Here is a 52,284-nt window from a genome sequence, read left to right on the forward strand (position 1 = left end):
TCCGCATCGGTATCCTTGGCAAAGAAGTCACCAAAGGGTCCGTACACCGTGATCTTGTCACCCGGTTTCAGATTGAACACATAGGATGACATTTGCCCCGGCGGAACATCATCCCGACCAGGCGGCGGCGTGGCCACACGAATGTTGAATTTGACGATACCGCGCTCTTCCGGGTAATTGGCCATGGAATAGGCCCGAATAACCGTCTCATCAACCTTGGACACGTAACGCCAAACATCGAACTTGTCCCAATCACTCTGGAATTCCGGCTGAATATCGAAATCCTTGTAATTGACCGTATGCGGCGGACACTCGAGCTGCACATAGCCGCCAGCGCGAAAGTTGACGTTCTCACCTTCGGGCAGACGCAGGGTCAGCTCCTTGATGAAAGTCGCGACGTTGGGATTGGACTCAACTTCGCACTCCCACTTCTTGACCCCGAAAATCTCTTCCGGAATCTCGATCTTCATATCCTGCTTGACCGGAGTCTGGCAGGACAGGCGCCAGCCTTCCTTGGCCTCACGCCGAGTGAAGTGCGACTCTTCGGTCGGCAACATTTCGCCGCCACCCGTTTCCACCACGCACTTGCACTGGGCACAGGTACCACCGCCGCCACAGGCCGATGACAGGAAGATGCCATTGGACGCCAGGGTCCCCAGCAACTTGTCACCCGCCGGCACCGTGATGGTGCGCTCGCCGTTGATCTCGATGCTCACATCGCCGCTGCTCACCAGCTTGGAACGGGCGATGAGAATCACTACCACCAGCGCCAGCACGATGGCCGTGAACATGCCAATGGCGAGAAAAATTTCATAGTTCATCTGCTCACTCCATTCTTACAGCTGTACGCCAGAGAAAGACATGAAGCCCAGCGACATCAGTCCAATTGTAATGAAGGTGATGCCCAGGCCCTGCAGTCCTTCGGGAACATCGCTGTACTTGAGCTTCTCGCGGATGGCCGCCAACAGTGCAATCGCCAGAGCCCAGGACGTGCCGGAAGCGAAGCCATAAACCACACTCTCGGACAGGTTGTAGTCCCGCTCCACCATGAACAAGGTGCCGCCCATGATGGCGCAGTTCACCGTGATCAGTGGCAGAAACACGCCCAGCGCGTTGTAGAGTGCGGGTACGAACTTGTCCAGCAGCATCTCGAGAATCTGCACGATAGCCGCGATCACACCGATGTAACTCAGCAGACCGAGGAAGCTGAGGTCCACGTCAGGCAGACCGGCCCAGGCCAGCGCCCCATCCTTGAGCAGATAGGTATAAATCAGGTTGTTGGCCGGCACGGTGATGGCCTGCACCACGATGACCGCAATGCCCAGACCGATAGCCGTCTCTACCTTCTTGGAAATGGCAATGAAGGTACACATGCCGAGAAAGAACGCCAGCGCCATGTTCTCCACGAACACGGCTTTGACGAACAGGCTGATGTAATGCTCCATTAGTATGCCTCCTGCTTGGAAACCTGCGGGGCTATACGGAAGTCAGGTGCTTCCACCTGCTCCTTCTTCCATACCCGTAGAGCCCAGATGAACAGACCAATCAGGAAGAACGCAGACGGTGGTAGCAGCAGCAGACCATTAGGCATATACCAACCGCCATCATTGACCACTGGAATGATGGTGTAACCCATCAGTTTGCCGGCACCGAACAGCTCGCGCACGATACCCAGGCCGATCAGCATGATGCTGTAACCCAGACCGTTGCCGATACCGTCGAAGAACGACAGCACCGGTGGGTTCTGCATGGCGAAGGCTTCTGCACGCCCCATCACGATACAGTTGGTGATAATCAGACCCACGAATACCGACAGCTGTTTGGACAGCGAATAGGCGTAGGCCTTGAGTACCTGATCAACCAGAATCACCAGCGAGGCAATGATGACCATCTGCACGATCATGCGGATCGAGTTGGGGATCTGGCTACGGATCATCGAGATGAACAGGTTGGAGAACCCGGTCACCAGCGTCAGGGCGATACTCATCACCAGCGCGGTATTCAGGTTCGAGGTGACCGCAAGGGCCGAGCAGATCCCGAGGATCTGCAGGCCAATGGGGTTGTTATTGAAAATCGGGTCCAGCAGGACCTGTTTGATTGTCGGCTTTGACATGATCAAGCCTCCCCTGAGCGCAGGTTATCAATAAAGGAACCGAAGCCATTCTCGCCCAGCCAGTACTGCAACAGGTTGTTGACCCCGTTGGCTGTCAGCGTTGCCCCGGCCAGACCGTCAATCTGATGATCGGCATTCGGATTGGCAGAGTCGACACTGCCTTTGATTACGCGAATGGCCAGCTGACCTTCGTCATTGAAAACTTCCTTGCCAGGCCACAATCCACGCCAGTTGGGGTTATCCACTTCCCCTCCCAGGCCGGGAGTCTCGGCATGCTGGTAAAAGCCGAAACCCTGAACCGTGTTCAGGTCACCCTGCAAGGCCATGAAGCCGTGCAGCGTTGACCACAAACCATAGCCGCGAACGGGCAGAATCAGGGTTTCCATCTGCTGTTCATCGTTTTCAACCATATACACTACGCTGTAGTTTTCACGCCGATTGATCGAGGCAACATCTTCAGCGCCGGACAGATTCTCCGACAGTGCCGGGTCCTTTGCAGCCGCCAGTGGATCAAAGGTCTGTGCATCGAACTCATCGCTGAACTTTCCGGTTTCCAGATCAACCAGACGAGCAACAATGCGCTCATTGAACAGGGTCTTGACTTCGGATCCGCTCATGGAAGCATTTCCGAGACCAGCAATAGCCAGGATATTGCGCTGTTTGTCCAGCAAGCTGTTCTCGATCTGAATCGGCCGCAGCGCGACTGCCGCGCCAGCCACAAATACGGAACAGACCAGACACACCAGCAGGGCTACCACCAGCGTACGGGCAGTGGATTCTCTTTGACTAGACATTGCGCGCCAGCCTCCGCTTGATATTGGCTTGAACGATGAAATGATCGATCAGCGGTGCACACAGGTTGGCGAACAGGATCGCCAGCATCATGCCTTCCGGGAAGGCCGGGTTGACCACGCGGATCAGGACTACCATGACGCCGATCAGCGCACCGAAAATCCACTTGCCGAGATTGGTCATCGAGGCGGACACCGGGTCGGTCGCCATGAAGATCATGCCGAAGGCAAAACCACCGGTGACCATGTGCCAATACCAGGGCATGGAGAACATCGGGTTGGTATCCGAGCCTAGGGCGTTGAACAGCATGCTCAGCGCGATCATGCCGATCATCACCCCGGCGACAATGCGCCAGGAAGCGATCTTGGTCATCAGCAATACCGCACCACCAATGAAGATCGCCAGGGTACTGGTTTCACCAATGGAGCCGTGCATGGTGCCGATGAAGGCGTCCATCCAGCTCAAACCACCACTGATCAGCGCATCAACACCGCCGGCACTAACCATGCTCAGCGCAGTAGCGCCAGCGAAGCCATCAACCGCGGTCCAGACCGCATCACCCGAAAGCTGCGCCGGATAGGCAAAGAACAGGAAGGCGCGACCGGTCAGTGCCGGGTTGAGGAAGTTCTTCCCGGTACCACCGAAAATCTCCTTGCCGATGACCACACCGAAGCTGATGCCCAGGGCGACCTGCCACAGCGGAATACTCGGCGGCACGATCAGCGCGAAGAGCACCGAGGTAACGAAGAAACCTTCGTTTACTTCATGCTTGCGGATGGAAGCGAACAATACTTCCCAGAAACCGCCGACGATGAAGGTCACCGCGTAGATAGGCACGAACCAGGTGGCACCGTGGACTATATTGTCCCATATGCTGCCCGGGTCAAACCCGGCGAACATGGCGATCACGCCAATACGCCAGTTGTCCTGATCCGCCAGCAATTCAGGATTGACCGCAAAAATGTTGTTGGCCTGGAAGCCGACGTTCCACATACCGAAGAACATGGCTGGAAAAGTACACAACCAGACAGTGATCATCATGCGCTTGAGGTCGATGCCGTCACGCACGTGAGCAGTGGTTCTGGTTACGCTTGAGGGCTTGTACAGAAAAGTATCGGCTGCTTCGTAAAGCGCATACCACTTTTCGTGCTTACCGCCCTTTTCAAAATGATGCTCGATCTTGTCAAGAAAACTGCGCAGTCCCATTGATCAACCCTCCTTCTCAATGCGCGTGAGATTGTCACGCAGGATCGGGCCATATTCGTACTTGCCGGCACAGACATAGCTGCACAGGGCCAGATCCTCTTCATCCAGCTCCAGACAGCCGAGCTTCTGGGCCACCTCGGTATCACCAACGATCAGCGACCGCAGTAATTGCGTGGGCAGAATGTCCAGCGGCATGACTTCTTCATAATTGCCGACCGGGATCATAGCCCGCGGACTGCCGTTGGTGCTGGTGGTGAAGTTGAACAATTTGGAGGGGGACAGCTTCGAGATGAAGATATTCAGGATCGAATGTTTCTCAGTGCCGGCGCGCAGGTAATGCAGCATTTCACGGTAATTGCCTTCCAGCAACACCGAGACCTGCAGATGGTAGCGCCCCAGATACATTGCCGCACCGCGGGCCACCCGGCCACCCAGCACGGAACCGGAAATGACGCGGTTGTTGCCTGGCTTCATTTCACCGGCGACCAGCTCTTCCAGACTGGCGCCGAGGACAGTGCGTAGCAGACGTGGACGCTCCACCTGCGGACCGCCGAGCGCGACGACGCGTTCCACCGACAGTTTACCGGTGGTGAACAACCGGCCGATGGCAACCACGTCCTGATAGTTTATATGCCAGGCCTGACGGCTCTCACTGACCGGGGCCAGCATGTGGATGTGGGTACCCGGCAGACCAGCCGGATGCGGACCGGCAAAACTTTCAGTACGCACACCGGCAACATTCTCGCCGGGAATCGCCGCACCCTCAGCCTTGCACAGCCAGACACCAGACAATCGCGCCAGCACTCTCAGGCCATTCTCGAAATCCGCAGCACACGATTGCAGCACGACAGCCGGGTCGGCAGCGAGCGGATGGGTGTCGATAGCGGTGACGAAAATAGAGATGGGCGTAGCGTCTACCGCCGGCACCTTGCTGTATGGGCGGGTACGCAGAGCAGTCCAGAGACCTGAGCGTATGAGCTTCTCGCGCACGGATTGCGGGTCAATCCCTTCCAGACTGTCGGCAGCATGGCTGCCGAAGTCAATGGCGTCATCGCCTTCGACATCGATCACGACGGACTGCAGCACCCGCTTTTCACCGCGATTGACCGCGCTGACCACCCCGCTGACAGGCGCCGTGTAGAGCACGCCAGGTGTTTTCTTGTCACTGAACAGGATCTGTCCTGCTTGCACCCGATCGCCGGCCTGCACTTCCATCGTAGGTTTCATACCGTGGTAATCGAAACCTATGACTGCAACGCTTCTAACTGGACGGGCGTCCTCAATACGTTGCTCGGGTGAGCCGGTGATTGGCAAATCCAAGCCCCGTTTGATATTTATCATACGAATAGCCTAATCACATAGGGAGTTGTTAAGGGTAATGGCTGACGCTTGGAGCGCCCAATCGGCCCCGCTGAACCTGACAGGAGGAGAATCAACAACGCGACCACGACCCCGACCAAAAAATCCCGTTAAGTATAAAGAGCATGGCGAGTCAAAGCTACTCGCCACGGGGTTTTTTCAGGGTTTCATGAGACATGGTGTCGCAGGCCGAGCGTTCCACTTGATCCAGGTCAAGAAGCCAGCGCGAGCAACTCCGGCGGCATCAAAATCGGCCCATAAAAAATGGCCAGCGTCAAGCCTTTCGTGCAAATCACGCGGGGCTTGAAATCATATACGGGGCAATAGGTTAGCTCTGCTTCGTGCCGCTTGCAGGGGATGCGGCGTTGTGGGCTGGGAGCCACATAAGAGCCTTGGGAAAGCAAGCCGGGGCGCACTGTAGCGGCGAAGTTTTGCAAAGCACAGGCAGACGCGCAGCCATCATAGCTCACACCTTCACGCCACTGAATTAGCCGAGTTGCTCGATCAGTTCGGTCGCCTTTTCCCAAGTGTTCCCTATCCTGACAAACACCCTAATCGGGATTGCCTTCTTGATGGGGTCTGTAAGATTGGATGCATGAATTTCCACATGCAACGCCCCTATACAGCCATCCCTATCAAGTGGTGAAATAATCTCGAATTCAAACGATTCGGGCTCTGCACGGTGCCGCCATTGTTCGCAGGTGAGCTCAGTCCCAGGCCTTGGGTGTGCCGGACGTGACCCCGTTTTCCAATAGAAGGCATCGGGTTCGCGGGGAGTAGGAAACGCGGGGGGATTGATAAGAGGCGTTAGGGGGCGCACCATTGAGGACAGCCTCGCTGCTTGCTCCATTGCTCCCATCAAACCACTGACACTAGTTCTCTTCCAATGGCCAGTTGGTGCAGACGGCGGACGTGGCAGTGCAATGCGAGGGCTGCCTATTTCAATTTCTCCACTTAGATTTCCGTCGCCATCAAGACTCTCCGACACATCGTCTTCTTGAGGCAGCTTCAGCAATAAGCCACCACCACGAAGATAAAATACCACCCTCACTCCTTCAGCAGGGCGTGAACCTTCGTTGAGCAAATCCACTTCGATTCTTGGCAGTTCTTGAGCATTGTGGAGTTGGTGATGCAATTCGCGGAAACATGTCTCACAGCGCGACAGCCAATCTGGATATTGCTCATTCTGGTAGAGAGCTATTTCGTCATCGGACGCGGGGACGAACTCTTCCCGTCCATAAAGTGTATAAAGTCCGCTTAGTCCGAGTCCTGGACGGTGCTCTGCTTTTTCTCGTGAGCCGAAATCAGTTGCCGCTGGAAATCGTTCCTTAAACGTCGCCATCAATGATTGTATTTGTTCTTCCGTCAAAGGCTGGAAGCGCTCCGCACCGAACTCCCATGGTTCCTCATGTGGCCGGATAACGCACATCGGCTCAGCACTTTTCAAGCGTTTGACTTCCCCCTCCAGCGCTCGTAGGCGCTTTTGATCCTCGTCACCCTCCGCAGGAAGCAGCCAATCTGACGGCACCCGATAAAACGGAACGCTTGCACGACGCGCACTCATCAATGGCCCATTGTCATTCGATAAAAGGGCAACCTGCCGCCCTTCTTGAGCATTTAGAAACGCTGAAACGATGCCCACGATGGAATCATCAGCCTGGGTGTAATCTAAGTCGTCTTGAAGAGAGGGATCTGGCCTGAGCTCGGGCACAGCAACTAAGGTTACTGTCGGCCGCTCCCCCTCGCCTGAAAGTTCAACGTCAGGTGAGTCAATGAGTCGGCCAATTAGGCTATTGGCGGTTCGCGCGCGTTTAGCCAAACGGCCCTGTCCTCCTTTTTGCCTATCAATTTCCCTTATTACGGGTGCAACAAGCACGACGACAATGGCATCCCATTCTGGAAATGCCGTACTCCAAGGTAACTCGTGAAGGTGCCTGCATTGCATGAACACATTAGTGTCTGGAATGAGGTGAAGTGTCTTGTGTGTGGCAGGCATCGAGGCGGCGTCCAAGGGGTCTTCCGAACAAGCAAGGCTTCAGAATTCATGTCATGACAATTCTGCATATTTCCTTGCAACTTATAAATACCATTTAATCATTAAAGGTGCCTGTCGCCCTGGAATCAGGAGGTTTTCTTCTTGAATCCTCGATCCCCCGCCATGAACGCGTCCAGCATGTACGGAATCAGCGTCACGACATCGACCACCTCACCGTAGGTCTGCGCATGCAGCGCGGCATAGCGCTCCAAGTCGGCTTTCAGGCTGGCTGGGCATACGAAGGTGAGCTTTGTGACTTCTTGGCGAGGCAAAGGGCCAAGCCGCAATCTTTTGGTCGGTGTGTTCATCGTGATGTGCCTCGATTGAAAAAGAGTGGTTGGTAGGGCCGCAGCACTAAATCCTTGTTGACGATGATCCGCACCGGCAGGCCGGGCCGCTCGGTCAGCGTGGGCTGGATGTTGAGGTTGCGCCGGGTCATCTCCTGCCCGACCTGATTGATGCTGTCCTGCGCACTGTCGCGCCCGGCGATGATGACGCGATCCCCATCTTGGCGGTTCTCCGGCGCGGCTAGTTCTGCACCGACGCCCAGCAAGGTGGTCATGACAGCACCGGCGAAGATGCGGTCCCAGTGCCAATCGACGCCATCCTCCAGACCGGCGTAGCCAGCGGCATCAGTGCCCACTAGGTTGTCGAGCGTGAGCGACGATGTGTCCGGCAGGATGATGCGGTTCCACATCACCTGCACCCGACTCTGGCCGTAGCTCACCTGACTGTTGTACTTGCCCAGGATGCGCGAGCCCTGTGGAATCAGCAGGAACTTGCCGGTGGCTGTGTCGTAGACCGGCTCCGTCACCGTGGCGATCACATCGCCCGGCAGGTCGGATTTGATGCCCGTCACCAGCGCTCCGGCGATCACCGTGCCAGCCATGACCTGATACGGCGAAACTGGCATTTGCAGATTCCCGGAATTACGCGTTTGCGTAGAGCCGCCAGCGAGGAAGGTTTCTTTCTGGTCTTGCCGGTTTTGCACGGCGGTCGGATCGACCGGCTGGGCTGCCGTCGATGCGGGGCCAGCCGCCAGCGGGTCGAAGGCTGCATTGGCAGCAAAGCCCGACGCGGCCTCGACCTGCGACTGTGCCACCGGCGCGGCTGTTTGCGTACCCGTGCGGAAGAACACCGACGAAGCCGCTGCTTCCTCGGCCTCCTTCAAGCGCGCCAGGCGTTCCGCCTCGGCCGGGTCGTGGCCGGGTGGCGCATAGCCAGCCATCGCCGGCTGCTGCGAGTTCACGATGGCCGGCCCCAAGTCGCCCGGCAGCGGTGGACCCAGTTCAGGCACACTGGATGGCGAGGTCGGCGGCAGCTTGGAATAATCGGAGGGTAGCTGGTCGAGTCCTTCGGAACGTGACACGCGATCCACGTTATAAAGCTCGGTGGATTCGTTGGCCCCACGCCGCTGCGGTTGCAGCGACCACATCAGTGCCCCCAGTATGGCGACCGATAAGCCGCCGCAAAGCGCGGCGAGCATGCGCCGGTTCAAGCGCGTCACCGAACGCGGCTGAGCACGCAGCGCTACGGTGTCCGGGGCCGCCTTGGGTGGCACGTCCGGCACCGAAACATCAGCGGGGTTGTCCTGGCTCATGGTCAGTTCCTCCGCGCTACGCCATCCGTGCGCTCGATACGCACCACGTCGCCCTTGTCGGCCCCCAGACGCAATTCAGCCGCGCCGAACAGCCGATCCACGATGTAGTACGGCGAGCGGAAGCGGTAGTTCACCAGTTGGCCATCGCCCTGCGCACCGATCACAAACAGCGGCGGCAGCTCGCCCTGGGCGATACCACCCGGAAACTGGATATAGACCTTCTCACCATCGTCAAACGCCCGTACCGGTTTCCAGGGCGGATTGCTGCCGCTGATCGCGTAGCGGAAGCGAATACTCTCCAGCGACAGGCCTGTATCGACCGGCGCGGTTGCCTGCGCGGCCTGCGCTTGGCGCTGCAAGGCCAGCATGCGATCCTTAGGGTAGTCCCAAGACACCGACGCCATCCACGCTTTTTCAGTCGAGGTCAGCTCAATCAGGTACGTCCTGCGGCTGGTGGTGATAACCAGATTGGTCTTGAGCCCCGAGCGGATGGGTTTCACCAGCACATTGACGCGCAGATCGGCTCCGCTGCCGCTGGACGTGTCGCCCACGATCCAGCGCACGGTGTCGCCAGCCGCCACCGTCACCAGTTCCTCGCCCGGCTGTAATGAAACCACCGTCACGCGGCCCGGACTGGCATAGACCTGATAAAGCGCGCCATCGGTGAATGGCCAGACCTGAATCGCATTGATGTAACCCTCGCGGGTGGGTGCAATGCGCGCTTCCTGATTGGCACGCGAGACGCGCACCTTTTCGTCTGCCGGCTCCGGCACTGGCTTGGGTTCCCCCTGTTCCGGTAGCGGTTTCAACTGCGCGGGTAATGCCAGCGGTTGTGGCACCGCGACCACCTCGATGGGGCTGGGTGGTTCGGGCAGCATCTGGGCCGCGACGGGTTCATCGAGCGTGATACGCGGCGCTGGCTTGCCCTGCGTAGCGCAACCCGCCAGGGCCAGCAAGATCAGCGGCAAGGTGCATTTACTGAAATCCACATTCATGGCTTTACTCCTTCAGAAGAATCCAGTTCACGGCTCCACGCCAGGCCATTGACGTAGATGCCCAGCGGGTTGCGGCGCAGGCGTTCTTCGCTGCGCGGGGCTTGCAGGACGATGGACACCACGGCGGTCCAGCGCTCCAGCCCGGCAGCCGCGCCATTGGCGTAGCGGCGTTCCGTCCAGCGCACGTTGAATGAGGTGTCGCTGGCGCGGACCACGCTGGTGATCTGCACCGTCACCGATTCCCTGCCGATGCGGGCGAACGGGTCGTTGGTGCGCGCGTAGTCGTTGAGCACCGCCGCGCCCTTGTCGGTGGTGTAGTCATAGGCATCGAGCCAGTTCTGTCGCACCACGATGGGGTCGATGGACAGCGAGCGCACCAGACCAATAAAGCGCGCGAGATGGTGCGCGGTCTGCGCATCGTTGGGTTTGTACGGTGTCGCCGCTTCCCCCACGGTACGCACTTGGCCAGCCTGATCCACTTCGATGACGTAGGGCGTGACGATGGACTGCGCCGAACGCCAGACCAGGCCGCCCGCCATCAACAGCGCGAGCACCAGACAACCGAAAGCCATCAGCCGCCAGTTCTTCGCCTGTACGCGGGCCGAGCCGATGCGCTCGTCCCAGACCTGGGCGGCGGATTGGTACGGGGTGGCAGGTTGCGGTGTATCCGCGTAACGCACCTGCGGTCGTTTGAATCGCATGGCTGTTCTCCTTGAGGGTCAGATATCGAAGGTCATGAATCGGAATCGCGCAGACTCGGGCCTGAACCCGAGCCGCCACCATCGCCACCGCGCAGCGTGTGTGCGGCTGTCGTGGCGGCTTGGCTGATCTGTTGGCGACGATGTAAGCGCTTGGCCCAAGCGGGTTGTGCCTGTTTGGTGGATGCGCCTTCACCGTCCTGTGCGGCAGAACCGCTACCAGCCGCTGGACCGGCCCCGGCAGCAACCTTCTGCCCAGCCGCCTGTGCGCCGGTCTTGGCAACATTGCCCACGCCTGCGGCTGCGCCTTTGAAGCCGCCTCCGGCACCTGCTGAACCAGCCTGGAATGCGGATTTAGCGCTGCTGGCCGTGGAGGCCATCGAGCGCGCCCCGCCAGCCGCCATGCGGGCCGCGCCAGGAGCCATCCTCGCTCCAGCGGCTACCGCCGCGCCGACACCCGTAGCCGCAGCGCCAATCGCAACGGCAGTCCCAGCGGTCGCCACAGCCGCTCCGGCCATGGCACCTGCACCAAGCTGCGGTCCGCCAGAGATCAGTCCTGTGGCAATGCCCGGCCCGAAGATCCCCAGCGCGAGCATCGCTAGCGAAGCCAGCATGACCACCAGCGCATGGTCGATGGAGGGCTCATCTGGCACGGTCTGAAATTCCGCAAACAGGCCCGAACCGATGCCGACGATTACCGCCAGCACCAACACCTTGACGCCCGAGGACACGACGTTGCCCAGCACCTTTTCAGCGAGAAACGACGTCTTGTTCCACAGGGCAAACGGCACCAGTACGAAACCGGCGAGCGTGGTCAGCTTGAACTCGATCAGCGTGATAAAAAGCTGCACCGCCAACACGAAGAAGCACAGGATCACTACCAGCCAGGCCAGGAACAGGACGACGATGGGATCGAGGTTTACGAACACTTCGGGAAAGCCCGCCAGATCGCCGATCTGCTCCAGAATGGGTGCGCCTGCATCAATGCCGACCTTCGCCAATCGGCCTGGCTGCAAGAAGTTCTCCATGCTCAGTGTCGAGCCGGTGGCCACCAAGCCCAGACCGGCAAATGACCGGAACACGATGCCTGCCAGCCAATTGAAGTTGCCGATGATGTAGGCGAAGGCACCGACATAGAGCACCTTGCGGATCAGCTTGGCGAGCACGTCGTCCCCCTGACCGGTAGCGTGGCTCATCGCCCAGTACAGCCCAGCGATGGTCATGTCGATGACGATCAACGTGGCGGTCAGAAACGCGACTTCGCCTTGAAGCAGGCCAAAGCCGGAGTCGATGTAGAGCGAGAACGTATCGAGAAAGCGGTCAATCACCGTTACGTCCTTCATGGCATGTCCTCCCCGACAGGCTCATCGAAGCTCGATGGAATCGGCGGCAGCTCGGTCAGCGTGTGGTACTCATTCGGCCCGGTCTGGCCGGCGAAGAAGCGCCGTCGGAAGGCTTCGGCAGCGGCCTGGCAAGCGGTTTCACCCACGGCCTGTCGATCCGTCGCGCACTGCGCACGCAGTGCTGTGAGCCGCACCGGGTCGGCGGCGAGCGTGTCGGCCAGATCCTGGGGCGGCTGCTGGCTGCACGCCGACAGCATCAAGATCAGCAGGATGGGAGTGCATCGCATGGCCGCCTCCGTCAGTTGCCGTAGAACTGCACGGGATGTGGCGTGTACGGCGTGCCGCCACCCATGAAGCGCCGGCGTACCTCACGGGCACGCTCGGTTGCCGCCGCCTGCCGCGCCAACTCCAGTGAGGCCGCGCGGTCTTGGGTGATCTGGAGTTGCTGCGCCTGGATGGACTGTTTCGCCTGCAAGGCCAGGAGCTGGTTGGTCGCCTGCATGGCTTGCAGCGCGCCAGTTGCGGATTGGCTCTGGCTGACCAGATCGGTCAAGGCGTTTTCGTCCTGCGCCAGGTTCTGCGATACCTGCGCCTGCATGCGCATCGCGGTGTGCAGGCCGTCGAGCGTGTTCTTCCAACGCTCGCGGGCATCGTGGGCCATCTGGTCGCCGCTGACGGTGGTGGCATACTGCTCGGGATAGAGTCGCGCAAACTCCCTATCCATATTCGTCACGTCATAGGCCAGTCCTTGCGCTTCGGCAATGAGCCGTTCGGTGGTGGCCAACGTCGAGCGCAGGCGGTTGACGATATTGAAGTCCAGAGTGGTCAGGTTGCGCGCCTGATTCATCAGCATCTGCGCTTCGTTCTGGAGCTGGTTGATCTGGTTATTGATCTGCTCCAACGTGCGCACGGCGGTCAACGTGTTCTGCACAAAGTTCGATGGGTCGAACACGGTGAGGGCCGTCGCGGGCTGCACGATCAGCAGCGAGCCAGCCAGTGCAACGGCGAGCGAAACGGAAAGCACAGGGGTTTTCATGGCAGGTTCTCCTGTGGGTGGGAAAGGAAGGAGGAAGTGGTCGGCGTGAAGCCTGGGAACGCGAGCAGCAGGTCAGCCGCCCAGTCCAGGCCGCGATGCCGTAGCCAAGCACCCGCGAAGCCGGGAATGCCGGCGTCCGCCAGCACGCGGTCGATGTCGTGCTGGTCTTGCGGCTTGGCAGCACCGGTAAAGGCCAACGTGGCTGGTCCCAGGTCCAAGTCGAACAGGCGATTACCCAGTCGCGACTGGTAGTAGTAGTCGCGCTTGGGCACAGCTTCGGCGACGATGCGGATCTGGCGGCTGTTCAAACCGAAGCTCTGGTAGATCGAACGGATCTGCGGTTCGGTGGCTTGCGGGTTAGGCAGGAAAATGCGGCTGGCGCAGCTCTCCACGATGGCCGGGGCAATGCTGGAGTTCTGGATATCGGCCAGGCTCTGTGTGGCGAAGATCACACTGACGTTTTTCTTGCGCAGGGTTTTCAGCCACTGGCGGATGCGCGCCGCAAACACGGGGTCATCCAAAAACAGCCACGCCTCATCCAGGATCAGCAGTGTGGGCGCACCATCAAAGCGTTCATCAAAACGCGCGAACAGATAGCCCAACACGGCCAGCACCGCCGCCTTGCTGTGCATCAGCTCTTCCATCTCAAAGCACTGCACGGAACCGGAACCCAGCCGATCCGAGTCTGCGTCGAGCAGCTTGCCGTGGGCACCACCCAGCACATAGGGCGCAAGTGCCTGGCGCAGCGCATTGGATTGCAGCAGCACCGACAGCCCGGTGAGCGTGCGCTGTTCCACCGGCGCACCGGCGAGGCTGCCCAACGCCGACCAGATGGCCGCTTTCTCATCCGGGCCGATAGCCACGCCTTCATGCAGCAACCGACCTTCGACCCATTCAGCGGCCCAGGTGCGATAGCCCTCCTGGTCGATGCGAGCCAGCGGCTGAAAGGCGACCTCACCGTCATTGCCCAGGTCGTAATGCTCGCCGCCCAGTCCCAGAATGGTGGCACGCATCGAGCGGCCCATGTCGAAGGCGAAGATGCGCGAGCCGGGGTAGCGACGGAACTGCAAAGCCAGCGTCGCCAGCAATACCGACTTACCCATGCCGGTCGGGCCGACCACCAACGTATGGCCCACGTCGCCGATGTGCGTGACCAGCCGGAACGGCGTCGCGCCGTCGGTGCGGGTCACGATCAAGGGCGGCCCATCGAGATGAGCATTGCGCTCGGGGCCGGCCCACACCGCCGACACCGGCATCAGGTGGGCCAAGTTCAACGTCGAGATAATGGGCTGTCGCACGTTGGCGTAGGCATTGCCGGGAATTGACGACAACCAGGCATCGACGGCATTGAGCGTCTCGGGAATCGTGACGAAGCCCCGGCCCTGGATCACGCGCTCGATCATGCGCAGCTTCTCGTCGGCACGGGCCGCATCGTCGTCGAGCACCGTCACCGTCGCCGTGACATAACCAAAAGCCACCTGATCGCTGCCCAGCTCTTGCAAGGCGGCATCCGCATCAGCCGCCTTGTTATTGGCATCGGTATCGACCAGCGGGCTTTCCTGCTGGAAGATGGTTTCACGCAGCAAGGCGATGACATTCTTGCGCTTGGCGAACCACTGGCGGCGCAGGCGTCCCAGCTCTTTCTCAGCCTCGGCCTTGTCCATGCACAGAAACCGTGTGCTCCAGCGGTAAGCGAAACCAAGGCGGTTCAGGTCGTCCAGCAGTCCTGGCCAGGTCGAGGTCGGAAAGCCGCGCACGGATACCACGCGCAAATGCTGGTCGCCCAGCATGGGCGTCAGGCCGCCGACCAGCGCGCAGTCAGCCAGCAGCGCATCGAGATGAAACGGCACTTCTGGCACGCCAACACGGTAGCGTCGTGTCGAGACGGTCGCGTGCAGATAGGTCAGCGTCTGGCAGTCGTCCAGCCAGTCAACCTCCGGCATCACGCCGTCGAGTAGATCGAATACCCGATCCGTTTCCGCGACAAAGGCGTCCAGCCGACCGCGCCAGTCCACGCCCCTTGTGGGCGTGTTCTCGTACAGCAGCTTGGCCGCCCGTGCGCGGGATTCCTCGGGCGGCAGGTACACCCATGTCAGGTGGTAGCCGCTCTCGAAATGGCTACCCGATTCCTCGAAGGTGGCGCGGCGTTCCTCGTCCACCAGCCAGGACAGTGGCTCAGGGAAGTCCGAGTGTGGATAGTCCGCGGCAGCGCGTCGTTCGGCTTCCACGAACAAGGCCCAGCCAGAACCCAGGCGGCGTAGCGCGTTATTGAGTCGCGCCGACGTGGCAATCAGTTCGCCCTGCGTGGCGCTGTCCAGGTCTGGCCCGCGAAAACGGGCCGTGCGTTGGAACGATCCATCCTTGTTCAAGACGATGCCCGGCGCGACCAGCCCGACCCATGGCAGCCAGTCGGCCAGTAGCGCGGGACGCTGGCGGTATTCGGCGAGATTCAGCATGGCATTCCCCTCACACGTCCAGCAGCGGTTTGTGCTTGATGTGCCGGGCGAACACGGCCATGAACTGTGGATCGAGCCGTGCGCCCCAGACCGCCAGCGAATGGCCGACGATCCACAGCACCAGTCCGGGAATCCACAGTTGCAGGCCCAGCCCGACGGCGGCGGCCAGCGTGCCGTTGGCGATCGCCACAGTGCGCGGCGCGCCACCCATCAAAATCGGCTCGGTCAGCGAGCGATGCAGCGGCACTTCAAAGCCGGCAGCAAATTCCTCGGGCGTATTCATACGATGGCCCCGCCGGAGAAGCTGAAGAACGACAGGAAGAACGAGGAGGCGGCAAACGCAATCGACAGGCCGAAGACGATCTGGATCAGCTTGCGAAAGCCGCCGCTGGTGTCGCCGAAGGCCAGTGCCAGACCCGTGGCGATAATGATGATGACCGCGACGATGCGTGCTACCGGCCCCTGGATGGAGTCGAGGATGGATTGCAGCGGCCCTTCCCAGGGCATGCTGGAACCGGCGGCGTGCGCCGTGCCGACCAATAGCAACATCAAAGCGGCCAGCAGCAGACCGCGCTTCGCAGGGCGGGCCAGGCGGCGCACCCGTGCAGTGTTGAAAATCGGATTGACGGAAAGACGGAAAGCATCAACGTGCGTCATGGCAGTTCTCCAGAGTGGTGGGGAGTTGAGGTGGGAAGATCTGAAACAGGCAGTAGCTCGGGAAACGACGCTTCCAGCGCATCCGCCAGGCGATAGCCCGCACCGTCGAAGCCAACGACACGGGCGATGGTGTCGATGCGGCGCTTGCGGCCGCGTCCCGCGATGTAGACGACGACATTCACTGCCTCGGCGATCAGCGCACGCGGCGGGTTCACGGCGACTTCGAGAATCAGTTGCTCCAGGCGCAGCAACGCGCCCAGCGCGGAACTGGCGTGGATGGTGGCAATCCCACCAGGGTGGCCGGTGCCCCAGACCTTGATAAGGTCCAACGCCTCCCCGCCGCGCACCTCGCCGACGACTACCCGATCCGGGCGCAGGCGCATCGTGGCGCGCACGAGTTCCTGCATGGTCACGACCCCGGCACGGGTGCGCAGCGGCACATGGTCGCGCGCCGTGCATTGCAGCTCGATGGTGTCTTCGAGTACCAATACGCGGTCGCCCGTGGCGGCGATCTCGGCCAGCAAGGCATTGGCAAGCGTGGTCTTGCCGGTGCTGGTGCCACCGGCAATCAGGATGTTCTGCCGCTCGTGCACGGCGCGCACCAGAAAGTCCGCGTGCGCGGAGGTCATCATCCCGTCGGTGACGTAGCGCTCCAGCGCAATCACGCCCACAGCACGCTTGCGCAACGCGAAGGCCGGCCCCGGCGCGGCCGGTGGCAAGATGCCCTCGAAGCGTTCGCCGGTTTCCGGTAGCTCGGCGCTCAGCAGTGGCTGGCCGCGATGCACTTCCGCGCCGACGTGGGCGGCTACCAGCCGGATGATGCGTTCGCCATCGGCGTCGGACAGTTCCACGCCCAGCGGAGCACGGCCCGACGACAGACGATCCACCCAGAGCGTGCGGTCGGGATTGAGCATGATTTCCACCACGTCCGGGTCTTCCAGCGCGGCGGCGATCAGCGGCCCCATCGCCGTGCGCAGCATCTGAATGCGGCGATCCAGCGACGTCGCAGCGGATGAGCGCGGCTCGGGCGGCAACTGCGGCACGGCACTCATGAGCTACGCTCCCTGGCTTCAGCTGACAGTGCGGCGTCATCCATACGCATCGGATCGGGGTGTAGCTCCTCGATCACGTCACGCACCAGACTGCGGCCGCGCAGCAGGTGGCGGCCAAGTTGTTCGACGAACTGCTCGAAGCGCGCCTTGCCGTGGGCGCGGGCCGCATCCTGGTGGGCTTCTGGCACCGGCGTGCTGACGGTCAGGAAATAGCGGATGAACAGCGCCAGGGTTTCGATCTGGATGTTCTGGTCGCGCTCCAGGCGCTCGGTCTGGCGCGACAGGCGATCCAGCCGCTTGGCGATGGCCGCCTCGCGCTGGTCGCCCGCGTCAGGGGACAGCCAGGACGCCAAGGCGGCGGCGACGATGGACGACTTGGATACGCCTTTCTTGGCGGCCAGTTCGTCCAGTCGCTTGGCGTGCTCGGGCTGGATAAAGAGGTTCAATCGGTATTGGCTCATAACTGGATTCCGTCGTCAGGATCGAGGGATGCCAGCCGCGCCGTGCGTTGCAGGGTCGGATCGAGCTGGCTGGGAAAAAGGGGCGGCACGTCGTCGTCATCGAGCAGAGACAGGTCGCTGGTCGGGTATTCCGGCTCGGGACCGTAGGTAGCGACGTCAGACAGTTCGGGCTGCTGGCGCGGGCCGCCATCGTCGGCGCTGCCCACGCCATCGGCGGATGCGGTCGCCGCTGCGGCAAGTACGGTGGGAATCGCCAATCCGCTCCAGTCGTCGAGGCGGGCAGGAGGCACATCGGCATAGCCACCGTCAGCGAGCATCGGCGGTGGCAGTACCCGCTGCTTGAAATTGGCGTCCAGGTAATAGCGCAGCTTTTTGGCCTTGATCGGCGCATGGCCCGACACCATCACCACCGACTCATCCGTGGGCAGTTGCATCACTTCGCCAGGTGTGAGCAGCGGCCGCGCCGTTTCCTGGCGCGATACCATCAGATGGCCCAACCACGGCGCGAGCCGGTGGCCGGCATAGTTGCGTTGCGCGCGCAGTTCGGTGGCCGTGCCCAGCGTCTCGGAGATGCGTTTGGCGGTACGCTCATCGTTCGTGGCGAAGGTCACGCGCACATGGCAGTTGTCCAGAATCGAATGGTTCTGGCCGTAGGCCTTGTCGATCTGGTTGAGCGACTGCGAAATCAGGAAGGCGCGCAGGCCATAGCCCGCCATGAAGGCCAGGGCCGACTCGAAGAAGTCGAGGCGCCCGAGCGCCGGAAACTCGTCGAGCATCAGCAGCAGCTTGTGCTTGCGTTCCACGCCATCGCTGCCGTCCAGCGATTCGGTGAGCCGTCGCCCGATCTGATTCAATATCAGGCGAATTAGCGGCTTGGTGCGGCTGATGTCCGAGGGCGGCACCACCAGGTACAGCGACACTGGGTGCTCAGAAGAAATCAGATCAGCAATGCGCCAATCGCAGCGCGAGGTGACTTCGGCCACCGTGGGGTCGCGGTACAAGCCGAGAAACGACATGGCCGTGGACAAAACACCCGAGCGCTCGTTATCGCTCTTGTTGAGCACTTCGCGCGCGGCCGATGCGACAACAGGATGAATGCTCTCGCCCAAATGGCGGGTGGTCATCATCCGGTGCAACGTCAGCTCGAACGGACACGCCGGGTCGGACAGAAAGTTGGCGACGCCGCGCAGCGTCTTGTCTTCGCTCGCATAGAGCACATGCAAGATGGCACCGACCAGTAGCGCGTGCGAAGTCTTCTCCCAGTGATTGCGCTTCTCCAGTGCGCCTTCGGGATCGACCAGGATGTCGGCGATGTTCTGCACGTCGCGCACTTCATGCGTGCCACGTCGCACTTCCAGCAAAGGGTTGTAGGCGGCGGACTGGGGATCGGTGGGGTTGAACAGCAGGCAGTGCGAGAAACGCGAGCGCCAGCCGGCAGTGATGGCCCAGTTCTCGCCCTTGATGTCGTGGATGACGGCAGACGCGGGCCAGCTCAACAAGGTAGGCACCACCAGCCCGACACCTTTGCCCGAGCGCGTGGGCGCGAAGGACAGGATGTGTTCTGGGCCTTCGTGACGCAGGTACTGATCGTCATGCAGGCCGAGGAAGACGCCTGCCGGATTGGTCAACCCGGCCTTGCGGATTTCAGCGGCATCAGCCCAGCGGGCGGAGCCGTAGGTCGTGACCAGTTTGGACTGGCGCGAACGCCACACGGACATGGCGATGGCGACCACCACGGCCACCAGACCGCTGCCGCCCGCGATGGCACCCCCGATGTCAAACACCTGCGACGCATAGGCATCGAAGAAGAACCACCACTCGAACAACTTCCAGGGGTGATAAATCGGTGTGCCGAAGAAATCAAACCAGGGCGGGCCCAGGCGTAGCTGATAACCCAGGGCGGCGGCTGTCCATTGTGTGGCACCCCACACACCGGCGATCACGATGCCGAATACCACGGCGATCTGTCCGAACAGCACGTTCGTCCCTTGCATTCCCGGCCTCCGATTTCTCCTGCGCTGATTCCCCGTGAAAAGGCGGCACATGGACGTGCCTGTCATGGGAGGATCGGTGCCGGGCCAGTGCCGGTCAAAGACCGTTATCGGAACCAAGGTGATGCAAAAAGTATCGTTTCAGGCGGGGGCGAGCACGACAAAAACGCCGCTAGCGCGGGCGCGCTGCGGCGTGTCAGCAGAGAAAAGATGAATTTGTGGCGATTGGCCGACGATCAGAATGTTGGCGGCGTTTCCGGCGGTGTATAGGGCACGTTGCCGTCACCGAAGAAGCGCCGGTTTGTCGCCTCGGCCACGCGGTTGCACAGCACATCGCCCAGTCGTGGCCGGTCGGTCTTGCACTGCTCGCGCAGCTCCCTCAATCGCTCGGGATCGGCGGCCAGTTCCTCCACGGTAGGCACATCGGCCTGTCCGGGTGTCTCCGATTGGCCGCAGGCTGTCAGCGCCGCGACCAGCAGCAACGGGATGATCTGTTTCATGGTTCGATATCCTCCTGTGGGTCAGGTTCGGGCGATAGCGTGGGCCTGGCCCCCTCGGGCGATTCGATGGCCTGTACCCGCTCAATAAAACGAGCCAGCACTTCCGAGGTCTCAGCTTCCCGGTGCAGCAAATACGTCGTCAGCATCGGCGAACGTCCCGCTAGCGGCCGGGCTACCACTCCGGATTCGCGGCTAGCCGTGACGTGCGGCGCGCCGGCCAGGCCAAGGGCGAAACCCGCCGAGACCAACGCCATCATCAGATCGCAGGAGGCCACTCGCTCGGCGATCAGGGGTTCCCGCTCCGCTCGACGTAACACCCGCTCGATCTGGCGCGCATGGCCTTCGCATACCTCTGGGTCGCACAGCACCAGCGGATAGCGCAGCACTTCGTCCAACGGAATACGTTTGTGCTTGAGTAGGGGGTGTCGTGCGGGAACCGCCACCATCAACGGATCGTTCCAGATCGCTATGGCAGTCAAGCCGTCTCCGACTTCATTGGACTGTGCAAAGCCCACGTCGTATAGATCGTCACGCAGGCCCTTGAGTTGCTGCGACAGTGGCACTTCGAAAAATCTCAGGTCAACCTCTGGCTCCTCTTGCCGGCAAAGCGCCAGCAAGGTCGGCAGACGCGAGGGTGTGATGCCATCGGACAGCGCGATGCGCAACTGACCGTGAAAACCGTTTGCCGCCGCCTTAACGCTGTCCCGTGCTTGCTGCAGGGCGATAAAAACGCGCGGCACATGCTCCAGAAGCAGCTTGCCCGCGCGGGTCAATCGCGTGCTGCGACTGGTACGGACGAACAATTGCTCGCCCAGCTTTTCTTCCAATTCCTTAATAGTGCGCGACAGCGGCGATTGCTCGATGTGCAAGCGCTCGGCGGCGCGGGCGAAATGGAGCTCTTCAGCCACTGCCAAGAAACAGCGTAGATGTCGCAGTTCCATTCACCGCACTCCCTTTCAATGCCGGCCACCGGCCAAGCAAACCACTGTCCGGCTGGCGGGCCTGCACCGCCGCGGGTAGATACCGATGGCGAACAGGATCATGGCGGTGTGATCTTCGTGATGACGATAGCCAACGGAATTCACTGCGTAGACGCAGCGGCAAACAACTGCCCGTCGATCCCGTCGATATCCTTCCAGTCCACTTCAAACACATGGCCGGGTCCGGCATCCATCAGCAAGTAAAACGGCTGGGCGGGCAGCGCGAAGCGAAACACCCCTTTAACGTCGGATCTGCCCGATGACAGCAAGCTGTTGTCGTATGAGTACAACCCCATCAGGATATCCGCGGCAAGGGAGTCATCGTCGTAGCGGGTCTGGCATTCGACCCAGTTGTCGGCCTGCACCGAGCAGCGCGACACCGGCACATGCGCCCAGGCAACAGCGCTGGACAGTACCGCGCCCAACAGGGTGAAACCCATAATCAATGTGTTCATGGCTGTTAATTTTCTCATGACTGCTTCCTTATGAATTCGGCCATGGCCGGTGAAACCTGCTCGATATCCAGACACTGCTGGAATACCTCACCTTGTTTGCTGACCACCGTGAGCCACAAGCCATCCTCCAGGATGACTTTGGGTGGTATGGGCAGTTCGATATAGCGCTGCTGGTTACCCAGGAAACTCATACCGGCGGAACGCAGGGTGCGCGGTTCGCGGACTTTCAGGTAGGCGATGCGGATTTCCGCATTGCAACTGTCGCAAAAGCGGATCAGGAACTCCTTGATGCCCAGCTGCAAAGCTTCCACCTCGGGCGCCTCGGTGTTGATCTCGACCAGCGTATAGTCCCAAGGGCCAATGCGGCCATGGTAGGCATCTTCGCGCAGCAGCGGTTTTACTGGCGTCTGCAGGTACTGCCAGGCCACCACTGCCAGCAGCAATACCATGCAGCCGGCAATGGCCGCCTGCCGCCAGGATTGCCTGCTCGGGGCACTATCTCTTTCCACGGAGTTGCCCGTCTCCTCTGTCTTGTCTGTCCGCGCTGATTTGGTAGCCCTGCGGGCAGGCCGTTTTACCACTTTGCCTTGCAGTGGCCAGTAGGGCAGAGAAAAAACCAGTGCCACACCCGCCAGCGACAGCCAGCCCAACCAGACCACCAACCCCACATCAAAGGCCCACTGCCTGACGGCAATCAACGAGGCAAGCAGCAGGGCAAGCCAGCCGGCACCGCGTAAAAAATGCTTCTGGTAGCTGCCCAGGGTGGCTTGGGTGACAAAGCCAAAATGTTTGGGCATGGCCAACATCAGGCAGATAAAACCGGCCAGGCTGAGAACAGCAACATACACCTGCGTCATACACTCGCCTCCGGTAACAGAATCCGGACCAGCAGGCCGAACACCGCACTGCCGATCACCAGCACAAGCCATAACGTGCGCAGGCTCTTGACGCTGAATACCCACAGGATGAGTGCCGCATAAATGGCAAAACTCAGCATGATGGAGGACAACACCGCCTGGGCTTGCGGTATCGGCCAGAGCAATGCCAGAACAATGCCAATGAGTGACGTCAGTCCGTAACAGGCCAGCGCCGCCAGCACCCGCGATGCCACCTGTAAGCGGTAATGGATGGACAGGGAAGCGGTTGCGCGTGCCATTACACCGCCTCCTGTGTTGTCAGCGCCGCCGGCGCAGCGCGTTTGTCGTTGGCCGCTGCGGCAGGCCAGTGCTTGCCAACCTGCACAGCAATCACGGCAAAGGCCGCGGCCAGGCCCAGCATCACCAGATCAAACCCGGCCAGCACCCAGTCACCCGCTGGCAAAGTCACGCCCAGGTGTTTGTTGGTGGTCAACACGTTGATCACCGGCACCAGCGCATAGGCCAGCGCGGCAAACCACGACAGCTCCAGCCAGGTTTTGCGGGTGTCGTTACGGAACCAGGCATACAGCAGCGCCTGACCCCAGACCAGAAATATTGCATTGGCTTCCCAAGCCGCGCGATCCGCCATATCCACCGGCAGCAGGCGGTTGGCCCAGAAATAGAACGCCACACCCGCCGACATGCCCATCAAGGTGCTGACATTCAGCGCGTCTACAAGGCGCAACCCGAAACCAGGACTGGCGGCCTTTTTACGGCGCTTCGAGGCCCACAGCACCAGCCCGGTGCCGATCATCGCGCAACCCAGTAGCCCGGAGACAAAATACAGCCAGCGCAGACCAATGCCGGCAAACACCCCTTCATGCAGATCAAAGAAAATGCCCTGGGTCTTCAGCGTGGCAGAGCGCTCCTTCTCCGGCTCATCGTCCAGCAAGGCACCGGTATGGGCATGGAAGGTCAGTTTTTCACTGGGCACCGAGCCCAGACTGGCTGGCCGCAGACGATGAATCTCGACCCGGGGTTCGTCACCCGCATCGTGTTGGATCAATACCGAGGTGACATTGTCCGAGCCCCAGCGTGCTTCCGCCTGGGCCAGCATCGCGGCGACAGATGCCTGTGGGCGCTCCACCGGCAGATGCTCGTGCTCTTCACGGTCAAACAGCGCATCGAAATAGCGGGTGCTGGCCAGTGGGTCAGTGCCGTAGACGGCATCCTTTACTGCCGGTATGTAGGTGGTAGTAAAAAACAGAAAACCGCTGTAGGTGATCATCAGAAAAAACGGCAAGGCCATCACACTGATGACGTTATGGGCATCCAGCCAGCTGCGCTGGGTTTTGTTGGGGCGAAAGGTGAAGAAGTCCTTGAAGATCTTCTTGTGCACAATCACCCCGCTGATGATCGCCACCAGCATCAGCATGGTGCAGATGCCCACCAGGCGGTAGGCCAGGAGTCTGTCCATATAGTGCAGCGCGTAGTGCATCCGATACAGCAGCCGGCCACCGCCGGTGTCACGCGCCTCGACCGGCTGCACAAAAGCGCCGGCCTGTGGGTCCAGGGTTTCATTGCCGGCAATTCCCCTTTCGTGGCCCTCTTCGGGCAGATCGCTCCAGCTGATGGAGAAATCCCGGGACTCGCCCCGGTAGGGTTGCGGGTCGTGGGGGAAGGTAATGCCCCAATGCTCGGCATTCTGCGCCACCTTACCCAGGCGGTTCATTGCCAGATTGGCCATATGCGCCTTGTCGCCGACCACCACCGCTTGCTGTAGCGGCCGCTCTGGTTGCATCCAGCGGGTAATCTCGCTCTGGAAATAGCCCGCGGTGCCGGTGACAAAAATAAAGAACAGCACCCAGGCGGCAGTCAAGCCGACCCAGGTATGCAGCCAGGCCATGCTCTGGCGGAATCCTTCTTTCATGATCTGTGGTTTGCAACCTCTTATTCGTTGGTGGGTAGCGGCCAGGCGATAGCCCATTAGCCTCTTCTAACCGAGGCGATTTCCGCCTCTACCCTATTAATCAATCGAGCAGGCCAAAAGCGGAACCATGGATGAAGACATCAGTCCGCTCAGCCTCCACTATCAAGAGCGGGTGGTGTCCGGCGACCGCTCTCTGAACAAGAACCCTATCGCGGCGCTGTCCCGATGCTTCCAGATCGATCCGGGGCCATTCCTTTAAGATGGCCATTAACACTGGCGGGAGAAAATATCGCGCCCCAGTTTCGCCATAGCCGGGGCGCGGCTTGATGGATTCAGCCCCCCATGACAGGCGGTTGGTAATAGAAGTCATCCGAAGATTAATAGGTATATTTGAGCGAAACCATGAAGTTTCGCGGCGGGCCGTAAGCTCCTGCTCCGTTACTGATGTATGCAACATATTCTTTGTCGAACAGGTTGTTGATGTTGGCTGATACCGATAGATTATGATTGATGTCATAACGTGCCATCAAACTTGCCAAGGCGTAACTGTCTACATCTCCTAGGCCCCCCAGTGAAGTTCCTACGTCCTTACGCCCGGACATCCAGTCGACCCCGCCGCCTACGGTTATCTCGCTCAAGGCTCCAGGTAAACGATACGTGGAGAATGCCTTTACAATGTGCTGAGGAACAGCAAAGTTGATGCGGTCATCATTTTGATCTCTGGTTTCGTTATAGCTATATCCCGCACCAAGCTGCCAACCTTCTGCTAACTCCCCATTGATCTCTATTTCCACGCCCTCAGTTTCGGCACCATCTACTGTGTCATAAACTGTCCTGCCGTTGATTACTGACCATACGGCTTTGTTATCAAGGTCTGTCTTATATAACGATAGGCTGGCATTCAGACGACCTTCGTGGAAGCTGGCTTTTACACCAGTTTCATAGCTGACGCCCTCTTCCGGCGCAAGCGGTTGGTTATTGATGTCTCTGAACCTGTCTTGATGGGGATTGAAAATTTTAGTGTAGCTGGCATAGATAGACCAGTTCCTATTAAGATCATGAACAAGGCCGGCATAAGGCACAAACAACCCGCTTTTTCTCAGTTTATTTTTGGTGCTGCTACCTGTCGAATAAGTGACGGAGCCAGTCTCTCTCTTCCAGTCAGTCACGCGACCGCCGAGCAGAAGATTGGTCGCATCGCTAAGATGAAAACGTGCACTCACATAGGCGCTATGCTGCGTTTCATCCGTCTTACTTTCGCCTGTATTGGTTATCTGATCCGGTTTGGGCAGTGTATTAGGGAGATCAAAGAAGTTAGGAATAAAATAGCTACCATCTCCACTCGAATACCTTACGCTGTAATTGGGTGCTTTTCTTTGCAGATCGGATAGAGTAACGCCTCCAATAAACTCATGTTCACGGCCAAAAAGCGAAAATGGTCCAGTCAAATAGGCATCAAATGTTGTTTCATCATTAGTTGGCTTGTAACGAAGCAGGTTTCTTACAGTGGCGCCACCATCCGGGCTGACGCCTATCGTATTCAAGCCACCGTATAGAGAGCTCGATTCATGCTCCGTGTAGTTGAGTTCAGCTTTACCGCTCCAGCCGGAACTGAACTGATGCTCAACCGAGGCGAAGACATTGTTCAACTCATGATCGTAGTAGGTCCATGAAGGCCTATCAATGTCTGAATGGCTGAGAGGGATTCGCTGCCCATTAGAATAGAAAAACGGAGAGGCGGTGCTTGGGGCTTCTGTATCACGGGTGGTATGGCTGAAACCCGCCGTCAACAAAGTGTTATCGCTGAGGTCGATCTCGCCGATGCCGTACAATGTGTAATAATCCTGTTCGTAGTTGTCGGTCCAATTTCCTTGACGTTTATACTCGGCGACCACGCGGCCCCGGATATTACCGCTTTCAGTCAGTGGGCCGGAAACATCCACGCCGCTGCCGTAACGATCCCAGTTACCTGCCTCCGCACTGAGCTTGACCTGGGGTGCGTAGGTGGGGCGTTTGCGAACCATATTGACGGTCGCGGAGGGTGTGCCCAGGCTATTCATCAAGCCGGTGGCGCCGCGGACAATCTCGACACGGTCGTAGATCGCGGTGCTCTGTAGGTAGTTCTGCAAGGAACCGGAAGTTTGTACCCCATCGATTTGAAAGCTGTTGACATTGGTGCCACGTGCAAAGATCGCGGGAGTATCAGTTCCATAACCGGAGGCATGTAGGACGAAGACCCCGGTGGTTGCTGCCAAAACTTCCTCCAGGCTCTTCAGTCGCTGATCATCTATGCGTTGCCGTGTCATGACGGTAATTGATTGCGGGGTTTCTCGCTGCGAGAGGTTGAGGCGTGTGGCACTACTTGTTGAATAGGTGGTATAGGAACCGGTGCCCTCGGTAGTAGAGCCAATTGCCTTACCGGAGATCACAACCGGTGACAACATGATAGGGCCACCCTCTGCCGGCCGTGACAGCGTGACGTTATTTCCATCCCTGGCATAGTGAATGCCGGTTCCCTTCAGCAACTGCCGCAACGCCTGCTCGGGCCCCAAACTTCCCGACAACGGAGCGGCATTCAGCCCCGCCGCCACACCCGGAGCAAAGAAGATCTGCAATGAGGTCTGCTCCCCCAATTGCAGCAATGCCTCACCAAGAGGTTGGGCGGGAATGCTGATGCTCACCGGTGTTTCCTGTGCCGAGGATACGGCCGGGGCCAGGCCGAGGGCCAATGCGATGGCCAGGCTCAAAACGCTCAACCTGGCCCGCAAGGCGTGTGGATGTGTCCGTTTGGTGGTGGATATTGTGTTGGCAGTGTTCACGATGTGGCGTCTTCCAGTAAAAAAACCTTGCGCACAGCGGTGCGCATCAACTCTTTGGCCGCGTCAATCCGGTGGCCAAAGCTTCTTCCAGGGCGCGTTGGTGTAGAAAAGCGTCCCCTTCCTCTATCTAGACGCACGAGCCTCACCATCACCGGAATGAAAATCACTATTAATTGAATTTTTTGCGAGGCTCGCGGTAGGCCAGCCGAAAACACCAGTCAATACAGGTGGATCGGCACCTGCCGACGTGACAAAACAACAGGAAAAAGAAGGTAACGGCGGAAAGCCAGGGCTTAACGCGCCAAAATCCTCGCTTGCCCATCGGGCAAGTGGACAACACGCACGGGAGCAATGGCGGGCAGCGCGTCGATCATGGCCTCGGGATCGTCCACGCTGAACACCCCGGATATGTGGTACTGGCCGAGGTGGGCGGCTTCGAGCTGGGCGGGCCGCGCCAGGTAGCGGTTCATCTCATTGATGACATGCGCCAGCGGCTCGTTGTTGAAGATCACCCGGCCGCGCTGCCAGGCGGCGATGGCACTGACGTCGGCGTCGCTGACGTCGCCGAGGGGCTGATCCGCATGGGCGACGACTCGCTGCCCCGCTGTGAGGGCGCGCTCGCGGCGATTCCACCAGGGACCGGATCGCACTCGCACCGAGCCGGATTCCACACTGATCCCGACGGCATCGGCATCACGCCGCACATTGAAGCGCGTGCCCGTCACGGTGGCTTGCCCCATGCCTGCATCCACCACAAAGGGGCGATCCGCGTCAGGGCGAACAGCGATAAATATCTCGCCTTGCTGAAGGTCGATCCGCCGCTGATCCTGGTAGAAGCGGACCACGGCCAGGGTGTTTGTGTTGAGATCCAGCGTCGAGCCGTCCGGCAGTGCAATCTGGCGGCGTTCGCCCTTGGTCGTCGCCAGCTCGATGCTCTCCAACGGCTGGTTGAACACCCCGCTCGTACCGACGACATAGGTCACCGCAACCAGGGAGCAGGCAGCCGCCAGGCCCAGGCCGAACTGACGCCGCGACAAGCGGGGTTGCGGCACGGGTTGCGGTGCTTCTTCCATCATGCCGCGCAGGCGCCGTTCCGGTACGGCCCGCGTGGCCTCCCAGAAGTGGTCCAGATTGCGATACTGGCGGTCGTTTTCGGGGTCCGCCGCACGCCAGGCCTCGAACGCCCGCCGATCCTCCTCCGTCGCTTCACCGGATTGCATGCGTGCGAACCAGTGGGCGGCGTCGCGCGGTTGGTCGAGGTTGTCAGAGGCGTTCGAGTGTTTCATCACGCGGGAAGACCGGGAAACAGGGTGAGACTAGGGATCATCATCGGTGCCGTATGGATTTCATGCCCTTTTATACTAGACGCCTGAGCGCGCCAATCACCGGAATCAGTAGGGCGCATAGTGCTGCAACCGTTCGCTGACGTGACGCAAGGCGCGAGTCATGTATTTTTCGACCATGCTGCGCGACAGGCCCATCTCCCGGGCGATTTCGGTATGGGTCCAGCCTTCCAGACGGTGCTTGATATAGACCTGCCGGCATTTGGGCGGCAACTCCTCCAGCGCGGCGGCCAGCGCCTCGGCCAGTTGCTGATATTGGGCGCTGGAATCGGCGCCCGCCGTGGCGGGATGCTCCGCCCCGGCCAATTCATCCAGCGGAGTGATGTCGAGAACTTTACTGTGGCGGTACTGGCTGATTAAACGGTTGGAAGTGCCGCGCGCCATATAGGCGCGGGTATTGTCGATGGTGCCAACGCCATTCTTCAGCATCCCCAGCACGGTGTCGTGCATGGCGTCCTCGCCATCCTCCTTGCCCTGGCCGGCGCTCCGCCACGCGCCGATCAACTCGCTGTAGTGAGCGAGCCAACCTTTTTTGGGCTTGGCGGGGTGGGTCATAACGGGTTCCAGAGAGGGTATGTGGACTCAGCAACCACCCGATAATATCAATCATTCTCATTTAAATAAATACTGTCGGTGCGCCCGCAACGAAATAGCATGATATCGCCCCGGTCCCGGGGACAGACCAACGTGCGGTTTCGCGGCAAGACAGATCACCCTGACAGATGGTGCCCCGCATCACTTCAGGGGGTCTTGGCAAACAACGCCACCTCCGGCAAGCTCTTGAAGTGCGCATCGCAGGTCAGCAGCTCCGCGCCCTGCCGCCTTGCCGTCGCGTAGACGATGGCATCGGCGGTGGCCAGCTTGTATTCGCGGTGTAGGTCCGCTGCAAGCAGTGCGATGGCGGTGTCCAATGGCACCACGATGCACTTCTGCGTGTAGGCGATCACTTGGTCGGCCTGTTCCTCGCCGACCTCGCGCACCAGCCACTTCGACAGCTCAAGCTGCACGATGGTCGGCACGATGCACTGCGGCTTGTCCGGGAACTGCTTGCCCAGCTTCTTGCCCAGCGCGCTGCCGATGAGCCATTCGATCCAGGCCGAGGTGTCGACCACACGCAGGGGTGCCGTCATCAGTAGCGGTGCCTTCTCAGTAGCGATCTTGGCGGTCGCGGTAGTCGTCGGTGCGTGCGCCCTTGGCGATGCCGGCCAACTGAGTCAGTTCGGGCACCGGCATCACCAGCACGCCCTTGCCTTTGGGAATGAACACGAATTCCTGCCCGGCCTCCCAGTGCTGCTCTTCGCGCACGGCCTTGGGAATGGATATCTGGAACTTGCTTGACAAAGTGGCGGTAGCGGTCATTTTCGTACCCTCTTCGCATCGATCAATATTTGGTAAGAATACATCGCTTCGGCCTGAGAGGCCAGCCACTTCGACGAGTCGAGCTTTCTCCATCATGCGATCCCCATTCCCCGCTGCAGGCCAAAGGTCCAGGTCACGCCGCCGCCCCGCACCACCGCCGTCATGCCTTGCCCCAACCGTTGTTCCAGCACCGGCTTCCAGAGCACCAGGCTGAAACCCTGCCATCGTCAAGCATGACGCTACGGCGGTAGATACCGGTTACACGCTGACCGTCGGCTCCTCCGTGCATCCACTCAATGCCGTCATTGATCTGCTCGGCCAGGCCATCGAGCTATGGGCAAATCAATGACTCTGACCCTATCGATCGTTCCTCCGCGGGGCCGCCCCTTTAAGATGGCCATCAACACTGGCGGGAAAAAACACCTTGCCCCAGCTTTGCCATAGCCGGGGGGCGACGCGATGGATTCAGCCGCCCATGATGGGCTGCTTGGTAAGAGAGGTTATCCGAAGATTAATAGTTATATTTGAGCGAAACCATGAAGCTTCGTGGCATGCCATACATTCCAGTTTGAAAGTTTTGATTAAATTCTTCCAGATATTTCTTATCGAACAGGTTTTTGACGTGAAGTGATGCGGATAGATTTTCGCTGATATCATAGCGAGTCATGGCATTTGCTACGGCAAAGCTTGAAAGCGTATCACTGCCATATTTACGATTGGAGCGCCAATCCACTCCGCCGCCTATTGTGATTTTATTAAAGGCTCCAGGCAAACGATAGGTGGAGAATAATTTAAAACGGTGCATGGGAACAAAAGTTACAAGACGATCGTCATTTCGATCTCTGATGTCGTTATAGCTATATCCCGTGGCGAGTTGCCAGCCTTCTGCCAGCTCTCCATTGATTTCAAACTCTACACCTTCGGTTTCGGTGCCGTCTGCCGTATAGTAAATTGTTCTGTCGCTCCCGCTATACCAGGCGGCCTTGTTGTCTAGGTCCGTCTTGTATAATGATAAACTGGCATTCAGCCGCCCATCATAAAAGCTGGCTTTTACGCCTGCCTCGTAGCTGATACCTTCCTCTGGGTCAAGTGGCAAATAATTGATATCTCTGTATCTGGTAGGTTGGGGATTGAAGATTTTGGTGTAGCTGGCATAGAGCGCCCAAATGTCGTTCAGGTCATGCACGATCCCGACGTAGGGGACAAACATGCCCGTTTTTTCATTTTTGTTGTCGTCTTGCTGTCCGTGGCGTAGGTGAGGGAATCGGTATCATGTTTCCAGTCAGTTACACGGGTGCCCAGCAGAAGGCTGGTAGCATAGCTGAGCCGGAAGCGAGCACTCATATAGGCACTATATTGAGTTTCTTCGGTATCGGTTGAGCCTGTTTTGTTTATCTGGTCTGGTTTGGGCAGTAAATTGTAGTTGAAGTAATCGGGAACGTAATAACTGGCAGCGCCTGACCAGCGTACCGAGTATGAAGGAGCCTCTGTTTCCAAATCTGACAGGGTTATGCCGCCAATAAATTCATGCTCACGGCCAAATAGCGAAAAGGGGCCGGTCAGGTAAGCGTCAAAGGTACTTTGCTTGTTGGCCGGCTTATAGTGCAATGGCGCAGAGACAGTGCCTCCCTTCCCCGGATTGGTGAATGTTCTCTCTGCTCCAGTATATAGCTGAGATGACTCTGTCCTGGCATGGCCAATTTCCGCTTTGCCGATCCAGCCGGAGCTAAACTGCTGCTCAAGCGAGAGGAAGGCATTATTTACTTCATGATCAGCATATTGCCATGAAGGGCGACCGTTGTCCGAAGGGCTTTTTGTAGCTTTCTGCCCATTGGCATAGTACAGAGGTGTCTTAGCGGTTGGAGCTTCGGTATTTTGGGTGGTATGGCTGAAGCCCGCTGTCAGCAAGGTATTATCACCAATATCTATCTCACCGATGCCGTACAGGGTGTAATACTCCAGATCATAGTTATCGGTCCAGTCGCCCTGAGTTTTGTAGTCGGCAACAACACGACCACGGATATTGCCGCTTTCCGTCAGGGGGCCGGAAATATCCAGACCAGTGCCGTAGCGATCCCATCTACCGGCTTCTGCGCTGAGTTTGACCTGAGGAGTATAGGTGGGACGTTTGCGAACCATATTAACGGTGGCGGCGGGAGTACCCAGGCTATTCATCAAGCCGGTGGCACCACGGACAATTTCGACACGGTCATAGATTGCGCTATTCTGCAGATAGTGTTGCATTGAGGAAGAAGACTGTATCCCATCAATCTGAAAACTATTAAGTTGGCTACCTCGTGAATAGATTACGGGCGTTTGCGTACCATAGCCAACCGTGCGAAGGACTTCGATCCCAGGGGTTGCCTCCAAAACATCTGTAAGGGTTTGCAGCTGTTGATCATCCATTCGCTGTCTCGTAATGACAGTAATCGGCTGCGGGGTTTCCTTCTGCGACAGGTTGAGGCGTAAGGCACTGCTGGTTGAGCCGGTGGTGTAGGAACCGGTGCCCTCGGTGGTAGAGCCAATTGCCTTACCGGAGATCATGACCGGTGACAACATGATCGCCTCACCCAGCTCCCGCAACACGTACTGCCCCTGTTCATTGCGCTGTGCCTGCAAACCCATCCCCGCCAATAACTGCTGCAGTGCCGCCTGCACCCTCATACGGCCCTGCACGCCGGGGCTGCTTTTGCCCTGAGCCAGCTCGCTGGCGCCGACAAAGAAAATGCCGGCCTCGGAGGAGAAGCGGGTCAACACCGAGGAAAGCGGACCGGCGGAAATGTCGTAGTGGCGCGCATCATCCGCCTGCGTCACCACAGCGGCATCGCTCTGAGCATGCGCGGCGGGCGCCCAGCCAAAACCCGCCAGCAGACTGGTTACCAGGCCCAGCTGAACAGCCAGCGCCAGAGGGCGCACAACCCAGTTGGCGGCGCCAGGTTGCCGTGGTGGCGTACGAAGTGACACTGGTAAATCGGGAGTCGTTTGGCTGCTGGCCATAATGCGCTTTTCCTAAGATTGATTGATGGGTAGTGGCGAGCATTGCATCGTCGATGCTGTTTGCTCTTCTAACCTGTTAATCAATCGAGTCGGCAAAAAGCGGAACCACTATTTAGAAGAAGAACGTTTAAAAAAGATTTTTTCCCCGGCGCGGGCGGACTTACTGCTCCGCCTCGATACTCACCCACCAGGGCAAGGTACGGCGAATACGCACGGGGAGTGCGGCGGCAAGCATGTTCAGACTGTCGTCGGTATCGTTGATGGGGAAGTTGCCGAACACACGTAGATCCGCCACTTCCGGGGCGACACCCAGATGGCCGTTGCGATAGCGACGCAGTTCCTCCACCACCTCACGCAGAGGGATGTCCTGAGCCACCAGCATGCCGCGGCTCCAGGCTTCGCGAGCAATATCGGCTTGCTGAACACCCCCCAGAGCATCCGGGGTGAAACGGGTCTGTTGTCCAGCTTGCAGGATGGCCTGCGCGCCCTTGTGGGTGCGGGCTTCCACCGCGCCTTCGTACACGGCCAGAAAGGTGTGTTCGCCGTCAAGCCGGACAGTAAAGCGTGTGCCCAGCGCCCGCAGGCGACCCTGGGGCGTTTCCACAAAAAACGGTCGCAACGGGTCGCGAGCGGTGTCGATAAGAATTTCCCCGGTCACCAGCTGCACGCGCCGCTGGCGGTTGTCGTAGTCCTGATTGATGGCGGTGGCGGTGTTGAGCCAGATACGGGTGCCGTCGGACAGCGGCACCTCGCGGGTTTCGCCAGTGACGGTGTGGTGGTCGGCGCGCCAGACCTGTGCCATCAGGGGCAACGGCGCGTGACGCCAGCTGGCCCAGCCCAGCAGCCCGGCACCCGTCAACCCAGCCAACCCAGCCAACCCCGCCAGCACACGGCGGCGCTGTATGAGCCGCGTATTGGCCTCCCACAGGCCGTCGGCAGTGCGACGAGAATCGGAGGTGGTTTGAATGGGTGCGAAGCGGCGGCTGAAGGATTCGACATAACTCCAAGCCAGGCGGCACTCCGGGCCGCTGTCCAACCAGGTGCGCCAGCGCGCACGGTCGCCCTCGGCCGCTTCTTCCGATTTGAGCAGGGCGTACCATTCGGCGGCCTGCTCCATGGCTTGGTGTGACGGAGCGGTCGGCACGGCATGAGGTGGGGGCGCTATGCTCTTCATATCATGGATCAAGCCAGACCGGGGGCGAGCAGGTCGGCGGCGGTATCGCGGGCCTGCAACTGCATGCACTTGAGCATGGCCTGGGCGATGTACTTGCGCACCATCCGCGTGGAGACACCCAGCTCCTCTGCCACTTCCTGCTGGCTCATCTGACAGGCTTCGGTGAGAAGAAAGGCCCGGGCGGCCTTAGCCGGCAGATCGAGCAGCAAGGTGCCCACCTCCTGCAAGGCTTCCAGCACCATGGCCTGGTGCTCCGCCGAGGGCGCGAACTCCTCAGGCCGCGCAGCCAAGGTATCGAGCCAGGCCTGCTCGATCTCGCGGCGGTGCCAAAGGTTGATGCACATACCCTGCGCCATGGTGCGCAGGTAGGCGCGCGCTTCGCCAACACTGCCGAAGCCACGCGGAGCGGGTTTGAGGATGAGACGCAGGAACACATCGTGGGCCAGATCGGCCGCATCGGGCGTACTGCCCAGGCGTCGCGACAACCACGACTTCAGCCAGCCGTGGTGATCGTCGTACAGTGCCTCGATGGTGAATAACACGCCCCGCGGTGCGTTCATGGCGGCCTCATGCCTGATAGTGCAAATGATTCTCAATCGTATCATAGAAAGGTGCATTTGGACAAATAGTCGCGAGCGTCAGCCGATGCTGGGCCCGCGTTGGCGACCGACTTCCCACCTGATAACGGTGCCACGAACCACCGCCGACAGGGTTTGCCCCAGCCGCTGTTCGAGCACTGGCTTCCAGGGCACCAGGCTGAACCCTTTCCCGTCGTCGAGCATGGCGTAGCGCCCGCTGGCAAGCATGACGCTACGGCGGTAGGTACCGGTTACACGCTGATCGCCGGTTACCGGGTGGTGCGCCAGGCCGGTTTCCGCCGCAATGTCCTGGCCGGCCTTTGTCAGCTCCCGATTGCGCAGCGTCGCCAGCAGGTTGCGAGCCAGGATGAGGCGCTGCCCGCGCCGCTCGGCCAGCCCCTGTTCGGCCAGGAAGTCGCCGCGCTGTTGCAAGGCATCCTTGACCTCGCGCCCAAAACCCATCTCGCCCAATCCCTTGCCACCGCCGATCAATTGTTGATCCAGCCAGGTCGCGCCGATCACGCGGGCCTGCCGCTCGATCGGCAGGTGTGATTTCAGCTCCACGGCCACGCCGCCCAGGCGCTGTGCATCGTACTGACGGCCACGTTCTGGCAAGTCGTTGGGCACTTGCCAGACGCCTTCGGCCAATCGCTCCACCAGGCCGGCGCGGCGCAGGGCTTCCAGTCGTCGCACATGGGCTTCGACCATTTCGTGCGGATGACGGTCTGAGTGCGGCTGGGCCTTGGTAATCGCCAGATGATGATCGGTGCGGTAGATGCCATCGATGGCCAACGCGGCGATGGTCTTGTCCGCCGCACGCACGGCAGTTGAGCCTTTGATTTCCACGACAGCCCCCGTCGGATACTGCTCCAGTTCCGTCCTGGCTGGCAGCGCCACATAGTGCGCCTTGCCATCGGTGCCATCGACGATCAAATAGCCCTTGTCGTACAGCTCGTCAGCCAGTCCCTTGCCGGCCACGCGGCCGACAACGGTGCGGCCATCCTCGCCAGGCTGGAACACAGCCAGTTCGCGCGGCTTGCCGCTCATGGCCCGTTGCATGGTGCGGATGATGTCGCCATGTTCACCCATCGCCCGCAGCGTGGGTTCGGCATCAGAATGGACGGCCCATACGCCCTGCATCTCGCTTGCCAAGCCCATGCGCTGCAAGCGTTGCAGGCGCCCCACCAGCAGCAGGCGCTGGCGTTGCAGTCGGGGTTTCTCCTCCAAATGCGCGATGCGCATCACGCCATCCACGGCCTCGCGCTGCAAAGTGCGATCCAGCCCCGTCCATCGCTCCTGATCGACTTCACGCTGCATGCCGCGCTGGATCTCCAGTTCGGTACGCGGCCCCAGCCATTCGGTCGCCAGTTCCGAGGCCCGCTCGCGCATACCCTGGCTGATGTAGTCACGGGAGATGATCAGGTCTTTGCCCGTGTCATCCTTGCCGCGCAGAACGACGTGCGTATGCGGGTTGTCGGTGTTCCAGTGATCCACCGCTACCCACTCCAGCCGGGTACCCAGATCGGCTTCCATGCGCGCCATCAGGTGGCGGGTGTAGGTGCGCAGGCCGTCGAGCTGTTCGGCATCCTCGGGCGAGACGATGAGGCGAAATTGATGCCGATCCTCCCGGCCCCGTTCCTCAAAGGCAGCCAAGTTGGCATCATCGGTCGCAGGGCCATAGGCGTTGCCTGGTTCACCATCGCGCCCCACACCTTCGCGCTCGATATAGCGCAGGTGCGTAGCCGTCGAACGCGGCCCGGCCCTGGCGAGATTGACCAGCCGGGTCTTGATGGTCACACGCCGGGAACCAGCGGTGATGGAAGCGCCGGTAAAGCGCGCCGCCGTGTGGCCGCGCCCCAGCCGGGCACCGGGTCGATGGCCCGCCTTGGCGGCCTTGACGCCAGCCTTGCTCGTCTGGCGCAGCACCTGACTGATAAAGGCATCGCCGTGCTGCTTGGGCGCTCCTGGACGGAAGCGGAAACGGTCATCATCGTTATGGCTCATGCGATACCCCCATCCAAGGCTGTCGCAGCCAAGCGTGCGAGGCACGCGCTTGGCTCAATGCTGACAAGGCATTGGCGATCCTCGCGGCACGGTGCCGCAACCGGCGCGTGCCGCGCCACCCCCACGTGCAGACTGCTTTTTCGCGCAACAACGTGCCGCGACCTTTTATCTTGCCCTCCGCCTTTGCCCCTCGCTGTCGCTCCTGGCATCGGCGGTCCGGCGGCGCTGTGCTGCTGGCAGCCAGCCCGTCGGCGAACGCGTCCACAGCCAAAGGCTGGACACGATCGAGGCAAGACGTCTGCACATTGGATGGCTGCGCAAAGTGCGGTGTGAATGCACCCGCACTGCATGCACGACAACATGACAGCAGCCACTTGGACGACGCATCCGATGACACGATGAGATGCACAGCAACGTGCAACGAATTGACGGCCATCATGGACGACTCTCCAGCCATACCGGATGCGCTACGCCGATCACGGCGGACGCGCTGACCGGGCCGAAATAGCGGCTGTCGAAAGACGCCGGATTGGTCGCACTCAACAGGAACAGTTCGCCCTCGGCCAGCGGTCGGCAATGCTGCCAGAATGGCAGCGGTCGGCCCAGCCGATCAGCAGGCAGCACGGCGGCCGAAGGCACGCCGTCGATGCGCACCTGACCAGCGATGATGCAGACATGTTGCGGCGCGACCGCGCCCACCCGTTTGAGCAGCGGAATATGCGCGGGCAGGTAACCGCGCTGGGCGGCCAATGTGGTGGCATCAGCCGGAAGATGGGTCACGACGATGCTGCCCACCGACAAAGGAGGATGCAACGAGTCGGCCTGGTGTGAAAGCGGTTCGACGCGATACCAGCCAACCGCCACGCTGTCGGACGGGTTGTAGATCAGGCGCGGTAGCGGCGGCACAAAGGACGCCCAGGCCAGCGCCGCGAGGCCGCAGACGGACAAGCCCGCGAGCACAAGGCGAGCGCGCCGGCGTGAGCGAAGACGCGGCACGCCGCCAGTAGTGCTGGCAACGGTGGATTGAACGGTCATGACAGCCCCCTCCCGGCCAGCCAGGCAGCATGCCGCTCGGCGGTGTAATCGGGCAGCACCAGTCCTGCCGCAAGCCGGTTGCCCAGCGTGTGCCAGTACGCGGGCGACACGTCGATGGCGGCAATGCCCAGTGCCTCGATGCCGTCGATCCGTTCCAACACGACGCGCACCTTCTGTTCGCCCTCGGCGTGCAGCAGCAGGCGCGCGCCGGGCTGCACGCCAGGGATGCGCTGCACCGCGTCCAGCGGTGTGCAAGCCTGCATCACCATGAGCTGCCAACGGATCGTTCCGTAGTGATTGGATTCCCAGCGGATACGGCAAAACATGGACGCTGGCAAAAACACCGCACAGCGCCGCCAGCGGTCAAGCTGTAGGGTGCGGGCAGGTTCGCCGAAGCGCAGATAGAGGTTGATGCGCTGGTTTACGAAAGCCAACGCCACACGGGTCAAAGGCATGTTGCCGACATGGCCAGCACGTGCGCACAACGAAGGCGATGACACGTTCGTTGTCCCTGAAGGTTGTGTTGTCATTGAGGTTTCTCCGGGAACGCGTGTTCCAGTAAACCGCGCAGCAGCTCGGCTACCGTCACGCCTTGCGTGAAGGCTGAAACCTTGATGCGCGCCCGCATGGCGGGTGTGATGTCGATGGTCAGGCGGGCCGTGTAGAGGTCGCCTTTCTGGAGGTCGGCAGTATCGCCCTGGCGAATCCACGCCTCGGCGTGCGGATTCGTGGGCGGGCGCGCACCGATGGTGATGCGCTTGCCCGTGCGTTTGCCGACAGATTTGTCGTTTGCGCTGCTCATGACGACCACCGCAATAGTTCATCCACCAATGCGGTGATTTCGCGTGTGGCGGCGCTGTCCGGTGCCAACTCGCGGGCAAGCCGACCCGCCGCCACGCTGTCGGCGAAGACGATGCGTTGCCGAACCTCGGCGCGCAGCGCCGGTAGCGGTTGATCGGCCAGCGCCTGGCGCGCTTCACGTCCGATCACCGTGGTGCTGACACGGCGATTGATGACGAAGGCAGCGGCAAGCTGGGGTCGGAACACCTGCGCCTCGCGGATCAGCGTCACCATCTCAGTGCTGGCCCAGAGGTCGTAGGGGCTGGGTTGCACCGGAATCAGCACGCAATCGGCTGCGAGTAGCGCGGAGCGCGCCAACGCGGCGATTCGGGGTGGCCCATCAATGACGACGTGATCGGCCCGCCTAGCAAGTTCTGGCGCTTCCTGATGCAGGGTTTCCCTTGCCAAGCCCACCGCACTGAACAGCCGGGGCAGCCCTTGCTGACTACGCCGTTGTGTCCAGTCCAGTGATGAGCCTTGTGGATCAGCATCCAGCAGAATGACCTGCTGACCTCTGAACGCCAGTTCCCCGGCGACATGGGTGGCGAGTGTGGTCTTGCCCACGCCGCCTTTCTGGTTGAGTAAGGCAATGATCATGGCGTAGCCCTCCAATCTGGAAAGCTGGCCTGTTTTTGCCTTGCCGAACGGGGTTGGTTTTGGGGCTGTTTTTGCCGTTGGGGTTGCGGTGTTTTTTGCCTTTTGGCAGTTATCCATCGCAATGGCGCTGCTCTACTAAAAGTTAGAGTAGTTAAGTTAGTAATGTTAGGGGGCACGCAAACCCGCGCCGTTATTGGCGTTGCGGGGTTTTCGTACTCCTGATAGCACGATAGCCGTACTCCCGATAGCACGATACCCCTTACTCCTGATAGCACGACACTATTCACAGCTTGTCCCGCAGTTATCCCCGTGCCGTGAGCGGCACGGGTCGGAACGTCAGCAATTCGATGCGATCCTTGGGAATGCACACGATGCCCAACTCGTACCCGGGCAAGGATTGCTTGTCCACCAAAGCGCGCAAGTCGTAGGCGAAGTCCGAGAAGCGGCTGCTGCTGCCCGACTTGCGGTGCAGGTGCCGGAAGTCGAACTGCCAGCCATGCTCCTGCTTGCCGCCATGCTTGCGCACCAGACGGTACAGCCAGCGTTCGATACCACCGGTCAACCGGAAATACGCTGGGTCGATGGTCAACACTAGGGCGGCATCGAGTACGCCCGCATAGAACCAATCCGGTAGGATCAGTTCGATGCCCAGCGGCGTGCCGCTGGTGTCGGCCAATTCCTTCCATTCGTTGATCCACGAGAAGCGATGCAGTCGCCGCCCCGTGGTCTCGCGGATGGACGTGGCCACCGTGGTCGATTGCAGCCGATCCAGTGCGGCCTTGAGGCGCTGGTAGTCGCGCGAACCGGTGCCGCGCCCAATGAAGCGCAGGATCTCGTAAGGTGTGGCGCGCATCAGGCGCGAGGTGGTCAAGCCTGCGTCCTTCGCCTCCACGATCTGGCTGGCTGCCCAGATCAGGATGTCTGCATCCCAGATCGTGGCAATGCCGTGTCCGGCCGTGCCCTCCACGCGAATGGCGATATTGCCGCTGCGAAAGTCGATCGGCGCAGTACGCCGCGACTTCGCCAGCGAGAAGAACGGATAGGCCATCAAGTCCTGAGCGTCGCGCGGCGCCATGTCGCCCGGCAGTGCACGGAACAGATCGAGCTGTTCCCGCTGCTGCACTGGCCGCTGCCGGGATGGCAGCGATGGGCTGGACATGGCGATGGCTACCGGCGCGCCGACGATCAGCGGCCATCACGATAATCACCCGCGTGACGCTCGGCGTATTCGGGATCTGACGTCGCTTCATAGCTGCGCGCATCGGCCCAGGCATTGAGGTCGGCCACGGCGTACATGACGCGGCGACCGAACTTGCGGAATTTCGGCCCGCCGCCGATTACGCGCTGCTTCTCCAGCGTGCGGGGCGACAGCCGCAGGTAGTCGGCGGCCTCGTCATTGGTCAGGTAGCGTTGAGGTTGCGCGGTCGCGGTGACGGCAGCGGTAGCGGGTCGAACAGGTGCGGGTCGCATGAGATAGACCTCCATCGGTCAGGGAAGCCCGGCCACACAGCGCGACCGGATGGAGGTAGTCTCAAGAAAGTGATGCGTTCTGCTCAGGGTCGTTTTGCAGGGAGTGCAGAACGACCCTCCCCAGGGGATTCGATCTGTGCCAGACGGCGATAGCCGCCGCCCATCAGCGCGTTACCACGTCGCACCAAGCGGCGCACCTTCGAGCGCAGGCCACCGTCGGTGTACCAGCCAGCAATCACCGCATCAGCGCCGAACAGTCCTTCGGCCACCTCGCGCAATGACGCCCCCGCCAGGGTGGCGTCAAGCGCCTGCAAGGTGTGTAACTCCAGCAGTGACGCCGGAGATGGCCGCGGCTTGGCTGCTGCAAGCACGGCACCGATGGCCAGCTTGTCCAACTCCGTAACAAGCATCTGATAACGCGGGTTAGTCGTGATGCAGGCACGGATGGCGTAGACGAAGGCCATGCCATCGTCCAAGCCCGGCGCGAAGGCCAGCCGCACGCAATAGTCTGGCGACTGCGTGACCAGCACGAGCCGCTTGCCATCATGAATCAGGCGCTTGTCGCCAGGAATGCGCCAGAACTCGAAGACCAGGGCATCCGGCGGCGGGTCAGCATCCGGATAGAGCTGCACCACACTATCGTGATCGGGGAACCAAGCCGGGTGCGCGTTGCGTGCATCCAGGCCGGGATCTTCCAACACGCGCAAGCCCCAGCGCTTGGCGGCGTCTGGCCGACGACGACGGCGCAGCCAATCGTGCCGATAATCGGGATGGCGGCGCAAATACTCCCAGGCCAAGGCGAGGCCATCAAGGTGTAGCACGTAGAGATACGCGGCGGTCGGATACCAGTGTTTCGCGCTCGGGTCTGCCATGACGTCACCTCCTGTCGATCAGCAGGAACATCGCCACGGGCGTCGAAATGCAAAAACTACGGCGTCATCGGTAATCCGTCATGAATGGCTGGGTAAACTGGTGCTGTCAAGACCGATTGGCTCCGAAACGCTGCATGGATCGTCCGAATGCGACGGCTGTGCAACCGGAAAATGGCCCACAGCACTGGATAGCGTGCCGCAGCCCGCGCCAAAGATCGTGACTGTTTACAGCAGAACCCACCGTTTCGGTGCAAGAGTGCGGATTCAGACCGGCCCGGTCTGGAGTGAGACGAGAATAGTCTCAATGTGCCCAGCCTTACCAGGCTGCGAACGGCTTCGATCAATCAACGATAGAACCGTTGGCCTGCGCCAGCCGCACATAGTCTGACAGTGTGCGCGTGGCCTGGAAATACCGATCCCGCATTACCGGCTGCTGGCGTGGGCCGACAATAGACGCCAAATCGGACAACTTCACATGGCCCAGCTCGGGCATGCCTAGCCCCAAGTCGATGAGGCCGTAGGCCGTATCGCTGTCGGTGGGATCGAGTGCCGCCAGCAGCCAGGTGACGTGCGCGTCAGGGGTAAATAAGCGAACGACCGGCAACGGGTCGATGGTCAAGCCTTCGGCACGGGCCTGGCCGTGGACAAGCAGGCGTTCGTGCTCCTGAGGAGTAATGAGTTCATTGGTCATGGCCGTAGTCCGTGCGAGCCCTCGTGCAAAAACCGGGATGTGGTTTGTGTCAAATCATTAGAACCGTACAGGCGTAAAGACGCTTTGGCGCAAATAATGGAAAGCACGATTGTGGTTCTCCCAGTTTGAGGAAATCCACACAAGCGGCTTTCCGTAAAGACACAAAAACAGAGGTAATTAGATGAATGAGTTAAAGATAACGTGGTTTTAATTGTGCCGCCAAACGACGCTTCTGTCTATGCAGAAACGATCCATCCAGCGCGGCCGGCCCGCCGGCGCGACCACCTTTGACGCCGAGTTGGCCCAAGCCTTCGGCGCGGCGGTGCGTGCGTTGCGCACGGAGCGCGGCATCGCCCAGGAAACGCTGGCGAACCTGGCCAACATCGAGCGTTCCCACATGGGCAAGATCGAGCGTGGCGAGCACATGCCCACCTTGGCGATCATCTTCAAGATTGCCAAGGCGCTTGAATGTAGTACCACCGTACTGATGAGCGAGACTGAAAGCCGTATCCAAGCGGCGGAACTGTAGGCGTTTTGGGTAAGCAAAGCGCGCAGCGCCATCGGCGCGAAGACGTGAGGGATTGACGCCGAATGGCCGTGACGGTGAAATCGACACGGGGCGCAGCCCGAAAGCCCGGCGGCGCATCGCGCCGACACGCGATAACTAGAAATGTTGTGGTAATTTGAAGTTATGGTGCCTGCTTCTGACGATTAACCGCATCTTCAACAGATGGAATTGGTTCCCCGTAGTAATCACGAACCAGATCTTCACGATAGGCTCTAAGACCTACAAACGGCGCATCTGGCTGCGCTCCCGGGGGAAGAAAACAGATAATAGCGCCCGTGTTCATTCTTTTTTCGTATACCTCCAACGTAATCAAAAAGGCTCTTAGCGCAAAGCGAGGGAGGCCACGGATTGCCCACCTGTCAGGATCAAGTTGAGCGTCTCGAAAAACCCGCTCGGCGTGATGGCGAGAAAAAGTGAGCGGGATCAGGTGCTCTTTGAATCCAGGTACGCTGGCTCCATAGTGCGACCCAGTAACTTTTCCGTCACGCATTTCCATGATTATCCAAAAAGGCTCACCGACATAATCTGCGTCAGGCAAAGCGACAGTCTTGAGTCGTTGACCTATCAAAGCGGTAAACGATGGCAGATCATCAAAACGGAGTGGAAGGATATCGTGATATTTTGCATATCCCTCTGCACCGCTTTGATACCCATTTCGCGACACAACGACGCCAGTGATGTTTCCAATATCACGCAGCTTGGATTCAAACTCCTGTATTTGGCCTTTTGATACCGGTCTTGCCCAGTCCTTGCACTCTATGGCAACCCGGTGACGAATACCTGCTTTCGTGAATTCATAGTACACATCCACTTCATGCTGTTCGCCCGACTTTCCCATCATATAAACCGAGTTGCCAACCACAACACCTTCATCTCGCATATTAAGAAGGAAGGTATAAATACTCTGCACATCGTTCTCGAATGCTATTCCAGGTTTCATTGATAAATGCCGTTGACCATTGATGAGTAATTGAGCCACAAAATATAGCGTAAACCATGGAATATCTACCACGTCCGCCACTACCAAGAACCAAGACATCCACCGCATATCCAGGCAACTGAGATGTAGGATTTCGAGCAAGCAAAGCGCGCCGCGCCGCAGGCGCGAAGGCGTGAGGGATTAACGCCGAATGGCCGTGACAGCGAAGTCGGCATGGGGCGTAGCCCGAAAGCCCGGCGGCGCTGTGCGCCGACACGCCCGATTTGAGTACGGCCATCACCCACGCAATGTTTTGACCCATGAAACGGGCAACACCTTATGAAGCACTTTGTCATCCTCTCAGGCTGTTCTGGCGGCGGTAAATCCACGTTACTGTCTGAACTTCATCAACGCGGCCATGCCGTGGTCGAAGAACCTGGCCAGCGAATCGTCCAGGAAGAAACCCGTATCGGCGGCCAGGCCCTGCCATGGATCGACATGGCTGCGTTTCTGCGTCGAGCTATCGACATGGCGCTGGATGACCATGCCAACGCCCGGCACAGCAGCCAGTGGACGTTCTTCGATCGGGGGCTGATTGATGCGGCGTCGGCGCTTGAAGAGCTGACCGGCGAACCGCTGCTGGCAACCCTCGGACAGACCCACCGCTATCATCCGCACGTGTTTCTGGCACCGCCTTGGCCGGAAATCTATGCTACGGATGCGCAGCGCCGCCACGGCATGGACGTCGCATTGGTCGAGTACGACCGGCTCCAGCGTGTATACCCCTCGCTGGGCTATGAGATCACGCTATTACCCAAAGTCGATGTGGCGGCGCGTGCCGATTTTGTACTGAGTACGTTAGCGCAACAGTGACAGGCCATTTGGCCGTTCACGCTCGACTGCCATTGCTCTGCTGTTTGATAGTGCGGCCCCATGGCCGCCTGAAAGCCAGCACGCTTTCACTGAACAGCTTACGAAGGAAGCTGCGCTTGCTGGATAGTTGAGGCGCATTCAGCCAATTGCTGTATTTGGCTGAATGCGCGGAAAATCCGCGCAAGATACTTGCGCGCCGCCACGCTGCCGCCTGATTGAAGGCGGCAGCGTGGCGGTTTTGGCTTTTGGGCTGTAACACCAGGCGCGGCCACGGCCGCGCCCGGATTTTGCGAACAGCACAAAGCCCCGGCGCACGTCCTTGTACGCTGGGACTTTGCTTCCTGCTTTACGCGGCCAGTTCTTCGGCTTCGCGTATGATTGCTGCGGCGCTGTCCTGCGCGTCTTCCGCGTTCTCGTCGCCATCGTCTTGCTGGCCGTGGACTTCGCTTTCTTCCTGCGCTCTGTTTTCCATATCCTCGGCCTTGAACACGGCAGGCATCCAGCCGGTTCCGTCGGCCAGCCGTTCGGCTTCGCTGGCTATGTCGGTCTTCTTGAGCTTCGCCAGCCGGGTAACATGCTCCGGTGCGAACTCGCCCACGGCATCCAGAATCACGGCCTTGGAAACGTGTTTAAAGTAGCCTTCGGCGGTCGGCTTCCACCATGCGGCCATATCCAGCCCCACGGCCTGCGCCAGTTCCGCACCCGGTTGGTGTGGCGTGGCGCGCGGCGTCACCACGTCCACCGTTGCGGCCACGCATACCGCCAGCAACTGCACCAGTTCATCCTGCGATGTCGCCAGCAACGCGGCGAACAGTTCCGCGCTGTCCTCGGGCAGTTTCCCACCCACAATCTGCTGCAATTTACGCAATGCGACGGCGGCGGGCGACTCCGGCCAATCCGGGGCTATGCTTTCCAGCCGGTCCTGCACGGTCAGGCGCATATCCAGCGGCAAGCCATCGCGATGGTATCGGTCACGCTGCAAGACAGCCTGCACCATGCCATGCACCACGGCGGCCAGCGCCACCTGCGGATGCCGGGCCACTTCGATTTGCAGCGCGGCAGTGCGGTGGGCGCTCAAGCGTTGCGCCAGCCGGTCGGACATGGATGCAGCCTTGGGCTGGTCGTCGTCCTCACCGTCGTTGCCGTTCGTATCATCCTCGCCGTTGAAGCCTTGGCGCAGCCGCTCCAACGTGCGCATTGCGCGGGCTTCGGCTTCGCGCATCAGTCCGCGATGCACAACAATCTGACCTTGCCGGTCAAGGGTAACGATGGCACCGGCAGCGGCTTTCACGTTCGGGCTGTAATCCTGCAAGCGATCTTCCAGCGCCTGCAATTGCTCGCCCATGCGGTCGCCTTCTTCCTGCAAGGCGTCGGCCTTTTCCTCGTCGTCTTCGTCCAGCGCATCCAGAGCTTCACCAATGGCCTGCATCTTGATTTCCAGCTTGTCGATGCGTTCACTTTCCCGCTTGGTGGGGTTGCGCCGCTCTCTGGGTGCCTGCTGGAACGCTTGCAAGTCGGCATAGGTGGCGGCGGGTGTGGCATCCACCCATGCCCAGCCTTCGGCGCGAACGGCGGCGGCGTGGCTGTCCAACTTGTCGCACACCAGCGTTTCCAGCAGCGCGGCATCGGTCAGATACACACCTGCATCACCTTCTGCGAACAGGTCGCGGCGGATACCACCCCCTGCGGCCTCGTAGGCGTCCAGCCCCACGAAACGCACCAGCACATGAGAGGCGTCGATTTCACGCTCGGTCAAACGTTCGCGCAAGGCGTGGGGGCTGCGCTGCCATGCCGGCGCATCATAAAAGGCCGCTTCCTGCGCGGTGTGGTCATCGGTGATGGCAAGAGCCATCAACTGGTCAAGGTTCACGGCATCGGCGCGGTAGTCCGCCATCAGCCGGGGCGACACGTTCGCCAGTTTCAAACGGCGCTGCACCACCAGCGGCGTGACGGCAAAATCAGCGGCGACATCCTCAATGGGTCGGCCTTCCAGCACCAGCGCAGCGAAGGCTTCAAACTGGTCTGCCGGGTGCATGGCTTCGCGCTGCACGTTCTCGGTCAGGCTCACCGTGCGGGCGCTGGCATCAGCCACCAACAGGCAAGGCACCTCCCAATCCTTGGCGATGCGGCGCTTCTTCGCCAGCAGCTTCAACGCGGCTAGCCTGCGGCCACCGGCCACGACTTCGTAATGTTTGCCATCGGCAGCAAGAATCACGGTCAGGTTTTGCAGCAAGCCCACGCGCTCGATGCTCGATGCCAGCGCGTCGATGGACTGGCCTGCGGTCTTGCGCACGTTACGGCGTGAGCGGCGAAGCTGCGACAGCGGCGAAGCTGCGACAGCGGCACCAGCAGCATGTCTTGCGAAGGCTGTACCGGGGTGACGGTTTGCAGGGCTTGGGCTTCGGTATGAGTAATGGCGTTCATGATGTAGCTCCTATCGGTTCAAAAAGGGAAACAGCGACAAAACAAGGGAATGGATGGAGGGACTGCGCCCCTCCGGGTCGGAAATCAGGCTTTCAACTGGCGCATACCATCGGCCAGCAGCCACAGGGAACGGTTCAGGCGAATATCGGAATCAATGCCTTGCACCGCTCGGGTGCTTTGGCGGCGACCGTTGGCGCTACGGCCACGCAATCCGCCTTTGGTGAGGTTTTCCTGTACGCGGTTAAACGCCATCCACAGATCGGGGCGGCGGTCGTCATAGCGGCGCGGCATCAGAATCTGGCTTTCGGTGATGGGCGCGGGCTTGTCTGGGTCGTCGTACTTCAAGGCCAGCGCGGCGCGGGCGAATATTTCCGCTTCGCCTTCGTCCAGGGTGATAGCCTGCATGGCTTCGCGGGACTCCTGCGCTCGTTCAAAGCCGCTCAATACTTCGTAAGCGCCTTCAATAACCTGTCCGGTCACATCGCCTTTATGCGGAATGCGAACATCGGCCACGGTGTCGCCGCATACAAGGCCATTGGCACAGACAAAGCGGAATGCGCCCGCCAGCATCTGGTAACTGCTGGTGCCATCGTGGGAGTTCAAAAGGATAATTTCGTTGGCGATGCTGTCATTCACCTGATTGGCATGACGCAATCGAATCATGTGTTTGGTATGGTCGCGCCGATCTTCGTTACGCACGCGGGTTTGCGTCACCATGAAAGGCTGAAACCCTTCTTTCCGTAGTTCCGTCAGTACGGCAGCCGTGGGGATGTAGCTGTAGCGTTCTGAACGGCTTTGGTGTGGCGCGTCGGCATAGATGGACGGCACCACGGCTCTTATCTGGTCATCAGACAGCGGGTAATCACTACGCAGTACCGGGGAACGGGAAGCGAAACGGGATGCAAGCATGGTCTTTCTCCTGACAAAAAGGGTTTGCTGTTCAAACCGCACACCGGATTCCTAGATTCGGAGCCCAGCCTTTCGGCTGTTCGGTGCGGTTGGCACGAAGAACCCGGTTAGCCTCGTTGCCACCGTCTTTCCTGAGTTCATCGCCCGCGACGGTCAGGAGTCCACGGACGTGGGCCGTCAAGGAGGAAGCGTCAGGTTGGTGCGGCCCGCAGGCGAAGCCGAGGACACGGCCTGGCGCGCCTTGACGGCACGCGGACACGGGCTACAGTCGCGGACAAGGTGATGAGGTCAGGAAAGATGGCTGGACAGGCAACGGCCGCGTTGTGTGCCGACTGCACGCAAGCGAAGCGCGCAGGCCCGAAGCAGGGATGCCGGGCCGTAGGCGTCAGAGATGTGCAAGGCTGGCGAGAGCCAATCCCTTTAGGGATGAGCGGATAGCGAACCTGGAGCAGCGTGGTCCGCGAAGCGGAGACGCACTGCTCCGATTCGTTTATCATTCACTTGAAAGTTTTGGTTACTTGCGATCAGGAGCGGACGCTGCTCCTTTAAGGGTGCCACAAGTTGTAGTAACGGTCGGACGGCTTTGATAGTTCACCATAACAAACAGGTTGCCCGGGAATAATCGGCTCACGCGCGAATACAGGTGACGTAAAGCGGATAAATTAGTCCTCGTCACGCCAAAAGAAGAGGAATGGAATTGGCTTTCTTTACAGATGATGAGATCGGCTCACTTCATATCACCAATATGATCCTTCACGTGGTGGGCGATGGTGTATTCTCGCCTGAACCGGCACGCGCAGTCGAACACGAGGAGTTTTTTATTGCTCGAATTCGTGATACTGACGTGTCTCCAGTCTACGGCTTTGACGAAAACTCAAATACCAAGGCGCAGATCGAACGAATTGCAACTGATGCTGTGAGCTTCGAAGAAGGAGCTCAGGAATTATCGCGTGAGTTTTCGCGTTTGCATGTAGGTAGTAGCCGTGATGGGGCATTTTTCATCTTTGAGCTTTCCACGCACGATCCAGAAACAAAAATATATAGCTTCGTTAAGTACGACTATCGAGAGGCCATTGAACAAGCAGGAGTAGATGAAGGCGGCCTGCTGCGGCGAATTGTTACGGCGTTCATTGCGGATAAAAAAGCCATTCAGAAGTCAACCGTCATACGTGTGACTAGTGGTGTTGCAGAGTTACCGATCTCTGCTCGAGATCGAATGAAGTCTTCACCGGAAATTGGGGACTACTTCGCTACTTTCCTGGATGTATCCAGGACGCTCAGCGATGAAGATTTGAACAAGAAAACCATTGATGTCTTGCGTACGACGCTGACTGCTTGCAAGGAACTGCTCCCCGAGCAAGACGTCGCATGTGCATTTCGGCGCGCTCAGGGAATTCTACGTGATCGTCAAGAGATCAATGAAGCAGCGATTACGGACGCGATACTGGCGGCCGCTGGAAATCCTGAGGATGAAGAGGCAAGAAGCACGATTCAGTCAACGACTCGACGTAGGATTCGTGCAGCCAAGCTGGAAGGACTAGAGTTCAAACCTGACAGGCAAGTATTGCGGCGACCGCCACTTCGTAAAGTTCGCACGACGGAAGGTGTCACGTTAACTTATCCGGATGACGCAGAAGGCATTACCGTTCGACGTGAGCGACTACATGCTGGTGCAGAGCGGTTTACCATTGAAACCGCCTGCGTGACGGAGGACAAAATTGTCCGTGATCCTGCTCGCTGAGCTGCTTGATCGGCTAAGTGCCGATGGAGCCTTCATAAGAGAGTCTGAAAATGACGTCTCCGCCTCTGGCTTGGCGGTCGAGGCGGCAACCAATATTATCGCAATATGCGAAGAGCTGGGTTGGGAATTTAACCTGTTTGACAGCGCTGGAACTGAGTGGCTAGATGACGATCTGCTTCAGGATTTCGCACCATATCGGTTACGGCTCCACAAACCATCAACTATCGGCGATACGCTGGAGTTATTAACCAATACTGGTTTTGCGGAGTGGTTAAGAGTTGGTCATTCCGCTACAAACTGGAAAGTCGCAAGGTTGCGACAGCCGATATTCACTCATGCGAGAATGCTTCAACCCTGGGGAGAAGCAGAACCGTTCCAACCCTCCCTCCCCACCAAGAGCCCTCGTTCTTTGGTTCGCGAATTTGGCCCAGAACGAGCAGCACCAGAGGACGTTCAACCGTGGCTCCTCCGAGACGAGGCCAACGTCTTAATTAACGATGAAGCTACCAAGGTTTGGGTGAACGCATCGGTATGCGCGCTCCTCAACTCGTTAGCTGACGAGATCGACCCGGCGGATAGCAAGTTGAAGTTCAAGGGTCCCCCAAAGCTCTCGATCAGCTTGCCCGATGAGTGCAATAACCTAGCTGATCAAATAGGTATTGATCACTTTAATGATCTCCAGCGTGCCGCTAACTGGGTTTTTGAAAACGAGCGAGAGGCTGAGTTGCGGCACAATTTGCTGGCAAATGATATTGCACGATCCGCTGGTGGAAATAGTACCGATTTCCAGTATCTGCTTAGTAATATCTCAGCTTCGTTGGATGGGGCGAAGGTTGCTTATCAAGTATCTCTCTCTGACTTGGGGCGCGACACCCTCAAGATGCTAGCTGATTTACGAAAAGCCGTAACAGAAGAAACCGCAAAGGTTACCGATGCCACTAGACAATTGGTAACTTCAGTCGCGGGTGCACTAGCGATTAGCCTCGGTCTTATTGCCGTTCGCGTCAACGCAGCCGCAAGTTATGAGTTGATTGTGGCCGTTATGATCGTCGTGGCTGCTTACGTGGGAGTAATTATCTATTCCGGTTATAGTTTTATACAGCTTCAGCGTCAGTTGCGAAGCGACTGGCAACCACGCTTGTATCGGTTTTTGCCACTTTCCGAATATGAAAATATGGTCAGCAAGCCCGCCAATCAATCTGAGCGCACTTTTTTCAGAGTGGCGTGGGCCGGCGGTATCGGGATCGCAGCACTAACAGCTATTGTGATTTTTGGTTGGTGGGATAACTCAACAAAGACCAATATTATTGATTCATCAACTATGAAACAAAACCCGGAGACTTCACAAGGAGCTAAAGCTATTGGTCAATCTTTAGTCACCAATAGTGAGGCCATAATTAATATTGAGTCGAAAGTCGCTCCCGATGAGTCAGTTGGCCCCACAAGTGTCGAAATGGCGGAGCTGGACGCGCAGCCAGAAGATACTACGCCGTCAAAGGAGGGCAAGTCCAATGACTATCACCCTTGAAGATATCAACGCCCACTTCCTTGCCATTTGAAGGATCGTTATAGCCTAGTAAAGGGTAATTTTATTTCACGAACTAGTTTGTTCCCAGCGTTCCGACCCCTCAATCTTGAAGTATGGCAGCTCCATGTTTAACGGTGTACTAGATGGTCGATATCCGCCTCTCAAGCCATCTGACCTAAAGAAAAAAATCGGCGATCTTATTGGTCCGCTTTCGACCGTCTCCGTTGACTCAATACATGTGACCGACCCAGTGTTTTCATTATAAAAAAAGGGGCCGAAGCCCCCCAGGTTCACAGCAACCCACGCTCGGCAAACGATGTGGTGTCCGCACCGCCTACGATGATGTGGTCCAGGGTACGAACATCCACCAGTGCCAGCGTTTCCTTGAGCCGCCGAGTCAGTGCCTTATCTGCGCTGCTCGGTTCAGGATGCCCACTCGGATGATTGTGCGAAATGATGACCGCTGCCGCATTGAGCAGCAGTGCCTCCTTAACGACTTCTCGCGGATACACCGATGCACTGTCGATAGTGCCCCGGAACATTTCGCTGTACTCGATCAGCCGATGCTGCGTGTCCAGGAACAGAATGGCAAAGATTTCATGTTCTAAGCCAGATAGTTTGGTGACCAGGTATTCCTTGACCAATGCTGGCGATGTAAAAGCAGTACCGCGCTGCATTTTTTGGTCAATGGCCTGACGGGCTGCATCAAGAATCTGGTCTACTGATGCTGGCAGGTAACGACCCTGTGCGTCACGCACCAGCAGAGAGGAATCGAACGAGGAAAAGGATAGTTGCGACATGATCGTGCTCCGGTTGCTCGGGCGGATTTGCCCGGAACCGTGGTCAGCACGGCGCAGCGCAAGCAGTCAGGGGTCACAGACGGCCACAGGCCGCAAGCGTGCAAGCACGCGCAGCCCTTGACGGCGAGAACGCCGTGATACGGTGAAGGGAACAGCAAGCCGCCCATAACCCTGAATCGTACCGGGTTTTATGGAGGCCATTTCGTTTAAGTCAGGCCGCCATGGTC

At 59.4% G+C, this 52,284-nt stretch carries 53 protein-coding genes and 2 pseudogenes (1 of these 55 cut by a window edge); 5 read left to right on the plus strand and 50 right to left on the minus strand.

Annotated elements, in window-relative coordinates:
• The 27 genes from nqrF to INT39_RS17045 form a co-directional block, all read right to left on the minus strand.
• Positions 1–821: the 5' portion of an NADH:ubiquinone reductase (Na(+)-transporting) subunit F gene (gene nqrF / locus INT39_RS16915; RefSeq protein ID WP_193075168.1), read on the minus strand. 403 nt of this gene lie to the left of the window's left edge; the window shows 821 of its 1,224 coding nt (coding positions 1–821); it begins with the start codon at positions 819–821; the stop codon falls past the left edge of the window.
• A 15-nt stretch (positions 822–836) separates the two neighbouring features.
• Positions 837–1,445, minus strand: a complete 609-nt coding sequence (gene nqrE / locus INT39_RS16920) for an NADH:ubiquinone reductase (Na(+)-transporting) subunit E (RefSeq protein WP_193075169.1) — start codon at positions 1,443–1,445, stop codon at positions 837–839.
• Positions 1,445–2,113 carry an NADH:ubiquinone reductase (Na(+)-transporting) subunit D gene (locus INT39_RS16925; RefSeq protein WP_413468940.1) on the minus strand — a complete coding sequence of 223 codons (669 nt, stop codon included), beginning with the start codon at positions 2,111–2,113 and terminating at the stop codon, positions 1,445–1,447. The genes nqrE and INT39_RS16925 overlap by 1 nt, the downstream gene beginning before the upstream one ends.
• Before the next feature lie 2 nt (positions 2,114–2,115).
• Positions 2,116–2,907: a Na(+)-translocating NADH-quinone reductase subunit C gene (locus INT39_RS16930; protein WP_193075171.1), complete on the minus strand. Its 792-nt coding sequence runs from the start codon at positions 2,905–2,907 to the stop codon at positions 2,116–2,118.
• Positions 2,900–4,111 (minus strand): NADH:ubiquinone reductase (Na(+)-transporting) subunit B, encoded by a 1,212-nt coding sequence (locus tag INT39_RS16935; protein ID WP_193075172.1) that lies wholly within the window; start codon positions 4,109–4,111, stop codon positions 2,900–2,902. Before INT39_RS16935 ends, INT39_RS16930 begins: the two co-directional genes overlap by 8 nt.
• Before the next feature lie 3 nt (positions 4,112–4,114).
• The gene (locus tag INT39_RS16940; RefSeq protein ID WP_193075173.1) at positions 4,115–5,452 is read right to left on the minus strand and encodes a Na(+)-translocating NADH-quinone reductase subunit A; all 1,338 of its coding nucleotides are present in this window, start codon (positions 5,450–5,452) and stop codon (positions 4,115–4,117) included.
• A 230-nt stretch (positions 5,453–5,682) separates the two neighbouring features.
• Positions 5,683–5,940 (minus strand): hypothetical protein, encoded by a 258-nt coding sequence (locus tag INT39_RS16945; RefSeq protein ID WP_193075174.1) that lies wholly within the window; start codon positions 5,938–5,940, stop codon positions 5,683–5,685.
• A gap of 17 nt (positions 5,941–5,957) precedes the next feature.
• Positions 5,958–7,481 carry a PIN domain-containing protein gene (locus INT39_RS16950; protein ID WP_193075175.1) on the minus strand — a complete coding sequence of 508 codons (1,524 nt, stop codon included), beginning with the start codon at positions 7,479–7,481 and terminating at the stop codon, positions 5,958–5,960.
• A gap of 110 nt (positions 7,482–7,591) precedes the next feature.
• Positions 7,592–7,813 (minus strand): DUF2274 domain-containing protein, encoded by a 222-nt coding sequence (locus INT39_RS16955; protein WP_193075176.1) that lies wholly within the window; start codon positions 7,811–7,813, stop codon positions 7,592–7,594.
• Positions 7,810–9,105, minus strand: coding sequence for a TrbI/VirB10 family protein (locus INT39_RS16960; RefSeq protein ID WP_193075177.1), 1,296 nt, complete (start codon positions 9,103–9,105; stop codon positions 7,810–7,812). Before INT39_RS16960 ends, INT39_RS16955 begins: the two co-directional genes overlap by 4 nt.
• 2 nt (positions 9,106–9,107) lie before the next feature.
• Complete coding sequence (trbG, locus tag INT39_RS16965; protein WP_193075178.1) at positions 9,108–10,100, minus strand: P-type conjugative transfer protein TrbG; 993 nt, start codon at positions 10,098–10,100, stop codon at positions 9,108–9,110.
• On the minus strand, positions 10,097–10,801 hold the full coding sequence (gene trbF, locus INT39_RS16970) for a conjugal transfer protein TrbF (protein WP_193075179.1): 705 nt from the start codon (positions 10,799–10,801) through the stop codon (positions 10,097–10,099). The genes trbG and trbF overlap by 4 nt, the downstream gene beginning before the upstream one ends.
• 32 nt (positions 10,802–10,833) lie before the next feature.
• On the minus strand, positions 10,834–12,141 hold the full coding sequence (gene trbL / locus INT39_RS16975) for a P-type conjugative transfer protein TrbL (protein ID WP_193075180.1): 1,308 nt from the start codon (positions 12,139–12,141) through the stop codon (positions 10,834–10,836).
• Entirely contained in the window at positions 12,138–12,428 is a 291-nt protein-coding gene (locus INT39_RS16980; protein ID WP_193075181.1) for an NlpC/P60 family N-terminal domain-containing protein, read from the minus strand. The genes trbL and INT39_RS16980 overlap by 4 nt, the downstream gene beginning before the upstream one ends.
• Positions 12,429–12,439: 11 nt before the next feature.
• Positions 12,440–13,177: a P-type conjugative transfer protein TrbJ gene (gene trbJ, locus INT39_RS16985; RefSeq protein WP_193075182.1), complete on the minus strand. Its 738-nt coding sequence runs from the start codon at positions 13,175–13,177 to the stop codon at positions 12,440–12,442.
• Complete coding sequence (gene trbE, locus INT39_RS16990; RefSeq protein ID WP_193075183.1) at positions 13,174–15,633, minus strand: conjugal transfer protein TrbE; 2,460 nt, start codon at positions 15,631–15,633, stop codon at positions 13,174–13,176. Before trbE ends, trbJ begins: the two co-directional genes overlap by 4 nt.
• A gap of 10 nt (positions 15,634–15,643) precedes the next feature.
• The gene (locus tag INT39_RS16995) at positions 15,644–15,916 is read right to left on the minus strand and encodes a VirB3 family type IV secretion system protein (RefSeq protein ID WP_023106719.1); all 273 of its coding nucleotides are present in this window, start codon (positions 15,914–15,916) and stop codon (positions 15,644–15,646) included.
• Positions 15,913–16,290 carry a TrbC/VirB2 family protein gene (locus INT39_RS17000; protein ID WP_193075184.1) on the minus strand — a complete coding sequence of 126 codons (378 nt, stop codon included), beginning with the start codon at positions 16,288–16,290 and terminating at the stop codon, positions 15,913–15,915. The genes INT39_RS16995 and INT39_RS17000 overlap by 4 nt, the downstream gene beginning before the upstream one ends.
• Positions 16,287–17,342, minus strand: coding sequence for a P-type conjugative transfer ATPase TrbB (gene trbB, locus INT39_RS17005; protein ID WP_193075185.1), 1,056 nt, complete (start codon positions 17,340–17,342; stop codon positions 16,287–16,289). Before trbB ends, INT39_RS17000 begins: the two co-directional genes overlap by 4 nt.
• Positions 17,339–17,803, minus strand: a complete 465-nt coding sequence (locus INT39_RS17010; protein WP_193075186.1) for a ribbon-helix-helix protein, CopG family — start codon at positions 17,801–17,803, stop codon at positions 17,339–17,341. The genes trbB and INT39_RS17010 overlap by 4 nt, the downstream gene beginning before the upstream one ends.
• On the minus strand, positions 17,800–19,797 hold the full coding sequence (locus tag INT39_RS17015) for a conjugal transfer protein TraG (protein WP_193075187.1): 1,998 nt from the start codon (positions 19,795–19,797) through the stop codon (positions 17,800–17,802). The genes INT39_RS17010 and INT39_RS17015 overlap by 4 nt, the downstream gene beginning before the upstream one ends.
• 233 nt (positions 19,798–20,030) lie before the next feature.
• Positions 20,031–20,294: an EexN family lipoprotein gene (locus tag INT39_RS17020; protein ID WP_193075188.1), complete on the minus strand. Its 264-nt coding sequence runs from the start codon at positions 20,292–20,294 to the stop codon at positions 20,031–20,033.
• Entirely contained in the window at positions 20,291–21,235 is a 945-nt protein-coding gene (locus INT39_RS17025) for a LysR family transcriptional regulator (protein WP_193075189.1), read from the minus strand. Before INT39_RS17025 ends, INT39_RS17020 begins: the two co-directional genes overlap by 4 nt.
• 140 nt (positions 21,236–21,375) lie before the next feature.
• The gene (locus INT39_RS17030) at positions 21,376–21,747 is read right to left on the minus strand and encodes a hypothetical protein (RefSeq protein ID WP_193075190.1); all 372 of its coding nucleotides are present in this window, start codon (positions 21,745–21,747) and stop codon (positions 21,376–21,378) included.
• The gene (locus INT39_RS17035) at positions 21,744–22,586 is read right to left on the minus strand and encodes a DUF3325 domain-containing protein (protein WP_193075191.1); all 843 of its coding nucleotides are present in this window, start codon (positions 22,584–22,586) and stop codon (positions 21,744–21,746) included. The genes INT39_RS17030 and INT39_RS17035 overlap by 4 nt, the downstream gene beginning before the upstream one ends.
• On the minus strand, positions 22,583–22,885 hold the full coding sequence (locus INT39_RS17040; protein WP_193075192.1) for an iron transporter: 303 nt from the start codon (positions 22,883–22,885) through the stop codon (positions 22,583–22,585). Before INT39_RS17040 ends, INT39_RS17035 begins: the two co-directional genes overlap by 4 nt.
• Positions 22,885–24,516: a PepSY-associated TM helix domain-containing protein gene (locus tag INT39_RS17045; RefSeq protein ID WP_193075193.1), complete on the minus strand. Its 1,632-nt coding sequence runs from the start codon at positions 24,514–24,516 to the stop codon at positions 22,885–22,887. Before INT39_RS17045 ends, INT39_RS17040 begins: the two co-directional genes overlap by 1 nt.
• A 127-nt stretch (positions 24,517–24,643) precedes the next feature.
• Here INT39_RS17045 and INT39_RS22710 point away from each other — a divergent pair, with 127 nt between their 5' ends.
• On the plus strand, positions 24,644–24,775 hold the full coding sequence (locus tag INT39_RS22710; RefSeq protein ID WP_264299113.1) for a hypothetical protein: 132 nt from the start codon (positions 24,644–24,646) through the stop codon (positions 24,773–24,775).
• Positions 24,776–24,893: 118 nt separating this feature from the next.
• Here the strand turns inward: INT39_RS22710 and INT39_RS17050 are convergent, their stop codons facing one another.
• From INT39_RS17050 to INT39_RS17140, 19 genes and pseudogenes are all read right to left on the minus strand, one after another.
• Positions 24,894–27,197, minus strand: a complete 2,304-nt coding sequence (locus INT39_RS17050; protein ID WP_319021378.1) for a TonB-dependent siderophore receptor — start codon at positions 27,195–27,197, stop codon at positions 24,894–24,896.
• Positions 27,198–27,628: 431 nt separating this feature from the next.
• Positions 27,629–28,621, minus strand: coding sequence for a FecR family protein (locus tag INT39_RS17055; protein ID WP_193075194.1), 993 nt, complete (start codon positions 28,619–28,621; stop codon positions 27,629–27,631).
• A 105-nt stretch (positions 28,622–28,726) separates the two neighbouring features.
• Entirely contained in the window at positions 28,727–29,233 is a 507-nt protein-coding gene (locus INT39_RS17060; RefSeq protein WP_193075195.1) for a sigma-70 family RNA polymerase sigma factor, read from the minus strand.
• A gap of 185 nt (positions 29,234–29,418) precedes the next feature.
• On the minus strand, positions 29,419–29,808 hold the full coding sequence (locus INT39_RS17065) for a type II toxin-antitoxin system VapC family toxin (RefSeq protein ID WP_226944858.1): 390 nt from the start codon (positions 29,806–29,808) through the stop codon (positions 29,419–29,421).
• 16 nt (positions 29,809–29,824) lie between these two features.
• Positions 29,825–30,019, minus strand: coding sequence for an AbrB/MazE/SpoVT family DNA-binding domain-containing protein (locus tag INT39_RS17070; protein WP_264299114.1), 195 nt, complete (start codon positions 30,017–30,019; stop codon positions 29,825–29,827).
• Positions 30,020–30,129: 110 nt separating this feature from the next.
• Positions 30,130–30,314: pseudogene (locus INT39_RS17075) on the minus strand (DUF3363 domain-containing protein); the annotation flags it as partial.
• A gap of 234 nt (positions 30,315–30,548) precedes the next feature.
• A complete protein-coding gene (locus INT39_RS17080) occupies positions 30,549–31,247 on the minus strand; it encodes a TonB-dependent siderophore receptor (RefSeq protein ID WP_193075197.1) in 699 nt (232 codons plus the stop codon).
• The gene (locus INT39_RS17085; protein ID WP_193075198.1) at positions 31,211–33,034 is read right to left on the minus strand and encodes a TonB-dependent siderophore receptor; all 1,824 of its coding nucleotides are present in this window, start codon (positions 33,032–33,034) and stop codon (positions 31,211–31,213) included. The genes INT39_RS17080 and INT39_RS17085 overlap by 37 nt, the downstream gene beginning before the upstream one ends.
• A 160-nt stretch (positions 33,035–33,194) precedes the next feature.
• Positions 33,195–34,208 (minus strand): FecR domain-containing protein, encoded by a 1,014-nt coding sequence (locus tag INT39_RS17090; protein WP_193075199.1) that lies wholly within the window; start codon positions 34,206–34,208, stop codon positions 33,195–33,197.
• Between the two features lie 8 nt (positions 34,209–34,216).
• A complete protein-coding gene (locus INT39_RS17095) occupies positions 34,217–34,768 on the minus strand; it encodes a sigma-70 family RNA polymerase sigma factor (RefSeq protein ID WP_193075200.1) in 552 nt (183 codons plus the stop codon).
• 78 nt (positions 34,769–34,846) lie between these two features.
• Entirely contained in the window at positions 34,847–36,790 is a 1,944-nt protein-coding gene (locus tag INT39_RS17100) for a relaxase/mobilization nuclease and DUF3363 domain-containing protein (RefSeq protein ID WP_193075201.1), read from the minus strand.
• Positions 36,791–37,225: 435 nt separating this feature from the next.
• Positions 37,226–37,825 carry a S26 family signal peptidase gene (locus INT39_RS17105; RefSeq protein WP_193075202.1) on the minus strand — a complete coding sequence of 200 codons (600 nt, stop codon included), beginning with the start codon at positions 37,823–37,825 and terminating at the stop codon, positions 37,226–37,228.
• Complete coding sequence (locus INT39_RS17110) at positions 37,822–38,325, minus strand: DUF2840 domain-containing protein (protein ID WP_319021379.1); 504 nt, start codon at positions 38,323–38,325, stop codon at positions 37,822–37,824. Before INT39_RS17110 ends, INT39_RS17105 begins: the two co-directional genes overlap by 4 nt.
• Before the next feature lie 26 nt (positions 38,326–38,351).
• Positions 38,352–38,627: a chromosome partitioning protein ParB gene (locus INT39_RS17115; RefSeq protein ID WP_193075204.1), complete on the minus strand. Its 276-nt coding sequence runs from the start codon at positions 38,625–38,627 to the stop codon at positions 38,352–38,354.
• Positions 38,624–39,262 carry a ParA family partition ATPase gene (parA, locus tag INT39_RS17120; RefSeq protein WP_193075205.1) on the minus strand — a complete coding sequence of 213 codons (639 nt, stop codon included), beginning with the start codon at positions 39,260–39,262 and terminating at the stop codon, positions 38,624–38,626. Before parA ends, INT39_RS17115 begins: the two co-directional genes overlap by 4 nt.
• 301 nt (positions 39,263–39,563) lie before the next feature.
• A complete protein-coding gene (locus INT39_RS17125; protein WP_193075206.1) occupies positions 39,564–40,421 on the minus strand; it encodes a replication initiator protein A in 858 nt (285 codons plus the stop codon).
• A gap of 26 nt (positions 40,422–40,447) precedes the next feature.
• Positions 40,448–40,732: a helix-turn-helix transcriptional regulator gene (locus INT39_RS17130; RefSeq protein ID WP_193075207.1), complete on the minus strand. Its 285-nt coding sequence runs from the start codon at positions 40,730–40,732 to the stop codon at positions 40,448–40,450.
• An 83-nt stretch (positions 40,733–40,815) separates the two neighbouring features.
• Entirely contained in the window at positions 40,816–41,604 is a 789-nt protein-coding gene (locus INT39_RS17135; RefSeq protein ID WP_193075208.1) for a DUF2285 domain-containing protein, read from the minus strand.
• 340 nt (positions 41,605–41,944) lie between these two features.
• Positions 41,945–42,295, minus strand: coding sequence for a DUF2958 domain-containing protein (locus INT39_RS17140; protein WP_193075209.1), 351 nt, complete (start codon positions 42,293–42,295; stop codon positions 41,945–41,947).
• 238 nt (positions 42,296–42,533) lie between these two features.
• Here INT39_RS17140 and INT39_RS17145 point away from each other — a divergent pair, with 238 nt between their 5' ends.
• A complete protein-coding gene (locus INT39_RS17145; RefSeq protein ID WP_193075210.1) occupies positions 42,534–42,824 on the plus strand; it encodes a helix-turn-helix domain-containing protein in 291 nt (96 codons plus the stop codon).
• Between the two features lie 160 nt (positions 42,825–42,984).
• On the opposite strand, the gene INT39_RS17150 is transcribed toward INT39_RS17145, so the two are convergent.
• The gene (locus INT39_RS17150) at positions 42,985–43,902 is read right to left on the minus strand and encodes a restriction endonuclease (protein ID WP_226944859.1); all 918 of its coding nucleotides are present in this window, start codon (positions 43,900–43,902) and stop codon (positions 42,985–42,987) included.
• Between the two features lie 219 nt (positions 43,903–44,121).
• Here INT39_RS17150 and INT39_RS17155 point away from each other — a divergent pair, with 219 nt between their 5' ends.
• Entirely contained in the window at positions 44,122–44,655 is a 534-nt protein-coding gene (locus INT39_RS17155) for an AAA family ATPase (protein WP_193075211.1), read from the plus strand.
• 346 nt (positions 44,656–45,001) lie between these two features.
• On the opposite strand, the pseudogene INT39_RS17160 reads toward INT39_RS17155, so the two are convergent.
• Both INT39_RS17160 and INT39_RS17165 read right to left on the minus strand, forming a co-directional pair.
• Positions 45,002–47,079, minus strand: a pseudogene (locus INT39_RS17160) (ParB/RepB/Spo0J family partition protein).
• Positions 47,080–47,163: 84 nt separating this feature from the next.
• Positions 47,164–47,988: a DUF932 domain-containing protein gene (locus INT39_RS17165; protein WP_193075212.1), complete on the minus strand. Its 825-nt coding sequence runs from the start codon at positions 47,986–47,988 to the stop codon at positions 47,164–47,166.
• Positions 47,989–48,679: 691 nt separating this feature from the next.
• Between INT39_RS17165 and INT39_RS17170 the strand changes: the two genes are divergently transcribed.
• Positions 48,680–49,729 carry a hypothetical protein gene (locus INT39_RS17170; protein ID WP_226944860.1) on the plus strand — a complete coding sequence of 350 codons (1,050 nt, stop codon included), beginning with the start codon at positions 48,680–48,682 and terminating at the stop codon, positions 49,727–49,729.
• A complete protein-coding gene (locus INT39_RS17175) occupies positions 49,707–51,257 on the plus strand; it encodes a hypothetical protein (protein ID WP_193075213.1) in 1,551 nt (516 codons plus the stop codon). Before INT39_RS17170 ends, INT39_RS17175 begins: the two co-directional genes overlap by 23 nt.
• A 290-nt stretch (positions 51,258–51,547) precedes the next feature.
• Here the strand turns inward: INT39_RS17175 and radC are convergent, their stop codons facing one another.
• Positions 51,548–52,057 carry a RadC family protein gene (gene radC / locus INT39_RS17180; RefSeq protein WP_193075214.1) on the minus strand — a complete coding sequence of 170 codons (510 nt, stop codon included), beginning with the start codon at positions 52,055–52,057 and terminating at the stop codon, positions 51,548–51,550.
• Positions 52,058–52,284: the final 227 nt, after the last annotated feature.

The sequence above is a fragment of the Pseudomonas sp. FME51 genome, from assembly GCF_014897305.1.

What these genes read in the sequence shown, in the direction of transcription:
- trbB (WP_193075185.1), bottom strand. Translation starts at nt 17,342, where the DNA reads ATGAGTGCCGTGCCGCAGTTGCCGCCCGAGCCGCGCTCATCCGCTGCG.
- INT39_RS17135 (WP_193075208.1), bottom strand. Translation starts at nt 41,604, where the DNA reads ATGGCAGACCCGAGCGCGAAACACTGGTATCCGACCGCCGCGTATCTC.
- INT39_RS17025 (WP_193075189.1), bottom strand. Translation starts at nt 21,235, where the DNA reads ATGGAACTGCGACATCTACGCTGTTTCTTGGCAGTGGCTGAAGAGCTC.
- INT39_RS17020 (WP_193075188.1), bottom strand. Translation starts at nt 20,294, where the DNA reads ATGAAACAGATCATCCCGTTGCTGCTGGTCGCGGCGCTGACAGCCTGC.
- INT39_RS17065 (WP_226944858.1), bottom strand. Translation starts at nt 29,808, where the DNA reads ATGACGGCACCCCTGCGTGTGGTCGACACCTCGGCCTGGATCGAATGG.
- INT39_RS16955 (WP_193075176.1), bottom strand. Translation starts at nt 7,813, where the DNA reads ATGAACACACCGACCAAAAGATTGCGGCTTGGCCCTTTGCCTCGCCAA.
- INT39_RS17040 (WP_193075192.1), bottom strand. Translation starts at nt 22,885, where the DNA reads ATGGCACGCGCAACCGCTTCCCTGTCCATCCATTACCGCTTACAGGTG.
- INT39_RS17010 (WP_193075186.1), bottom strand. Translation starts at nt 17,803, where the DNA reads ATGAGCCAATACCGATTGAACCTCTTTATCCAGCCCGAGCACGCCAAG.
- trbE (WP_193075183.1), bottom strand. Translation starts at nt 15,633, where the DNA reads ATGCTGAATCTCGCCGAATACCGCCAGCGTCCCGCGCTACTGGCCGAC.
- INT39_RS17095 (WP_193075200.1), bottom strand. Translation starts at nt 34,768, where the DNA reads ATGAACGCACCGCGGGGCGTGTTATTCACCATCGAGGCACTGTACGAC.
- INT39_RS17030 (WP_193075190.1), bottom strand. Translation starts at nt 21,747, where the DNA reads ATGAGAAAATTAACAGCCATGAACACATTGATTATGGGTTTCACCCTG.
- INT39_RS17125 (WP_193075206.1), bottom strand. Translation starts at nt 40,421, where the DNA reads ATGTCCAGCCCATCGCTGCCATCCCGGCAGCGGCCAGTGCAGCAGCGG.
- trbG (WP_193075178.1), bottom strand. Translation starts at nt 10,100, where the DNA reads ATGAATGTGGATTTCAGTAAATGCACCTTGCCGCTGATCTTGCTGGCC.
- INT39_RS16960 (WP_193075177.1), bottom strand. Translation starts at nt 9,105, where the DNA reads ATGAGCCAGGACAACCCCGCTGATGTTTCGGTGCCGGACGTGCCACCC.
- radC (WP_193075214.1), bottom strand. Translation starts at nt 52,057, where the DNA reads ATGTCGCAACTATCCTTTTCCTCGTTCGATTCCTCTCTGCTGGTGCGT.
- INT39_RS17130 (WP_193075207.1), bottom strand. Translation starts at nt 40,732, where the DNA reads ATGCGACCCGCACCTGTTCGACCCGCTACCGCTGCCGTCACCGCGACC.
- INT39_RS16995 (WP_023106719.1), bottom strand. Translation starts at nt 15,916, where the DNA reads ATGAATACGCCCGAGGAATTTGCTGCCGGCTTTGAAGTGCCGCTGCAT.
- trbL (WP_193075180.1), bottom strand. Translation starts at nt 12,141, where the DNA reads ATGAAGGACGTAACGGTGATTGACCGCTTTCTCGATACGTTCTCGCTC.
- INT39_RS17170 (WP_226944860.1), top strand. Translation starts at nt 48,680, where the DNA reads ATGGAATTGGCTTTCTTTACAGATGATGAGATCGGCTCACTTCATATC.
- trbJ (WP_193075182.1), bottom strand. Translation starts at nt 13,177, where the DNA reads ATGAAAACCCCTGTGCTTTCCGTTTCGCTCGCCGTTGCACTGGCTGGC.
- INT39_RS17165 (WP_193075212.1), bottom strand. Translation starts at nt 47,988, where the DNA reads ATGCTTGCATCCCGTTTCGCTTCCCGTTCCCCGGTACTGCGTAGTGAT.
- INT39_RS17100 (WP_193075201.1), bottom strand. Translation starts at nt 36,790, where the DNA reads ATGAGCCATAACGATGATGACCGTTTCCGCTTCCGTCCAGGAGCGCCC.
- INT39_RS22710 (WP_264299113.1), top strand. Translation starts at nt 24,644, where the DNA reads ATGGATGAAGACATCAGTCCGCTCAGCCTCCACTATCAAGAGCGGGTG.
- INT39_RS17090 (WP_193075199.1), bottom strand. Translation starts at nt 34,208, where the DNA reads ATGAAGAGCATAGCGCCCCCACCTCATGCCGTGCCGACCGCTCCGTCA.
- nqrE (WP_193075169.1), bottom strand. Translation starts at nt 1,445, where the DNA reads ATGGAGCATTACATCAGCCTGTTCGTCAAAGCCGTGTTCGTGGAGAAC.
- INT39_RS16940 (WP_193075173.1), bottom strand. Translation starts at nt 5,452, where the DNA reads ATGATAAATATCAAACGGGGCTTGGATTTGCCAATCACCGGCTCACCC.
- INT39_RS17155 (WP_193075211.1), top strand. Translation starts at nt 44,122, where the DNA reads ATGAAGCACTTTGTCATCCTCTCAGGCTGTTCTGGCGGCGGTAAATCC.
- INT39_RS16925 (WP_413468940.1), bottom strand. Translation starts at nt 2,113, where the DNA reads ATGTCAAAGCCGACAATCAAACAGGTCCTGCTGGACCCGATTTTCAAT.
- INT39_RS17080 (WP_193075197.1), bottom strand. Translation starts at nt 31,247, where the DNA reads ATGTTTGTCCCCTACGTCGGGATCGTGCATGACCTGAACGACATTTGG.
- INT39_RS17055 (WP_193075194.1), bottom strand. Translation starts at nt 28,621, where the DNA reads ATGAAACACTCGAACGCCTCTGACAACCTCGACCAACCGCGCGACGCC.
- INT39_RS17145 (WP_193075210.1), top strand. Translation starts at nt 42,534, where the DNA reads ATGCAGAAACGATCCATCCAGCGCGGCCGGCCCGCCGGCGCGACCACC.
- INT39_RS16930 (WP_193075171.1), bottom strand. Translation starts at nt 2,907, where the DNA reads ATGTCTAGTCAAAGAGAATCCACTGCCCGTACGCTGGTGGTAGCCCTG.
- INT39_RS17150 (WP_226944859.1), bottom strand. Translation starts at nt 43,902, where the DNA reads ATGTCTTGGTTCTTGGTAGTGGCGGACGTGGTAGATATTCCATGGTTT.
- trbF (WP_193075179.1), bottom strand. Translation starts at nt 10,801, where the DNA reads ATGCGATTCAAACGACCGCAGGTGCGTTACGCGGATACACCGCAACCT.
- INT39_RS17115 (WP_193075204.1), bottom strand. Translation starts at nt 38,627, where the DNA reads ATGAGCAGCGCAAACGACAAATCTGTCGGCAAACGCACGGGCAAGCGC.
- INT39_RS17000 (WP_193075184.1), bottom strand. Translation starts at nt 16,290, where the DNA reads ATGACGCACGTTGATGCTTTCCGTCTTTCCGTCAATCCGATTTTCAAC.
- INT39_RS17060 (WP_193075195.1), bottom strand. Translation starts at nt 29,233, where the DNA reads ATGACCCACCCCGCCAAGCCCAAAAAAGGTTGGCTCGCTCACTACAGC.
- INT39_RS16935 (WP_193075172.1), bottom strand. Translation starts at nt 4,111, where the DNA reads ATGGGACTGCGCAGTTTTCTTGACAAGATCGAGCATCATTTTGAAAAG.
- INT39_RS16980 (WP_193075181.1), bottom strand. Translation starts at nt 12,428, where the DNA reads ATGCGATGCACTCCCATCCTGCTGATCTTGATGCTGTCGGCGTGCAGC.
- INT39_RS17015 (WP_193075187.1), bottom strand. Translation starts at nt 19,797, where the DNA reads ATGCAAGGGACGAACGTGCTGTTCGGACAGATCGCCGTGGTATTCGGC.
- parA (WP_193075205.1), bottom strand. Translation starts at nt 39,262, where the DNA reads ATGATCATTGCCTTACTCAACCAGAAAGGCGGCGTGGGCAAGACCACA.
- INT39_RS17085 (WP_193075198.1), bottom strand. Translation starts at nt 33,034, where the DNA reads ATGGCCAGCAGCCAAACGACTCCCGATTTACCAGTGTCACTTCGTACG.
- INT39_RS17105 (WP_193075202.1), bottom strand. Translation starts at nt 37,825, where the DNA reads ATGACCGTTCAATCCACCGTTGCCAGCACTACTGGCGGCGTGCCGCGT.
- INT39_RS17140 (WP_193075209.1), bottom strand. Translation starts at nt 42,295, where the DNA reads ATGACCAATGAACTCATTACTCCTCAGGAGCACGAACGCCTGCTTGTC.
- INT39_RS17035 (WP_193075191.1), bottom strand. Translation starts at nt 22,586, where the DNA reads ATGACGCAGGTGTATGTTGCTGTTCTCAGCCTGGCCGGTTTTATCTGC.
- INT39_RS17045 (WP_193075193.1), bottom strand. Translation starts at nt 24,516, where the DNA reads ATGAAAGAAGGATTCCGCCAGAGCATGGCCTGGCTGCATACCTGGGTC.